Raw genomic sequence first — 41901 nt, 5'->3', positions numbered from 1 at the left:
TGAATGGTCTTTTCAAGTTTTCGTGTTGTATAAATTTGAGTGTAATTCATTCAGTATTTTCGTTTTCTGAGTGTTTTTGGCAGCTTACGTACAACTAGTTATATGGTGACTAAAGTAGTAAATATCCCTCAATTTTCACGGGATATGCGGAACTTTTGTTCCTGATTTTGGTTTTTCCTTAATAATTCTACAGCATTATCTAACGGGCTTGTTATATCTAATAAATCTTTTCTGGCTACGTGAGTGTAGATCATTGTGGTTTCTGGTCTGCTATGTCCTAATAACTCTTGTATGTGACGTAAACCTACACCTTGCTCTAATAAGTGTGTTGCATAGCTGTGTCTTAAAGTGTGCGGTGTTACAATGTAGTTGATTTTGGCAAGTTTGCTTGATTTGTGTAAAAATTTACGAACACTGCTAGATGTATATTTTCCTCCTTTTGGACCTTCTATTAAATAGAGTCTTGGTTTATAGGTCACCAAATAGTTTTCTAATAAAGGGAGTATGCTTTTTGCTATGCTAACAAATCGGTCCTTTCGTCCTTTGGCGTCTTTGATTAATATTTGATGTCTTTGGATGTGTAGGTGTTCTATTTTTAAATTTATTAGTTCGCTTATCCTTAAACCTCCCGAGTATAAAATGGCTAGAATTATACGGTGTTTTATGTTTTTTGTGTTTTGTAATAATAGTATCATTTCTTGATAGGATAATATTACAGGCAATTTTTTAGACTTTTTTGGTCTTGCTAATGTTATCTCGTTAATTTCTATTTTAGGATAAAATACAATAAACAGTTTTAGGGCGCTTATAAATTGACGTTGTGTGCTAATACTATAATTCCTTTTTATATAAATGGTTTCGATAAATAGTTCTACATCGCGATTGGTTAGTGTCTCAGTATCTTTCTCGTTATGATATTCTATAAAATCGGCTATTAGTTGTGTATAGGTGTTAACTGTACTTACACTATATCTTTTTCCTTTTAAGAATTTATAAAAATCATTTAAGATCTGCCTATTGTCTTTGCTTAGCTTTCTTATTCTTTTATCAGGATATTGATGTAGTGGCATACTAGTATCAAATACATCTTTAGCATTTATTGCGGTTAAATCTTCAAATTCTGAAAACAATAATTTTATGTTTTCGGGGTTGTTTTTAATATACCAGCTTTTTAGTGTTTGACTCCAATGTGCTTTCTTGATTTTTCTTAAAACAGCTATTATTGTATTGCTGTATTCGAAGCTTATTTTTATTTGATGTGTTTTTTTAAAGTAGATACGGCTTAGTGTGATCTCTGGAAGCTCTGGCATATGGCGTAGGTTTATTTCACTAAAAATAATAAAATAAATTGGCACAAAAAAAAAGCATCGCCAGTGCGATGCTTTTTAATTATTTGATTTGATGTTGTTTACGCTTTTTTAACGTCTGCACAACATGCTTTTTTACAATCTTTAGCACATGCCATTTTTTCGGCAGCTGTTTTGTTTGCACATTTTAATTTGCACGCTGCAGTTTTTGCAGCACAGTCAGCACAATCTTTTTTAGTACAGTCTTCTTTACACTTCATTGTGCATTCTTTTTTAGCAGGTGTAAATGCATCTACGGTATGCATGTCTTTTACTTTGTAAGCATCTGCTACGCTTGTTACTGTAGTTTCTAAAGCAGCTGGTGTTACTATAGCTTCGTCATATTCTACCATAGCTAATTCGCGATCAAAATCTACAGTTGCAGATTTTACACCTTCCATTTTAGCCATTTTTTTCTCGATAGTTTTTGCACAACCCATGGCGCAAGTCATTCCTTCAATTTTAAATTCGGCTTTAGCCAATTTAGCATTAGGGTTTATAGCTTTTTTTGCTGCTACTTCTGTTGTGCTTGCAGCTGCTGGTGCTGTCTTTACTTCTGGATTAGCATCGTTTTTACAACTAACTGCAAATACGCTTACTAACACTAGTACTAGTATGTGTTTAAATATTTTCATTTTGTATTGTATTTATTTATAATAATATAGATACAAAACTACTAATTTATATGCTTTATTGCCTTTAAAAATCGATTTTTGTACACTAAAACAATGCTATGCAGAGTAACAATTCTAAAAAATGGGTGTATTTACTGGTTTTGTCCTTGATTTGGGGTACCTCTTTTATTTTAATTAAAAAGGCGCTTTTAGGCTTAAGTGCTTATCAGTTAGGTGCTTTACGGACCTTAATTACGGGTTTGTTTTTGTTTGTAGTAGGTTATAAAAAGATAAAAACCATTAAAAAAGAGCATTGGAAATGGGTCGCGATATCCGGTGTTTTAGGATCGTTTATTCCTGCTTTTTTCTTTGCTATAGCTGAAACCGAAATTGATAGTGCTGTAGTATCTGTTTTGAATAGTTTAGTGCCATTAAATACGGTTTTGCTTGGTGCTGCTGTGTTTAAAATAGCAAGTAGTACTAGACAGGTTATTGGCGTGATAATTGGTTTTATTGGGACGTCTATTTTGATTTTGGAAGGTGCGGATTTAAATCCTAATCAAAATTATTTGTATGCTGGTTTTGTAATTGCATCAACAGTAATGTATGCGGTTAATGTAAATATTATTAAACGGTATTTACAAGAAGTGAAACCTTTGGCGATAGCGGTTGGTAATTACGTAGTTATTTTTATTCCTGCATTATTAGTACTGATTTTTACTGATTTTTTTAATCTTAATAATTTTGATATCCCAGTTTTTAATAAAGCAATTGGTTACGTGGTTATCCTTGCTTTTTTCGGGACGGCTTTGGCTAAGGTGTTATTTAATACATTGGTGCAAATGTCTACACCTGTTTTTGCATCTTCAGTAACATATATTATGCCTATTGTAGCTTTAGCTTGGGGGTTGTTGGATGGCGAAACGTTTAGTTGGACGCAAGGTGTGGGAACACTTATTATTTTAATTGGAGTGTATTTAGCTAACAGAAAGACAAAAAAAATCCGAAGCGTTTAAGCTTCGGATTTTTAAATTATATGTAATGTATATTAGTTAAAATCTGCATCTGTAACACCTTCGTTTACTTTTACATTTTTAATATTCATAGACATTGTTTGTGGTCCAGCCATGATAGTCTGTGCGTAAGGAAATTTAACTCCATTTACTTCAGAATAGTTATCATACTTTACTGTTGTTGTCATTTCTTTACCTTGAGCCTCAGTTGTGCTTTCTTCTTGAACTAACAAGTTTGTTGCAACATCATAATAACGGTAAGACGCATCGTCTCCTTTGACTACTTTTACTTTATAGCTATCTGCACCATCAATATCTACAATACTTACTAATGTTACATTAGCCATATCGTATTTAGTTTCTGGGAACATTCCTGCTTCAGCTTTTTTGTCTGATACTTCAGTTTCTGATAAAGGCATTTTTTGACCTTGTTGCTCTCTGTAACCTTCAGTACCGTTCCATTTAGACTTCATCATTACCATACCTTGCATAGCAACTTCCATAGACTCTTTATTGTCTTTAGTTTTCTTTAACTCTACAGTTAATGGTGGTGCACCTTGGATAACAAAATCACCGTCCATTTTTACAGAATTTACCATGTTGATATTGTTAGTACCTCCAATTGCTGTAATGTAGTTGTTTAATACCGTTTTAGCAGTAACACCTGCAGGTATTGGCTTAGAAAATTCTGGCTTTGCAACTGGGTTAGCGTATTTGTCGTAATAGTTAATCGGGATTCCGGTTTTTTCTAATCCAGAGATTACTTCGCTTCCTTTTCCAACAATAATTATTCTAGCATTTTCTGGCTTGAAATATTTATTAGCTACACGTTGTACATCTTCTACAGTAACTGCGTTTATTTTAGATAAATACGTTTTGTAAAAATCGCTAGGTAATTTGTTTAACTTTATTCTTAAAGCATATCTAGCTATTGTTTGAGGGCTTTCTAAAGCTAAAACAAAATCTCCAACGTACTTAGCTTTTGCATTTGCTAAAGCTTCTGCAGTTACTGGTTCGTTTTTAATTCTTTTAATTTCTTTTAAAGTCTCAATTACAGTACTGTCTGTAACCATGTTTCTAACCGCTGTACTAGCAGAAAATCTAGAGGCACCATAACGTGATGTTCCAATACTAGAACGTGCACCGTATGTCCAGCCGTTAGCTTCACGTAAGTTCATGTTTAGGTAACTGTTAAATCCACCACCTAAAATTTTGTTTGCAATTAATACCGCATGGTAATCAGGGTCATTCATTTCTAACACAACATTGTTAGTTAAAGCAACGTTTGACTGTACCGCATTTGGCATATCCACAAAGTCAATTTGTGTGTTTGCAACATTAGGACTTGGTGTTATTAAGTTTGTAGAAAAGTCAATACCCTTATCCCATTTTTTGAAATATTTTTTAACTTGTTTTTCAACTGTTTTAAAATCTACGTCACCAACAATTACTAAATATGCATTGTTTGGGTTGAAATATTTTTGGTAAAAAGCACGCACATTATTTAGGTCAATGTTGTTTACAGTTTCTTCAGAGATAAATTCCCCGTAAGGGTGTTTTACACCGTAAGATAAAGCACTACCAACACGTCCAGCGACAGCGTCTACACTTTTTTCGTTGCTTTTTAATCCTTCTAAAACACGTTCTTTTTCTTTTTCAAATTCTTCACCATTAAATAAAGGGTTTATAGCAGCATCTGCCATTAACTCTAAAATACGATCAGAGTATTTTGAAAGACCGCTTGCAAAAGCACCGTCAGAGCTAAAGTTAAGTCTAGCACCTAAAAAGTCTATTTCTTCGTTAAAAGCATCTTTAGCAATAGAGGTTGTTCCATTACCTAACATAGCGCCTAACATTGCAGATGTACCAGCTTTGTCACCTTCTGTAATAGGTTGGTTGTCTATTGTTAAAGAGTATGATACTCTTGGTAATTTATGGTTTTCTACTATTAATACTTTAAGACCATTTTTTAATTCAAATTCTCCAGGTATTTCCAATGTAATTGCTGGAGCTGGACCTGGTTTTGGTTGTTTAGATCTGTCAATTTGGGCTGATGCCGAAATTGATATAAACAATACCGCTAATAAGGCTGTTATTTTTGTTTTCATATCTATTAAAATTTCTTTTTATTTTTCGTCTTTTTTAGGTAAGTACTCTAAAACAACACGTTGGTTTGGGTTTAAATACTTTTTAGCAACTTCTTGAATGTCTTCTCTTGTTGCATTTCTGTATATATTAATTTCAGAATTAATTAAATCTGTATTTTTATATAACATGTAGTTTGTTGCTAATGACGCCGCAATACCTTGTACACTTGAGTTTGAATTAACAAATTGGTTTTCAAATTTGTTTTGAAGTTTTTCAAAATCTTTTTCAGAAATTAATTCAGTTTGAAGCTTTACAACTTCTTCATCCATTTCTGCAAGTAATGCTTCTAAAGAGGTTTCGCCTAATGGTAAACCATAAATAGCATAAATACTGTAATCTTGTTGTGGTATGTTAATAGCACCCGCTTGTAATGCCATTTTTTTATCGTCTACTAGTTTTTTGTAAAGTTTAGAAGATTTACCATCACTTAAATATGTAGAGATCATGTTTAAGATATAAGAGTCACGCTCTGCAAAACCTGGAGTTCTGTATCCTGTAATAATAGCAGGTATTTGTATGTTTGGATCGTAAAAAGTAGCTTCTAAAGCTTCAGTAATAGGATCTTCTTTTTGAAAATTTCTTACTGGTACTTCTCCGCCAGGAATCTCTTCAAAATAAAGTTTAGCTAATCGTGTTGCTTCTGCAACATCAATATCTCCAGCAATAACTAAAGCAGCATTGCTTGGTGTGTACCATTTTTTGAAATAAGCTTTAAACTCTTCTAAAGTAGAATCGTCTAAATCAGACATTTCTCCAATATTTTTATTCTTGTAAGGGTGTTTTGAAAATAAATTATCGCTTACAGCAAATAAAAACTGACCGTAAGGAGAGTTGTCATAACGTAATCTTTTTTCTTCTTTTACAACCTCATTTTGTGTGTCTACACCAACTTGGTCAATAACAGGATGAAGCATACGCTCTGACTCCATCCAAAGCCCAAGCTCTAAATTGTTTGATGGAAAAACTTCGTAGTAATACGTTCTGTCTAAAGAGGTATTGGCATTATTGCTTCCTCCGTTAGAAGATACAATTTTAAACCATTCGCCACGGTCTATATTTTGAGTCCCTTCAAATAAAAGATGCTCGAAAAAATGAGCAAAACCTGTTCTTAGACCTGTTTCTGGTGTTCCTCCTAAATCTTTACCACCAACGTCATACATAACGCCTACAGTTACTACCGGAGCAGAGTTGTCTTGATGTAAAATAACGTGTAAACCGTTATCTAAATCAAGCTCTTCGTACTTAACTTCTTGTGCGGTAGCAGTAAAACCAGCTAAAAGCAAAGCAGCTAATGAGAATAAACTTTTTTTCATGTTTTGATTGTTTAATTTATCAGTTTAAGTATTAGTATACCATTGTAAGTTTTTGTTACAACAATTATTACAAAAATAGCAATAGAAAGTAGTTTTTGATAGCTAAAGTGCTAAAAATTAACATCAAATTATAAAAATTTTGTTTTGTTTTCACGAAATTTAAAAGGATTATTAACCAATAAAATTTATTTAATATGAAAAATTTCACACTCCCAATACGATTTGGAATAGCTATAAGTGCCTCTCTAATTGCGTACTTTTTATTTTTAGCATTGTTTAATTTACATACCAATCCTATATTTAGTTTGGGTAATGGATTAATTACTGCTTTTGGTATTTATGAAGTTATTAAGTACTACAAAATAAAAGTAGGTAAGCAGTTTGCATACGCCAATGGTTTTAAACAGGGGTTAATTGCAGGGTTTGTTGGTACTTTAATTTTTTCAGCTTTTTTCTTGCTGTACGCAACAGAAGTAAACCCTTTGTTTTTAGCACAATTATTAGAGGTTTTTGAAGGACAATATAATGTAGGTGCTGGTATGGTAACTTTTGTAGTTGCAATAATGGGCTTTAGCACAACAGTAGTATTGACTTTGACGTTTATGCAATTGTTTAAAGATAGCCGAAATACGCCAAATGCAGAAGGTAAAAGAGATGGAGAAATTACTTTAAAGAAGGTATCCTAAACTATTAATTTTATGTATTTTAGTCTGTTGAAAGTAGTATGGATTAAAAATATTACTAGTAAGTACACAAAACGTTTGTATATTAATTAATTAGAAGTATATTTGCATCCGTTTTCTCAGGAAAATGAGATTATTTTATATAAATTAATTAATAAAAACGTTACGCTATGTACGCAATTGTAGAGATAGCAGGGCATCAATTTAAAGTTGAAAAAGACCAAAAAGTTTTTGTTAACCGTTTAGCAACAGAAGAAGGAGAAGCAGTGTCTTTTGACAATGTCCTTTTAATTGCAGATGGTTCTAACATAACTGTAGGCGCCCCAGCTATAGGCGGAGCACAAGTAAGTGCAAAAGTCTTAAAGCACCTTCAAGGTGATAAAGTTATTGTTTTCAAGAAGAAAAGAAGAAAAGGTTACCGTAAGAAAAACGGACACAGACAAGCCTTAACTGAAATTGTTATTGAAAGTATAGTAGCTTCAGGAGCTAAGCCAACAGCGAAAGCTGAAAAAGCTGCTCCGAAAAAAGAAACTAAAAAAGTAGAAGCTAAAGCTGCACCTAAGAAGGCTGCTAAAGCAACTGGAAAAGCTGACGACTTGAAAAAAGTTGAAGGTATTGGACCAAAAATTGCTGAGACGTTAGTAGCAGCAGGAATCGCTACTTTTGCTGAATTAGCTAAAACTGATGCAGCTAAAATTTCTGAAATCATTTCAGGTGTACGTGGTAATCACGTAACTGATACTTGGCCAGCACAAGCACAATTAGCTGCTGATGGTAAGTGGGATGAGTTAAAGAAATGGCAAGACGAATTAGATGGTGGTAAAGCGTAATTGCTAAATCACTTTAAGTATAACAATTTAAAAACTTAAGATCATGGCTCACAAAAAAGGGGTTGGTAGTTCGAAGAATGGTAGAGAATCAGAATCAAAACGTTTAGGCGTTAAGATATTTGGTGGACAAGCTGCTATTGCTGGAAACATTATCATAAGACAACGTGGTAATACACATCACCCAGGTGAAAATGTATACCAAGGAAAAGATCATACTTTACACGCTAAAGTAGATGGTTTAGTAAAATTTACAAAGAAAAGAGACAACAAGTCTTACGTTTCTATTGAGCCTTTTTTAGCTTAATACTTTTACATCCTAAAAAAATAAAAACCCTTTCCAATTGGAAAGGGTTTTTTTTATGCCCATTATTTTAGAATATCATTTATAATTTTTAAATGATGTGTTGTGTGTATAATTAAAAAACGAGGAACTCTCTTAGTGTTAACATTTCCAAATATCGGGTGTTTAAAGTGTGCGTTTTTGTCTAAGCTACTAATTGTTCCGATATTAGCTTTCGCTTCGTTTATTTGAGCTATAAGGTCCTTTTTAAGGATGATTTCTGGTGGTTTTACATGTTTTGGAGCTTTTGCTTTTCCTCTTGGAAAAAATCCTAACGTAAAAAACACCTTGCCTAACAGACTAAAATTATTAGAGTAAGTATTGGGGTCTGATGTTTTTAAAGCGGTACTCACATTATTTATAACTTTAAGACTATGGTCTATATGCCAAGCTACGTTCTCTTTTGAGATTTTTGTATTAGAAGTGTCTTGATTTTGAATGTGAGATTCTAATGTATCAAGCACTGTGGTTAGCTTTTTTAAGGTCATAATTTTTATGTTTATGCTAGGTAAGTTACAATTTATAGATTAGAAATTAAATTCCAAATACAGAAATAAACAGGGTTGTTTGGTAGGTCATAAGATTCTATTGGCTTTATGCCAATAAAAAGTTCCAGAAATAAAAAAAATCCCAAACCGTGAAGTTTGGGATTTTTTTATTATAATTAAAAATGCTTTGCTTTCGCGAAGATTTGTAATTAGTATCTGTAATGCTCAGGCTTGTATGGTCCTTCAACAGTAACACCAATATATTCTGCTTGGTATGGTGCTAATTCTGTTAATTCTACACCAATCTTTTCTAGGTGTAATTTAGCTACTTTTTCATCTAATTGCTTTGGTAACATATATACATCATTTTTGTATGCTGCACTGTTTTTCCAAAGTTCGATTTGAGCTAATGTTTGGTTAGTAAATGAGTTACTCATTACAAAACTAGGGTGTCCAGTTGCACAACCTAAGTTTACTAAACGTCCTTCAGCTAAAAGAATAATGTCTTTTCCGTTGATAGTATATTTGTCAACTTGTGGCTTGATTGTGTCTTTAGTATCACCATGCTTTTCGTTTAACCATCCTACTTGGATTTCGTTATCAAAGTGACCAATGTTTGCTACAATAACTTTGTCTTTCATTGCCTCAAAATGCTCAGCACGTACTATATCTTTGTTTCCTGTAGTAGTAATTACTATATCACTGTTACCAACAACTGTTTCTAATTTTTTAACTTCAAAACCGTCCATTGCAGCTTGTAGTGCACAAATTGGATCAATTTCAGTTACTGTTACAATACTACCAGCACCTTTAAAAGAGGCAGCAGTACCTTTACCAACATCACCATAACCACAAACAGTTACACGTTTACCAGCTAACATAATATCTGTTGCACGACGTATAGCATCTACAGCAGATTCTTTACATCCGTATTTGTTATCAAATTTAGATTTAGTTACAGAGTCGTTTACGTTTATAGCTGGCATTGTTAATGTACCATTTTTAACACGCTCATATAATCTATGTACTCCAGTTGTAGTTTCTTCAGATAAACCTTTAATTCCTGCAGATAACTCAGGGTATTTATCTAATACCATATTAGTTAAATCTCCTCCATCATCCAAAATCATGTTTAATGGCTTGCGGTCTTCACCAAAGAATAAAGTTTGTTCTATGCACCAGTCAAACTCTTCTTCTGTCATATCTTTCCAAGCATACACAGCTGTACCTGCATCTGCAATTGCAGCAGCAGCTTGATCTTGTGTAGAGAAAATGTTACAAGAACTCCAAGTAACTTCAGCTCCTAAAGCTTGTAAAGTTTCAATTAAAACAGCTGTTTGAATAGTCATGTGTAAACATCCAGCAATACGCGCTCCTTTTAAAGGCTGCTCGTTTTTGTATTCTTCACGTAAACTCATTAAACCTGGCATCTCTGCTTCAGCTAAAATAATTTCTTTTCTTCCCCAAGCCGCAAGCGACATGTCCTTTACCTTGTTTGGTACGTAAGCAACGTTTTTTGTACTCATATTATTTATCTCTTTTTTTTATAAATGAAACACCTTTGGGTAATACTGCTTAAAATTGTTAAATTCGCTTAACAAAAAAGCGTAACTCGCCTTAGGCGATGCAAAGATAACTAATAGATTTTAGAATATTAAATGCCTCTATATAAAACCATTACTCCTAACTCACAAACTACTGTTAAAATCTGGAAGATTGAGGAGTCTTATGACCAATTAATCAGTGGTTTAGACTTGAAGCCTGAAAGTATGACGCGTGTTTTAAGTATGAAAAGTCAACTGCATCAGCGTGGCTTTTTAAGTGTCCGTCACCTATTAAAAGCATTTGGTTATACAGATCAAGATCTGTTTTATGATACTAATGGAAAACCGCATTTAAAAGACGGAAAACAAATCTCAATAACACATAGTTTTACGTTTTCTGGCGTGATTATAAGTGATAGTAAGGTAGGGATTGATATTGAGCGCCAACGTGATAAAATTAAAGTTATCGCTAAAAAGTTTATTACTTATGAGTTTGATTATCTAAATAAAGAAGCTTCAGATTATATTAATAAGCTAACTGTTATTTGGGGTATTAAAGAATCGCTTTATAAATTGTTTGCCACACCAGGTATGTTATTTAGAGATCATTTTCTTGTAATACCATTTACTATGGCAGATTCTGAGACTATATGTTGGATAGATTATAAAGGATTAAAAAAACGCTATACTGCCAATTACTTGGAATTTGAGGGATTCACTTGTGCATTTGTAATAGAATAATGAGTGTTTACAACGACATACTTTCCGCAGCAGCGAAACAAGAAAAATTATTAGCAATTTTAATAGATCCGGATAAATTTGAAATTAATCTAATTTCCGAATTTGCTCACAAAATTAATCAATCCATCATCACTCATGTTTTTGTGGGTGGAAGCACGGTAGAAGTGGAGGTAACGCAAAAATTGGTGTCAGCTTTAAAACCATTAACTAAATTACCCATTGTGCTATTTCCTGGAGATGTCACGCAAATTTCTAAAGATGCTGATGCTATTTTGTTTTTGTCATTAATATCGGGACGAAACCCTAAGTACTTAATCGAAAAACAAATTGAAGCTGTATCCATTTTAAAAAACACCAATCTAGAGGTGATTCCTACGGGTTATATTTTAATTGAAAATGGAAAAGAAACCGCGGTGCAAAAAGTAACTCAAACCCAACCAATACCAACAGCTTTACACAGTTTAGTTGCAGATACGGCTAAAGCTGGCGAGTTATTGGGTAAAAAGCTTATTTATTTAGAAGCTGGTAGTGGTGCTTTACATCCCGTGCCTTTACAAATGATTAAATTTGTGAAGCAAGATTTAACGATACCTCTAATTGTTGGTGGCGGAATAAGAAGCAAACAGCAACTAGACGATGCTTATAAAGCAGGTGCGGATTTAGTGGTCATAGGGACCGCTTTTGAAGAAAACATAGATTTTTTTAACCATATTAGATTGTAAAAATGAATATCTCAGTAGACTTAACCTTGTCACCATTAAGTGATGATTTTGAACAACATGTTATCGATTTTATAAAAGCATTACGAGCGTCAAAATTTACGGTATTAGAAAACCCTTTAAGTACTCAGGTTTTTGGTGAATTTGACCAGTTGATGCCTTTTTTAAATGAAAAAATTAAAGCTTCTTTTGAAAATCAAGACATTTGTGTGCTAACAATAAAAGTGGTAAAAACAGATAGAAGCGAGTATGAACCACATTTTTAATTTTCTTTTTGGACAGTATTTAGAATACGAAACAGCAGATGTTGTTTTAGAGATTATTGCAGTCATTTTTGGCTTTTTGTCTGTTTGGTGTTCTAAACAAAATAAAATTTGGGTATTTCCAACGGGTATGATAAGTACCGTGATTTTTGTCTATTTATTATTTAAATGGCAATTATTGGGGGATATGATGATAAACGCCTATTATTTTTTAATGAGTGTTTATGGATGGTATATTTGGACAAGGAAGGTAGATGATAGCCACGTGACACCAATTTCTAGAACAACACCTAAAGAGAAAAAAACGAGTCTTTTTATATTTATAGGAACCTTGTTTTTTGTTTACTTTGTATACCAATGGTTTGATAAATGGACTAGTTGGGTAGCTTACGTGGATACAATAACAACTGCAATCTTTTTTGTAGGTATGTGGTTAATGGCTAAACGTAAAATTGAAAATTGGATTTTTTGGATAATAGGAGATATTATCTCAGTGCCTTTATATTTTTATAAAGGATTTACCTTTACTTCCTTTCAGTATTTAGGATTTACAATCATTGCCTTTTATGGCTATATAGCATGGAAAAAGTACTTACACAGCAACCCGCAAACTGTATAAAAATTGTGCTGTTTGGTCCAGAATCAACGGGTAAAACAACATTGTCGCAACAATTAGCACGCCATTACCACTCGGTTTGGGTGCCAGAGTATGCAAGAGATTATTTGCAAAACAAATGGAATAACGAGCGTAAAACCTGTGAGCCTAAAGATTTATTGCCAATCGCAATCGGGCAAATGGCATTAGAGAATAATTTGGCTCAAAAAACAGACTCTGTTTTAATCTGTGATACAGATTTATTGGAAACTAAAGTGTATTCTGAAGCGTATTACTCTGGGATCTGTGATCCTACACTTGAGAAATATGCTTTAAAAAACATATATGATTTATACTTTTTAACGTATATTGATACCCCTTGGGAGGCAGATGACTTACGTGATAAGCCCGAAGAGCGAGAAGCTATGTTTAAAGCGTTTGAATCGGCATTAATAAAACATAAAAAACCTTATGTGTTATTAAAAGGAGATAAAAAAACGAGATTAGAGTTAGCTATAAAACATATAGATTTATTATTAGAAAAATTTGGAGATGCAGTTCAATAAAAAAGATTTAGATTTTATCAATCAAAAAGGATTGACGCTAAAAAAAGTAGAGCAACAATTAAACCTGTTTAACTCAGGTTTACCTTATATTAATTTAGAAAGAGCAGCTACTATTAATGATGGTATACTTGAACTTTCTTACAATCGTGCTTCTCAATTAATTGGTTACTACGATTCAAAAAAAGATGATTTAAAGGTCGTTAAGTTTGTGCCTGCTTCTGGTGCAGCAACTAGAATGTTTAAGTTTTTATTTGAGTTTTTGAAGATGTATGATTCAAATAGCGGAAGCGTTAATGCATTTATTAATAAGAATAAAGCTTCAGATTTGTCTTTGTTTTTTATTGGTTTAGAGAAATTACCAATGTATAATGCTGTAATTAGACATTTAGAATCTAAAACAGATATTGATTTAAAGTCTACAAATGATAAAAAGTTATATGCTTTTGTTCAGGCTGTATTAGAAACAGATCAGTTTGATTATAGTAATTTTCCAAAAGGGTTATTACCTTTTCATAAATATAAAAATCATTTATCAAGTGCTTTTCAAGAGCATTTGTTTGAAGCTGCACTATATGTTGCAACAAAAGGCAAGGCTTCCGTTCATTTTACGATTTCGGAAAAACATAAAGGTAAATTTGATGCTGAATTTAATAGGATTCAGAAGGTTGTCGAGTCAAAAACTAACACAATTTTTGATATATCATTTTCTTATCAGAAGGAATCAACGGATACAATTGCGGTAACTGCAAAAAACGAAATAGTAAGAGAGGATAATGGTCAGTTGTATTTTAGGCCTTCTGGACATGGCGCCTTAATTGAAAATTTAAATGCATTAGACGCAGATATAATATTTGTAAAAAACATTGATAATGTGGTTGTTCATAAATATGAACTAGAAGTTGCTAAGTCTAAAAAAATGTTAGCAGGTTTGTTGATTGAAGTAAAAGAACAAGCATTTAAATATGCTAAAGCTTTAGACGAAAAAGAATTGTCTGATAATGATATTGTTGAGATTGCAGAGTTTTTAATTTCAAAAATGAATGTTGTTATTTCTTCTGAGTTTGAGAAATATTCTAAACAATATCAAATTGAATACTTAAAAAGTAAGCTAAACAGACCGATTCGTATTTGTGGAATGGTTCAAAATGAAGGAGAACCAGGAGGAGGTCCGTTTTGGGTAAAGGATGAGGGTGCTAACTTGTCATTACAAATTGTGGAGTCCGCTCAAATTAATAAAAAGGAAAAATCTCAGAAAAGCATTCTTAAAAAAGCGACACATTTTAACCCTGTTGATTTAGTTTGTAGTATTAAAAATTATAAAGGAGAAGTTTATGATTTACAAAAATTTGTAGATCAGCAGACAGCTTTTATTACCATGAAAACTAAGGTAGGTAAGGATATTAAGGCTCTTGAATTACCGGGGCTTTGGAATGGTAGTATGTCTAATTGGAATACTATTTTTGTAGAAGTGCCATTAGTGACCTTTAACCCAGTAAAAACGGTAAACGATTTATTAAAACCGACACACCAAGTCACTTAAGATGTTAGATAAAGTTGCTTTAGAAAAAGAGTTTAAATTAAAAGCTATCCGTAGCTCAGGAAGTGGTGGTCAACACGTAAATAAAGTTGCGACAAAAATAGAACTTAGTTTTTCTGTAAGTCTATCAATTGTATTGAGCCAGGATCAAAAAGAGTTGATTTTAGTTAACCTATCTAATAGGTTAACTAAAGAGCAAGTCTTGATATTGCAGTGTGGAGAAAGTCGTAGCCAGTTAAAAAATAAAGGTTTTGCAATAAAACGTGCTTTTTCCATTCTGGAAGGCGCATTACATGTGGACGCCAAGCGTAAACCAACTAAAATTCCGAGAGCGGTTATCCGAAAACGTCTGAAAAATAAGAAATATAATTCTGATCTAAAAAATAGTCGCAGAAAGCCAAGCTTAGATTAAATACTATTAAAATTGGCTTAATTGTGTAATTGCAATATTAATATTTGCTGTTTTTTGTAGATTTTAAAAAAAAGTTAGATTGCTATTTCATAAATCAAATTTCTAATCTACCTTTGCAGCGTTCTCATAAAAGGGGTGCCTATATCGGCTGAGATCATACCCATTGAACCTAGAACAGGTAATGCTGTTTAGGAATTTGAAACACATTTATTGTGTTACTAAGTGATACTTAGATAGTCTAAGTGTTGCAAAAACTAATTAATAACAATTAAGAATAATCACCTCTTTTTATTCGATTATCATTTTAATCGTAATGAAAAATTTATTTCTTTTTTTAACACTTTTAGTGTTATCGGCCAGTGCTTACGGGCAAGACCAAAAAACAGTTACCTTAGACTCAACAAAAATCACCAAACTAGACGAAGTCTTAATTCAATCTATTCGGGTAGAGGCAGATTCGCCAATTACACACTCTAATGTTACAAAAGCAGATTTAGAAAAACGTAATTTAGGTCAGGATATACCTATTCTTTTAAATTATTTACCATCTGTTGTAACTACAAGTGATGCCGGAGCAGGAGTTGGATATACTGGAATCCGTGTGCGTGGTGTAAGTGCGCAATCAACAAATATTACTATTAATGGTATTCCATATAATGATTCAGAAAGTCTAGGAACATTTTGGGTTAATTTAGGAGACTTTTCTTCTTCAGTAGAAAGTTTACAGCTACAACGTGGTGTTGGTACATCTACAAATGGATCAGGTGCTTTTGGAGCGAGTATTAATGTACTTACAGATGCAGTCGCAAAGGAAGCCAAGGGAGAAGTTTCTAATAGCTTTGGAAGCTATAATACTAGAAAGCATACCGTAAAGTATAGTACAGGGTTATTAAACGACCATGTAGAGATTTCAGGTAGACTATCTCAAATTAATTCTGATGGTTATATTGATAGAGCGACGTCAGATTTAAAATCGTACTTCTTTCAGGGTACTTATGTGGATGATAATACACTTATTAAAGCGGTTACTTTTGGTGGTAAAGAAGTTACCTATCAAGCTTGGAATGGTATAGATATAGACAAACTTAAAGAGGATAGAACATTTAATCCTTCAGGAGAATATCAAGATCAAGATGGTATTACACGTTATTATGATAACGAAGTAGACAATTACACACAAGATCATTACCAATTGCATTGGAATCAAAAATTTAATAATAATTGGTCTACTAATTTAGGTTTAAATTACACTTACGGACGTGGGTATTTTGAACAATATAAAGAAGACGAAGATTTTGATACTTACGGTTTTGAGCCAATCACTTTAGGGAGCCAAACCATCAACGAGACTGATGTAATTAGAAGACGTTGGTTAGATAATAATTTTTATGTTTTAAATGCTAGTGTTAATTACAAAGATGACAACTTAAATTTAAGTTCGGGTGTGTTTTACAGTTCTTACCATGGTGAGCATTTTGGAGAAGTAATCTGGTCTCAATACGCAAGTAATAGCCAGATTAGAGATCGTTATTATGAGGGTGATGGTGATAAATATGATTTTAGTGCGTTTGCAAAAGCCACGTACCAATTAAATAATAAGTTAAGCCTGTTTGGAGATTTGCAATTTAGAAGTGTAAATTATGATACTAGCGGTATTAGTTCTGACTTAGTATTATTTGAAATAGATAAAACCTATAATTTCTTCAACCCTAAAGCAGGATTATCTTATAATTTAAACCCTAGTAATAACTTTTATTTCTCTTATGCACGAGCAAATAGAGAAGCTAGTAGAAGTGATTTTGAAAGTAATCCAGATATTAAACCAGAGCAATTAAATGACTTTGAACTAGGATGGAGATACAAAAGTAAAAACTTAATTTTTAATGCAAATGCTTATTACATGTTGTATAATGAGCAATTGGTGCTAACAGGAGCAATTGATGATGTAGGATCGTTTATCAGAGATAATTCCGGAAAAAGCTCACGTTTAGGAATCGAGTTGGAAGCAGTAGTAAAATTAAGTAATCAATTTTCTATTCAGCCTAACGTAACGTTTAGCTCAAATAAAAATGACGAAACGATTATAAATAGAGATGGTGGACTTGTAAATTTAGGGAAGACTAATATTTCTTTTTCACCGGATGTAGTGGCTTCAAATGCATTTGTATTTCAACCAATGGATAATCTGCAGTTTTCACTTTTAAGTAAGTTTGTGGGAGAACAATTTATGGGTAACACAGATTCTGATACCTCAAAATTAGACAGCTACTTTGTTAACGATTTTAATGTAACCTACGAGATTAAGACAAATAAAATTTTTAAATCTATCCTGTTCTCAGGACTAGTAAATAATATTTTTGGAGAAAAGTATGTGTCTAATGGATATTACTATACCTATGACGATACATGGTCTAATCCAAATACAACAACAACTATAGAGGGTGCTGGATATTATCCACAAGCAACGACTAACTTCTTAGTTGGTGCAACGTTAAAATTTTAATCACTAATTTTTAAGTAAACCAGTAAAAAGCATCTCAAATTTGAGGTGCTTTTTTAATTGTTATAAACTCTAATAACACTTCCGTTAACTTCAACAAAATAAGGTTTTAAAGCAAACTGTCCAGAAGTTCCATCAAATGGTGCTCCGTCTACAATGTTATAAGAATTTCCATCTTCGCAGTTACAGGTAGCAGTAATACCAGATACCGTTAATTTAGAGCAAGTGGAAGGTACGTGGTTAGGATCGGTAATTTCAAAAGCAGTGTACATATTGTTACCAATATTATAAATTACAATACCTTTATAGCCAAAACCGTTAAGTACTAAGTGGTTGCTAGGAAACTGTAAGGAGTTGTATTGTGGTAGTGTTGTATTTATTGAATTTAGAGTGTCAAATGCAATATTGGGGATAAAGTTATTAGTATCATTATCGTCATTTTTTTGACAAGAGGTAACTAATACAAAGCAGAATATTATTGTAGCTATAGACCTTAACATATAAATTTAATAATTTTTTAGGATTGCAATTTACAACAATTACAATGTTGAGTTAAATATTTTGTATATTTGTAATGCAAAATCTCGTGTCGACGAGATTTTTGTGTTTAGCGCTAAATTGTTTTAGCGCCTTTTTATTTAAACGAAAAAAATATGAGTAAAGTATCTTATTATACAGCAGAAGGATTAAAAAAGTTGCGTGAAGAGTTAAAGCAACTTAAGGATGTAGAGCGTGTTAAAGCATCAAGAGCTATTGCGGAAGCAAGAGATAAAGGTGATTTAAGTGAAAATGCCGAATATGATGCAGCTAAAGAAGCGCAAGGTATGCTAGAAATGCGTATTGCTAAATTAGAAGATCAAATGGCAGGAGCACGTGTTATTGACGAGTCTCAAATGGATACGTCAAAAATATTGGTCTTATCAAAAGTAAAAATCAAAAACCAAACTAATGGAATGGAGATGAATTATACTTTGGTGGCCGATGGTGAAGCAGACTTAGCAGCAGGAAAAATATCTGTAAACAGTCCTATTGGTAAAGGTTTACTTGGTAAAACTGTTGGGGACGTTGCAGAAATACAAGTGCCAAACGGTATTATTAAATTTGATATTGTCGAAATAAGTAGATAAATAAATGGTGTTTTATTTCGCTTAAGCTGAAAACCATTTCAAATAAAAAAGATTCCTGTTTTTGTACAAAGCAGGAATCTTTTTTTATCTTTAAATCATATACAAATAATTATGGCATCCATTTTTACAAAAATAGTTAACGGAGAAATCCCTTGTTATAAAGTAGCAGAAACTGAAGATTTTTTAGCCTTTTTGGATGTTAATCCAAATGCTAAAGGACATACGTTATGTATTCCTAAAAAGGAAGTGAATAAAATTTTTGATTTAGACGAAGCAGCATATATTGGTTTAATGCAATTTTCAAGAAAGGTCGCTATAGCTTTAGAAAAAACAGTGCCTTGTAAGCGTGTTGGTGTAAGTGTTATTGGTTTAGAAGTACCTCATGTACATGTGCATTTAATACCATTAAACACAATGGAGGATGCTAGATTTATTAATAAAGTAACATTAGAAAAGGAGACTTTTGAAGCTTTGGCTAAAGCAATAAGTGACAACCTATAGTTTATAGGCCACAAGTCCTATTACTGCTGTAATTACAGCTATACCTGCAATAATTAAGATCCAAAACAAACTTTTATATTTTTTAGATGCTTTTTTAGGCTGAAAAGCCTTCATTTGGTATTCAAAAACGCGTTCGATATCGTCCGTCCATCTTGCTGGATAAATAGGCGTATTGCAAACGGTGCAATTCATTTCAGTACTGACCTCTTGGGTAATGCTTTTGTAAAAAGAAGTTTCAATAAAACGTTGCTTAAATGTTAATTGCAACCCTTTAGTGCTAAAGCACTCAGGACAATTGTTATTTAAATTAACTGTTTTTATTGTTATTAATCTTTCTGCCATCTATATCGTTTTTAAGCTAATTTGCATCGTTGTTCCTTTTCCTTTTTCAGAATTTAGAACTTTAATGCGACCATCATGGAAATCTTCTACGATTCGTTTTGCCAATGATAAGCCAAGTCCCCAACCGCGTCTTTTAGTTGTGTAACCGGGGTCAAAGATAGTGTTAAATTCGTTTTTACTTATCCCTTTTCCGGTATCTGTTACAGTAATTTTTACTTGTTGTTCAAGTTGTGATATAGTGACCTGTAAATCACCTTTTCCCTTCATGGCATCAATAGCATTTTTAACTAAATTTTCAATAGTCCAGCTATATAATTGCTTATTTAAATTGACGTAAATAGGGTGTTCTGGGATTTTGAGGCTAAAATTGACTAGTTTTGAGGACCTTGTTTTTAGATAATCATAGGCTTCTTGAGTTTCGGCTATAATATCCGATTTTTCTAACGTTGGAAGTGATCCTATTTTGCTAAAACGCTCGGTAATAGTTTGCAAGCGATGGATGTCTTTTTCAATTTCTTTAATATATTCAGGATTGGTGTCTTCACTTTTTAAAATTTCTGTCCAACCCATTAAAGAAGATAAAGGAGTTCCAATTTGATGTGCAGTTTCTTTAGCCATTCCTGACCATAATTTATTTTGTGTTGCAATTTTTGAACTACGATAAAAAAAGTAAACTACAGCTCCAAATAAAACGATGATTAATAATAATGCTAATGGGTAGTATTTTAATTTATTTAATAGTGGCGAGTTACCGTAATACAAGGTCCCAATAGATTCTTCGCTATTAGAGTCGTTATTAAAGTAAGATAATGGTATTGGGTTATTTTCTTCTTGATATTGTTGTTGTCTTTTTTTTAAAAAAGAAGTCACGTTTCTAATACCTGTAGTATCTAAGTTTTTTAAACTTTGAAAGTCGCCTTCTGGAGACACTAGTATCATTGGTGTTGTTGAGGTGGAATCCGTAATTATAAAAGAAGTTACATTATTGACTTCACTATTAATATCATTAAAACTGTTTAGAAAATCACTTTGTGCGTATGACCATGTTTCCATTTTACGGCGTTCTTCTGCTTTAAATTTTTGAAAAAACACATAGGTATTCCATAAAATTAAAGAGATAATGGCAAACGAAGCAATGATAATAATCCAACGGATTAGTTGGCGATGTTTTGTAAAAAACATGATGGTTAATTTTTGTTGTTAATATAATGCAATTCTGTTAATAATATTGTGATGGTTGGTCAGTAATTACCTTTTAGTTGGTAAACAGATTATGTATTTTTGCTAAAATCAAACAGACAACTATGTTATCTTTTACTCCACAAGAATTTTCAACAGCTAAATTACATGGGTATTTATTAAGTGCTGTAGCACCTAGACCAATTGCATTTGCTAGTACTATTGATGCAGATGGTAACCCTAATTTATCGCCTTTTAGTTTTTTTAATGTCTTTAGTGCAAACCCTCCAATTTTAATCTTTTCGCCAGCAAGACGTGTAAGAGATAATACAACTAAGCACACTTTGGAAAATGCCGAGTTAACTAAAGAAGTTGTTATTAATGTTGTAAATTATGATATTGTACAGCAGATGTCTTTGAGTAGCACAGAGTATGCTGAAGGTGTTAATGAGTTTGATAAAGCTGGTTTAACGATGTTAAAGTCGGATTTGGTAAAACCGTTTAGAGTGGCTGAAAGCCCAGTGCAAATGGAGTGTAAAGTTAACGAGATTGTTAAATTAGGTACAGAAGGTGGTGCTGGAAATTTAATTATTTGCGAAGTTGTCAAAATGCACGTTTCAGAAGATGTTTTAGATGAAAATGGTACAATTGACCAAGTCAAGCTTGATTTAGTATCTAGAGCTGGTGGTAGTTTTTATAGTAGAGCAAAATCTGGGTTTTTCGAAATTCCAAAACCGCTATCAACATTAGGTATTGGTGTTGATGCATTACCAAAAGAGATTAGAGAAAGTGCGGTTTTAACAGGGAATGATTTGGGTCTTTTAGGGAATGTTGAAAACTTACCTGAGGAAAAAAGCATTCAGGCTTTTAAAAACCAACATAATTTAAGTTCTTTGTCCACAGAACAGAAACATGAAAAAGCAAAGTCTTTTTTAAGCTTTAGTGATGTAGATAGTGCTTGGAAAGTGTTATTATCGTAAGTTTGCGATACCAAAATAGACGAATATTTAATAATTATATAGAAAATGGAAGTACAAGGAAAAGTTAAGCTAGTAGGAGAAACTCAAAGTTTTGGTAGCAACGGATTTAGAAAAAGAGAGTTAGTAGTAACTACAGAAGAACAATATCCTCAACATATTTTAGTAGAGTTTGTTCAAGATAAATGTGATTTATTAAACAATTACCAAGTTGGACAAGATGTAAAAGTAAACATCAACTTACGTGGTAGAGAGTGGGTTAATCCTCAAGGAGAAACTAAATATTTTAACTCGATCCAAGGATGGAGAATTGAAGGTGTACAAGCTGGAGCAGCACCTCAGGGTATGCCAGAAGTGCCACCTGCACAAGCTTTTGAGCCTGCAAAAGATGTTAAGTCTGAAGATCATGACGATTTACCTTTCTAGTAAAAACAATGCTGTTTTGGCAGCGTAATTATATAAAACCTCAATACAATAGTGTTGAGGTTTTTTTATTTTAGACCCTTTTCTTATTTTTCGATAAACAAAACCTGTAATGGATTTATTAAATAGTAATCTTTCTTTTCCTGATGTGTCCCATGCTACCGAAGATGGTTTGCTAGCTGTTGGAGGTGATTTAAGTGCCCAACGTTTATTGCTAGCCTATCAAAAAGGAATTTTTCCTTGGTTTGAAGACGATAATACTATTATGTGGTGGTCTCCAGATCCAAGATTTGTTTTATTTCCGGAAGCATTGAAAGTCTCTAAAAGCATGAGGCAAGTATTACGTAACTCAGATTTTGAAGTTACAGTTAATACAAGTTTTGATTCGGTAATTAAGGCATGCGCAGCAGCTAAAAGAATAGGTCAAGAGGACACATGGATTACCAAAGGGATGATTGATGCATACACCAAATTACATCATTTAGGATATGCTAAATCTATAGAGGTTTGGTTAAATAAAGAATTGGTAGGCGGTTTATATGGTGTGGATCTTGGTAATGGTGTGTTTTGCGGAGAAAGTATGTTTGCTACAGTTAGCAATGCTAGTAAAGTGGGCTTTATAAGTTTTGTGCAGAATACCAATTACAAGCTTATAGATTGCCAAGTATATACTAATCACCTTGAAAGTTTAGGTGCGGAGGATATACCTAGAGCTCAGTTTTTGGAGTATTTAGTTTAAACTTCGTTATATCTAAAGCAACCCACTTCGTGATCGTTTACCATACCAACAGCTTGCATAAAAGCATAAATTACTGTGGATCCCACAAACTTAAAACCACGCTTTTTTAAATCCTTACTTAAGGCATCACTTAAAGCTGTATTTGCTGGCGCATTTTTATAATAATCTATAGTGTTTTTAATAGGCTTATTATCTACAAAAGCCCATAAGTACTTGCTGAAACTTCCAAATTCTTTTTGGATGTCCATAAATAATTGAGCATTTGTTATTGTTGCATTTACTTTTAACTTGTTTCTTATAATGCCTGCATTTTGTAATAACTGAGCTTTTTTGTCTTCATTATAATTTGCTATTTTTTTGTAATCAAACTGGTCAAATGCATCAAAAAAATTATTTCGTTTGCGTAAAATAGTAATCCAACTAAGTCCTGCTTGAAAAGTTTCTAGAATTAAAAATTCAAATAGTGTGGCGTCATCATGGACAGGATTACCCCATTCGTTATCGTGGTAAGCCTCATAAAGTTCATCTCCAACACACCAACCGCATTTATGTTTTGTCATTTTTATTGATTTTAAAATTAAGTATTATCGCTATAATTAAACCGATAATAAGTGCCCCTTTTAAACTACCATAAAAGTTACACTCCGTTGTTAATTACCCTTCAAACTATTGTGGTAATATTTAAAACAAGCCAACCAGTAAAATAGGTCATTTAAATGATTACTTTTAGTTGCTTATTTATTTTCAATGTAAGGTTTTTAATTAATTACTACTAATGTAACAACAGTAACTTAAAAATCATAATAGTTACTGTATTTTTGTACTATGGAAACACTTAAAGACACAATTATCAAACAAATTATACAAGACGGTTTAGATAATAGCATGAGCTATACTGAGTATAGAGAATTAGTTTCGACTTTAGTCGAAAAAAACGCTAATACAGGTCATGAAGTGACGGAGGCATTAGCTAACTATACCATGCTTAATAATAAGCGTATGAAGCGTTGGGATAAAACAATTAAGGTTGGTGAGGCTGTTTCAGATGCTATAAAACACAAGAGTATTAATCAAACTTGGATTATTATTACAGAAAGTTGGTGTGGAGACGCTGCACATGTAATGCCTGTAATTAATAAAATAGCAGCGCTTAATGATGGTATTGATTTTAGAGTGGTTTTAAGAGATCAAAACGAAACTTTAATGGACCAGTTTTTAACTAATGGTTCTAGGTCTATTGCTAAGCTAATATTGTTAGATGCGGACTCTAAAGAGGTTCTTGGGACTTACGGTCCTAGACCAAGTACAGCAACTGCTTTAGTAAATGACTATAAAGCGCAGCATGGTGGGGTAACACCAGAGTTTAAAGAAGAATTACAGCATTGGTACAATAAGGATAAAGGTCAAACAGTTATTGCAGATTTATTGCCTTTAATGGGGTAATTATACACTGTATTATTTATATAAAAAAGCCTCTCTTAATTTAAGAGAGGCTTTTTTATTAATACGTTTACTTACTAGCTATTTATACTATTTTCCTTTAAATTCAAAAGTTATAGATCCAATCTGTTTTGCTTTATTGGAGGTGTTAAATTTGGCTTCTTTTGCATATTGCAATGCATGTTCTTGCAAACATAAGTTGCTTGAAGTCGAAGCGTTATTGACGTAAGTGTCGATAACATTACCGCTTTTATTAACTATGATATTAATTACTATTTTACCTTCCGCATTACATAAATAGACAGGGATAGGTAATGAAACATCAGTACGGCCTTTTAAAGAAAAATACACACTACTATTTGTGTTTGCGACATTACTTTGTTTGGCACTTTTATTTTGAGATTGCTTATTTAGCACCTCATTTACGCTATTAAAACTAGTTAAGGTTTGTTCTGATATAACAGCGTTACCATTACTTTTTTCTGAAGAAGCATCATTTTTAGGACTGTTTTTGTATGTCTCTAGTTTAGGGTTTGTATAATCTTCAGGTGGTGCAATAGGTTTATAGGCTTGAGAATAATGTTTGTAGTTTTCTGACGTGTTATAGGCCTTATTAGTTGCTTTGGGATTGTTTTTTAATATAATGTCTTCAGGTTCATCAGGAATACTAACGTCTTCAATAACCTCTATTTGATATAGTGTTTCAGCTACAGCTGTACTTCTCTTATAAGCACCTATATTTAATACAGAAAGTACCAGGGTACCTGTAATTAATAAAGTTATAGCTAATGCTTTTTGAGAATTATTTAAAGTCATTAATGGCAAACTATTAAAATAACGGTTATGCTATTTAGTGATGTATATACGTTTATAAAACGCGAAAAGACTAGTGTTAGTCCTTTTTTGGGAGATTTTTAATAAAATCCTCAATGGATAATCCTTCTTTTACATCAAAGGCACCAATTTTTGTGCGTCGTAAAGCTGATAAGTGTCCTCCAGAATTTAACGCTTTTCCAAAATCGTTAGCTAAAGATCGTATATAGGTTCCTTTGCTACAAACAACTCTAAAATCTATATTTAAGCCATCAATGTTTGTGATTTCAAATGTTTCAATTGTAATTTTTCTGGACGGTATCTCTACGGTTTCGCCAGCTCGTGCATATTCGTATAAACGTTTCCCCTCTTTTTTTAATGCAGAAAAGATAGGTGGGAATTGGTCAATTTCTCCCGTAAACTGATTCGTTGTTTGGTGGATTAATTCCTCAGTAATATGTTCTGTTTCAAACGTATTATCAACCTCGGTCTCTAAATCGTAAGACGGTGTTGTGCTTCCTAAAACAATAGTTCCGGTATATTCTTTAATCTGACCTTGAAAAGTGTCTATTTGTTTTGTCATTTTACCCGTGCAAATGACTAGTAATCCTGTTGCTAACGGATCTAAAGTTCCGGCATGTCCAACTTTTATTTTTTTAATATTAAAAGCTTGACGGATTTCCCAACGTAATTTATTTACGGCTTGAAACGAAGTCCAATTTAAAGGTTTGTCTATTAATAATACTTGTCCAGCTTGGTAGTCGTCTCCAGTCATAACTTAATTTAAAATTGAAAATGATATAGCAATAACACCAACAATAGCGCAGTAAATAGCAAAATAAGATAACTTGCTTTTTTTAACTAGACTAATCATCCAAGTACAAGCAAATAAACCGGCTACAAATGCAGCAATAAAACCAGCAGATAATGCAGTTATATTTTGATTTTCAAAATTTAGATCACCACCTAAGATGTCTTTTGCTATTTTTCCAAAAATTAACGGAACAACCATTAAAAAGGAAAAACGAGCAGCTTTAGTTTTATCGTTTCCTAATAGTACAGATGTAGATATAGTAGCGCCACTTCTAGAAATACCCGGTAACATAGCAATTGCTTGAGATACACCTATTATAAAGGCATTTTTAAAAGAGACGTTTTTATTAGTGTTTTTGGCTTTGTCTGCAAAAAATAATAAGACAGCAGTAACTATAAGCATACAACCTACTAAAAGGATGTTTCCACCAAAAAGTTGCTCTAATTGTTCTTCAAAAAACAGACCGACTAATGCAGCCGGAATCATTGAGATTACAATTTTTGTTACAAATTTAGTGTCGTCATTCCATTTAAAAGATAAAAACCCTTTTATGATTTCTAAAATGTCTTTTCTGAAAATAACGATGGTACTTAATGCAGTTGCAAAATGAAGTATCACAGTAAATAGTAAGCTTTCTTCGGGGATACTAGTATCTCCTAAAATTGCTTTACCAATTTCTAAATGACCACTTGAAGATACAGGGAGAAACTCTGTTAGTCCTTGTATAATACCTAATATAATTGAATCTAAAATATCCATGTGGCAAAAGTATTAAAATACTATGACCAATTGATAATTTGAAGTTATAATTTATTGTTGAAAATAAAGTTTAAAATAGCAAGACTTACTTAGCCCTTTTTTGGTTTAGACAATATAGCATAGACCTGTATACCAAAGCCAATAATAACTAAAGCTGGCGCTAGACGTATACGTCTCCAGCTAAAAATAGCATCACTAAATACATTAGGATCATCACTACCCCCACCAGACATTAAAATAAAGCCTAAAGCAATTGTGCCTAAGCCAATAAACATGAATTTATAGTTGTGTTTACCAAAGATTGGTTGGGGGCTCACAATAATTTTATCGTTTTCAGTGTCTTGTCTCAAGGTCGTAATGTTGTTAATTTACTACAAATTTAAACTTTTTAATTTAAGTGTAAATAAATTTAGCTTGCTGTTTTTACTACTGTTTTATTTGTGCGTGTGACTTTGCTTGTAAATGTCTAGCATAAGACACAATAAAAGCAATAATAGAGACCATAAATATTAATACAAAATCGAATCGTTTCATAATCATTAGTTTTAGATTAAAAATTAATTAAAGTATTATTTGGTCAATAGCGATGTGTTTTTCGGTTAAGTAAATATAACGTGCTTAAGTGTGAAGTATTGTTAATGCTTTAGTTAAACTGTGTTAAATTAATACAGTTGGTCTGTATTTAGATTTAAAAAACGTTGTGTCGCAAAATGTGTGCTTATCCAAGTTATAATAATACCTAAGAAGAAAATTATTAAAAATAATCCGCCTATTAAAACTGGACTTTGGCGTAGGTTTAGCTCAGGAAACGCTTGATCTACATAAAAAACAATAAACCCTAAACCTAGTAATGCAATCACTGCACCTAGGACACCAAGTTTTATGCTTTTCCATACAAAAGGACGACGTATAAAGCGCTTAGTTGCACCTACCATTTGCATGGTTTTAATTGTAAATCGTTTGGCGTAAACAGATAATCTAATAGAGCTATTAATAAGTAGTACCGCAATTAAAGTAAAAATAGCACTTAGTAATAATACCCAGAAGCTTATTTTTTTAACGCGACTATTCATTAAGGTTACTAAGTCTTTGTCATATCTAACTTCTTCTACAAAACCTTTTTCTAAAGCAGTTTCTGCCAATTCTTCTAATTTATCAGCAGTAACAAAATCGGCTTTAAGATTAACATCAATATTATTCTGTAAAGGATTAAAGCCTAAAAACGCCATAAAATCTTCACCATTTTCAGCTTTCATAGATTCTGCTGCTTGCTCTTTAGAGATATATACAGTAGATTTTACGTAATCAGCTAGTGCTAAACTTTTTTCAAGTTGCTTGACTTCGATCTCTTTGGCATTGTCTTTTAAATAAATAGTAACCGTTACTTGCTCTTTAAACAAGTCGGCAACCTTTTTCGCGTTAAGCACTAAAAGCCCTAGTATACCTAGTAAAAATAATACTAAAGCAATACTTAATACGACTGAGAAGTAGGACGAAATTAATCTACGTTTTTGATATCTTTCAAAAGAAGAGCTCATAAATTGATGTTAGTTTATAATGTAAAAATATAAAAGAAAAATGAAACCTATTCATATAATCTATAATTACAACGTCAAACTTTTAATAGTCTTATAATAAGTTTAAATTTGTTGCTTAATAAAGCGGAAAAACACAAAAATGCAATACCATTTTAACGACATCGAAGCCAAATGGCAAAAATATTGGGCAGAAAACCAAACGTTTAAAGCCTCAAATAATAGCGACAAACCTAAATATTATGTTTTGGACATGTTTCCTTATCCATCTGGAGCGGGATTACACGTTGGACATCCATTAGGTTATATTGCTAGTGATATTTATGCACGTTACAAGCGCCATAAAGGTTTTAATGTTTTGCATCCACAAGGTTATGATAGCTTTGGTTTACCTGCAGAACAATATGCTATCCAAACGGGTCAGCATCCTGCAATTACAACAGAAACTAATATAAAAACCTACAGAAGACAATTAGATCAAATTGGTTTTTCTTTTGACTGGAGTCGTGAGGTCCGTACATCAACACCAGAATATTACAAATGGACACAATGGATTTTTATTCAACTATTTGAGTCTTGGTATAATAACGATTCTAATAAGGCTGAAGATATATCGACCTTAGTAGCTAAATTTTCTGCTGAAGGAAATGCTAATGTAAATGCTGTTTGTGATGATAATATCGAGTCTTTTTCTGCGGAACAATGGAACGCTTTTGATTCTAAAAAACAACAAGAAATACTATTACAATATAGACTAACGTATTTAGCTGAAACAGAAGTAAATTGGTGTCCTGCATTAGGAACGGTTTTAGCAAATGACGAAATAGTAAACGGAGTGTCAGAACGTGGTGGTCATCCTGTAATGCGTAAAAAAATGACGCAATGGAGTATGCGTATTTCTGCTTATGCAGAACGTTTGCTGCAAGGATTAGATACTATAGACTGGACAGACTCGCTTAAAGAAAGCCAACGTAATTGGATTGGAAAATCTGTTGGTGCATCAGTCACTTTTAATGTTATTCCAAATGTCACTCTGAGCGCAGTCGAAGAGTCTTTGAAAATTGATGTTTTTACAACAAGACCAGACACTATTTTTGGTGTAAGTTTTATGACATTGGCTCCAGAGCATGAGTTAGTGCAAACCATTACTACACCAGAACAAAAAGCGGAGGTTGAAGCTTATGTTTTAGCGACTGCAAAACGTAGCGAGCGCGATCGTATGGCAGATGTAAAGACCATTTCTGGTGCATTTACAGGCGCTTACGCAGAACATCCATTTAGTAAAGAGCCCATTCCAATTTGGATTGGAGATTATGTTTTAGCAGGTTACGGTACAGGAGCAGTAATGTCTGTCCCTTGTGGTGACCAACGTGATTACGACTTTGCAAAGCATTTTAATATCGCGATTCCAAATGTATTTGAAGGTGCTGATATTTCTGAAGAAGCTTTCGCCTCTAAGGATAATGTAGTTATTGCAAACAGTGATTTCCTTAACGGAATGAACTATAAAAAAGCATCAAAACGTGCTATTTACGATTTGGAGCAAATGGGGCAAGGTGAAGGGAAAACAAATTATAGATTACGTGATGCTGTGTTTTCTAGACAACGTTATTGGGGAGAACCTTTTCCTGTATACTACGTCAACGGGATGCCACAAATGATTGATAAAGCACATTTGCCAATTACATTGCCAGAAGTAGAAAAATATTTACCAACCGAAACAGGAGAGCCACCATTAGGTCGTGCAGATGTTTGGGCTTGGGATACCAATACAAATACGGTTGTACCAAATGTCAACCTGAGCGCAGTTGAAGGTGAGGATAACGGGATTTACCCTTTAGAACTAAACACCATGCCAGGTTGGGCAGGAAGCTCATGGTATTTCTTTAGTTATATGGAAGAAAAAGCCAAAAGAGGAGAAGACTTTGCTAGTCAAGATGCACTTAACTATTGGGAAAATGTAGATTTATATATAGGAGGTAGTGAGCATGCAACAGGACATTTATTATACTCTCGTTTTTGGACTAAGTTTTTAAAAGATAGAGCATTTGTTGGAGTAGATGAACCTTTCAAAAAATTGATCAATCAAGGAATGATACTTGGGACTAGTGCTTTTATATATCGTGAAGATGGTACAAATACTTACCTTTCTAAAGGTTTGGTTAAAGATAAAAAAGTTGCTCCAATTCATGTAAAAGTACAATACGTAAATGCTTCAGATGAATTAAATATAGAAGATTTAAAGAATGATGCCGAATTTGGAGCCGATTATAAAGATGCTGAATTCATTTTAGAAGATGGTGTTTATAAAGTCGGTCGGGAAGTCGAAAAAATGTCTAAATCCAAATATAATGTTGTTAGTCCAGATGCTATCTGCGAACAATATGGAGCAGATAGTTTACGTCTTTACGAAATGTTTTTAGGACCATTAGAACAAGCTAAACCTTGGAATACCGCAGGGATTACTGGTGTACATGGTTTCTTGAAAAAACTATGGAAGTTATACGTTGGAGAAGCTGGGTTAATTGTAAACGATGCATCGCCAACAAAAGACAACTTAAAAACGTTACATAAAACAATAAAAAAGGTACAGGAAGATATTGAGAATTTCTCTTTTAATACGTCTGTATCTACATTTATGATTGCTGTTAACGAGTTGACTGCGCAAAAATGTACAAGTAAAGCCATCTTAGAACCTTTATTGGTTTTATTATCGCCGTATGCACCACATATTACTGAAGAATTATTCAGTCAATTAGGTAACGAAGGATCAATTGCTACTGCACCATTTCCAATATTTGAGGCAAGTCATTTAGTAGAAAGCAGTAAGAATTATCCAATTTCGTTTAACGGAAAAATGCGTTTTACGTTAGAGTTGCCAATGGATATGTCTAAAGACGAAATTGAAAAAACAGTCATGGCTCATGAAAAAACAATTGCACAATTAGAAGGTCGTACTCCTAAAAAAGTAATTGTTGTTCCTGGTAAGATTGTAAATATTGTAGGGTAATTAGGAGGCAAACGTCATTGCGAGGCACGAAGCAATCTCATTATTGAGATAACTAATAATAAGACAAGTAAAAGTAATCAGGTCACGTCAGTTCGAGTGAAATGCTTTTTTAGCATTTTGTATCGAGAACTATTACTATAAGAACATCTCGATACAATTTGTTCGTGCCTCACAAACCACTCGATGTGACGTTATGTTTATCGTTATGTTAGCTTGGTCGTTTTGGTAAGTAACGAAGTTATATATCAAAGTTTATATTTGATTGAGTAGAACAAATTGAGTAGAACAAGATAATAGCCCCAAGAGTAATCAGGTCGCGTCAGTTCGAGTGAAATGTTTTTTTAGCATTTTGTATCGAGAACTAAAATAGTAACACAATTTCAAAATAATAAAAACCTACAAATCATGAAAAATATTAGTTTAGTTTTAGTCTTGTTTTTATGCTTAGCATGTAACAAAAAAGAAGAAGTAAAAGTTGTTGAAATCTCTTGCGGACAATGCCAATTTGGGTTAACATCGGAAGACGGTTGTAGTCTAGCAGTACGATTTGATGACAAGGCTTATTTTGTTGATGGAGCAGCTATCGATGATTTTGGTGATGCACATGCTGAAGGTACTGGTTTTTGCGAGGTGATTAGAAAAGCTGAGGTTACAGGTGCTGTGGTGGATGATCGTTTTCAAGCGACTGCTGTTAACATGTTAGATTAATTTTTTAAGGATTGCGTGTTGCTCTATATTATAAAAAAAGCATCTCGATACAATTTGTTCGTGCCTCACAAATCACTCGATGTGACGTTATGTTTATCGGTGTGTTAGTTGTTTTTTGTTATTGTTTCAATGATGTGCTATAGACTTTATAATGCTAAATAAACAAATCGTTGAGACACGTAAGAGTAAGCAGTTCTCGTCAGTTCGAGTGAAATGCGTTTTTAGCATTTTGTATCGAGAACTATTTTAAGGACATCTCGATACAATTTGCTCGTGCCTCACAAATCACTCGATGTGACGTTGTGTTTATCGGTGTGTTAGTTTGGTAGTTATTGTTTCTAACGATGTGCTTAGGCTTTAAAATGCTATATAAGTAGGGGAGTAAGACACGCAAGAGTAAGCAGTTCTCGTCAGTTCGAGTGAAATGCGTTTTTAGCATTTTGTATCGAGAACTATTTTAAGGACATCTCGATACAATTTGCTCGTGCCTCACAAATCACTCTATGTGACGTTATGTTTATCGATGTGTTAGTTTGGTAGTTATTGTTTCTAACGATGTGCTTAGGCTTTAAAATGCTATATAAGTAATGAGACACGTAAGGGTAAGCAGTTCTCGTCAGTTCGAGTGAAATGCTTTTGTGGCATTTTGTGTCGAGAACTATTTTAAGGGCATCTGGGTACAATTTGCTCGTACCTCACAAATTACTCGATGTGACGTTGTGTTTGTCTAAGTTTAAATTGCGTAAAGCGATTTAATATTTTAAAAAATATACCAAATAGTATAAGATAATGATAGAGAGGTAATAGTCTTTATTAAAAACAAAAAAAAACGCTTGCAGCAATGCAAGCGTTTTTTTGTTTCTATTTTAATTAATAGTGTCTTATTCTTTTTCTAAGTCCAATTCGTCTTCGTCATTTACTTCAACCTTAGGTTCTGGTTTTGGTAACGTTTTAAAATACGTTTCAAAAGCTTTGAAGTCGTAAGGTTTTTTGATTATTTTTTTGTCTTTATCTAAAACAAAATAACTTGGCGTTGCTTTTACGTTATAGTTGTCTCCAATTGGGTTGTCCCATTTTCCTTCACCAAATACATGATAAAATTCAGGAAACTTGTAAGTCATATCCTTCCATCTGTAACGGTCTTCATCTAAAGCAATAGCAATAACTTTTAATTGTCCTTTATCTAATGTTTTAACTAGTTTATGTAATTCTGGAATTTCGTCTAAACAATGAGAACACGTTGTACTCCAGAAAACAACTAAGTAGTTGTTAGCTTCGTCTAAATCATGCATTTTTTTAGCGGTAGCAGCACCTTCTTCATCATAAATAATGATTTCAAAATCTTGTCCTACATTTCCAACGGATGCATTTTTAAAATATGTTAGTTCTTTTACTAATTCATTATCATTAGTTTGCCTAGCAATATCTAATAGGTAAGTGTTTGCAATGTGGTTAGCTACAGGCTCAATTTCTTCTACTGCAAATTGGTTCCATAAAATTTCTAATATGATTTTCTTTACTTTACTATTGTTACCAATAGCTTTTTCTACCGTATTGATATTGTTGATATAGGATACATTTTTATCATCGTTATCAATAAAATTGAATACGTAATTTAAAGTCGCTTCAATTAAGAAGTTTGAATTTTGAAGTACTGGATTTCCAAAATTGATATGGCTGAAATAAGCTTTTTTAGCATTCTCAGTAAATGTTTTAGCATCAATTAATTGTTGAGGTGCGTAAGGTTGACTAGCAGTAATAAAATTAAGTACTAGTTTGCCTTCTGCTGCTTTTTCAAATTCTGTTTGTGTATTTAAAAGTATTTGGATGATCTTTTTGAAATCCTTTTCTTTTTTCCCACCTGAACCATAAAATGTATTTAAGCTTTGTCCGATCATAGACATGCTGTTATTATAAGAGGTCCAAAGTTTGTTTTCTTCAGACGTTACAAATTCTACACCTTTATCTAAATCAAAAGTCAACTCGATATCTTCATTGTTATAAAGAAAATCAAAGTTGTATTCGTCTTGAGGTTGCGCGTATACAATACGGTAAGTTCCTGGTGCTTGTGTCTTTTTTAATTCAAAAACAAAGCTTCCGTCTTCTGCAATATCTGCATTGTCTACAAAAATTGAAGTGTCAGCAGTTACTTGGTACAGGAATGCAAACTTAAACTGCTCAGCTGGAGTAAATGTTCCTTTTATTGTGTTTTGTGCAACTATAAAACTAGGCACTATAGCTAATAAAAAAAGTATTTTTTTATACATTATTAATGGGTTTTCTATTATGATTTCAAAAACTATTCCAAAATTGGTTTTAAAGCATTTAATGCCTTTTTTACAGATTTGATGTTGTCAAAGGTAAGTAATAATCGCAAACCATTTCTAGTCTGCTTCTCTTTCATTTTACATGATTTTGGATGCGTTTGCACGTATTTTAGAAGCTTAGTAAAATTAGGACTCTGGTAAAAACTACTTTGTTGGTCATTTATAAAGTAGCTAATTAACTTGCCTTGTTTCATTATTACTTTTTCCATACCTAATTTAGTTGCGATCCATTTAATGCGGACACTATCAATTAAGTCTATAACCTGAATTGGTAATTCTCCAAAACGGTCTAAAAGCTGCTTTTCAAATTCGGCTAATTCAGCCTCAGTTTTAAAGTTGTTTAGTTGCGTGTAAAGGTTTAGACGCTCTGCGATGTTATTTACATAATCATCAGGGAAAAGTAGTTCAAAGTCTGTATCTATGGTAATATCCTTTACATATTCTTTGTTTTCTAAAGGCTCGTTATATAAATCTTTAAATTCATTTTCTTTAAGTTCTTCAATTGCTTCATTTAATATTTTTTGATACGTATCAAAACCAATCTCGTTTATAAATCCACTTTGTTCTCCTCCTAGTAAATCTCCTGCGCCACGTATTTCTAAATCTTTCATGGCAATATTAAATCCGCTACCTAGTTCTGTAAATTGTTCTAAAGCTTGGATACGTTTTCTGGCATCGTCGGTCATTGCCGAGTATTCTGGTGTTATAAAATAACAAAAGGCTTTTTTGTTGCTACGCCCAACACGTCCACGCATTTGGTGTAAGTCACTTAGCCCAAAATTATTGGCGTTATTAATAAAAATGGTATTTGCATTTGGTACATCCAGTCCACTTTCTATAATAGTTGTACTAACTAAAACGTCAAATTCTCCATCCATAAAACCAAGCATTAAACTTTCTAGTTTTTTACCTTCTAATTGTCCATGTCCAATACCTATTTTGGCATCAGGAACCAATCGTTGAATCATACCGGCAACTTCTTTAATGTTCTCGATACGATTATGAATAAAAAAGATTTGTCCACCACGCTCAATCTCATAGCTTACAGCATCTCTAATGGCTTCTTCTGTAAATCGTATAACATTACTTTCTATTGGGTAACGGTTTGGCGGAGGTGTTGTGATAACGGATAAATCTCTTGCGGCCATTAAACTAAACTGTAATGTTCTAGGTATTGGTGTTGCTGTAAGTGTTAGTACGTCTACGTTGTCTTTTAATGTTTTTAGTTTTTCTTTTACTGCGACTCCAAACTTTTGCTCTTCGTCAACAATTAAAAGTCCTAAATCTTTGAATTTTACATTTTTACTTGCAAGTTGGTGTGTTCCGATAATAATATCAACGTGCCCTTTTTCTAGCTTTTCTAAAGTTTCTTTTTTCTGTTTAGCTGTTCTAAAACGGTTGACATAATCTACAGTTACTGGAAGGTCTTTTAAACGTTCTGTAAATGTTTTGTGATGCTGAAATGCCAAAATGGTTGTAGGTACTAATACGGCTACTTGTTTACCATTATCTACTGCTTTAAAGGCTGCACGTATGGCAACTTCTGTTTTTCCGAAACCAACATCTCCACAAATAAGACGGTCCATTGGACGCTCACTCTCCATGTCTACTTTTATGTCCGCAGTTGCAGTTATTTGATCAGGTGTGTCTTCATACAAGAATGACGCTTCCAATTCGTGTTGTAAATAGCTATCGGGTTTATATTGATATCCTTTTTCTAGTTTACGTTTAGCATATAGTTTGATAAGATTAAATGCGACGTGTTTTACTCTAGATTTAGTCTTTTCTTTAAGTACTTTCCATGCTTTACTACCTAATTTATAGACTTTAGGTGGTTTACCATCTTTACCATTAAATTTGGTTATTTTGTGCAAGGAATGGATGCTTAAATATAATACGTCGCGTTCTCCGTATACTAATTTTATAGCTTCTTGTTTTTTACCTTCTACATCTATTTTTTGAAGTCCACCAAATTTTCCTATTCCGTGATCGATGTGTGTAACATAATCTCCAATATCTAAATTGGTTAGATCTTTAAGAGTAATGGCTTGTTTTTTAGCATAACCATTTTTAACATGAAACTTGTGGTAGCGTTCAAAAATTTGATGATCTGTATAGACTACAATTTTATTGTCATGATCTACAAAACCTTGGTATAATGAAAGTGTCACCGTTTGATAATGTACATTTTGATCTACGTCATCAAAGATGTCATGAAAACGTTTGGCTTGCTGCTCACTAACGCAAGCGATATAATTGGTGTAATCGTTATTATGATTACTGTTTAAATTGTCTATTAATAAATTGAATTGTTTATTAAAAGTAGGTTGTGGCGAGGTGTTATGTACAATTGTTTCTGTTGGATTAAAAACAGGAGACGAACCAAATTCCACTATTGTAAAATCTAATAATTGTTTTTTTAGTTCTGCTGCATTACAGAATAACTCTGATGGTTTAGCGTGTTTTATATCTTGATTAAGTTTTACAAAAGCTGTAATGGCTTTGTCAAAAAAGTCGTCTACACGGTCAAAAGTTAAATCAAAGTTTTTACCAAAGACTACTGTTTTTTGAGCGATGTAGTTTAAAAAACTTTGTCTGGACTCGTCCATTAACTTATTGGCCACATTTGGTATGACGCTAATTTTTTTTATTTGCTCCGTGGATAATTGTGTTTCTACGTCAAAAGTCCTGATACTATCAACTTCGTCCCCAAAAAACTCTATACGGTAAGGCTCATCATGGCTAAAAGAAAAGACATCTACAATTCCTCCACGTACAGAAAACTCGCCAGGTTCTGTTACAAAATCGACACGTTTAAATTTGTAGTCAAAAAGAATTTCGTTTACAAAGTCTATAGACAGGCTATCATTTACATTTATTTTTAATGTGTTACGTTCTAACTCTTTTCTGGTGACTACTTTTTCAAATAAGGCATCAGGATAGGTTACAATTATTGCAGGTTTTTTGCGCGAGTTGATTCTGTTTAGTACTTCTGCACGCAGTAATACATTGGCATTATCGGTTTCTTCTATTTGATAAGGTCTACGGTAACTACCTGGGTAAAACAGGACGTCTGTTTTATTAATTAGCTGTTCTAGATCGTTTAGGTAAAATGCGGCTTCCTCTTTATCATTAAAAATAAGTAAAAACGGGAGTTGTGTATTTTTAAAAGTTTGAGTGATTATGTAGGATAGGGAAGAGCCTACTAATCCTTTTAAATGCGTTTTACTTTGGGTTTGGGATATAGCAGTTTGCAGTTTTTGCAATTGCAAAGACTGTAAATAGGTCTGCGAGATTAAGGTTTTACTCACTTAACTTTAGTTTGTGCAAATATAAGCATTGCATAAATTAATAGCTTTTAGATTTACAAATTTTAACTTTTATACGTCTATATTAGTTAACGCGTTAAGGATGGAGTGGTCTGTCTGAGCTCCTCGCAGAGAGCGAGCCACGAGAGCCTGGTTTTTTGCACCTAATAAAAAGGTGCAAAATAAACGCCCAAAAAAAGAAACTTTTAATTTTAAAAGGTGTGCGGTTTAACTATATTTGCAGTCTAAAATTAAACATAAAAGTATGTCATTTTCAGATTTATTCGATAGTGGGTTTAAAAAGCGTAATGAGGATCATTTTGCTGCAATTGTGCGTGTAGCCATGAGTGATGGTGTGATTAGTGAGGCTGAGAAAGCGTTTTTAGATCGTTTAGCACGTAATTTAGATATTAGCGAAGAAGAATATAAGCAGATATTGGTTGACTATAAAGAGCACCCAATTAACCCTCCAACATCTTACGATCAGCGTTTAGAACGTTTATACGATTTGTCAAGAATGGTTTGGGCTGATCATATTGAAGGACCAAAGCAAACTGCTATTTTAGAGCGTTTGTGTGTTGGTTTAGGATTTAAATCTAGTAATGCACAGTATGTGACGCATAAAGCGTTAGAGTTGGTGCATGAAGGTGTTGATTTAGATACTTTTACTGATGAGATTAAAACAATGAACAGATAATAAGATTCTGTTTTATAGTTATAAAAAAAAAGCGAACTTTTCAGTTCGCTTTTTTTTATTTTAAGTATTCTTCAATTTTTGATATTAAAGCTTCTTCGTCAAATGGTTTTTTAATGACATCATTAATACCGGCTTTTTTATAACGTTTTAAATCGTCTTTAAAAACTCTAGCGGTTAATGCTATTACGGGCACTTTTTTATGCTCGCGTTCTGGCATTTGTCTTATTAGCTTAGTGATCTCGTCACCGTAACTATTTGGTAATTTAATATCCATTAAGACTAAATCAAACTCAGAATTTTCTATTCTTGGTATCACGTCTTCTCCTCTGGTTACTATGTCTAAGAAGTAATTACCTTTAGAGGCTAGTATTTTAAGAATTGATAGTTGTGTGATTTCAGAATCTTCTACTAATAAGATGCTGTATTTTTTGTCAGATTTTGGTTTTGAAACGGTTTCTTTCTTTTTCTTTTTAATTTTGTAGTTAAAGTCTAACTTAAAATTAATGTTAGTGGAAAACGTACTACCTTCTCCGGGTGTAGAGTCTACATTTATCACACTGTTTGATAAGCTTACTAAATGTTTTGAGATAGCTAATCCTAAACCTGCACCTTTATTATGTACTTGACTACTGTTTATTTGAGAAAAACTAGTAAAGATATCTTCTAGATGATCTTTTTCCATACCAATTCCGGTATCTTTTATCTGAAAATGAACGTTTGCTTTTTGTGCTCTTATTTGGTTAAGTGATACATTAAAAGTAACGGTTCCTACTTCTGTAAATTTAATAGCGTTTTCTAATAGGTTGCTTAGTACTTGTCTTAAACGTAGCGTGTCACCACCTACTATTGCGGGAAGGTTGTCGTTAAAATTAGTTATTAATTCTATTCCTTTTTGTTGTGCTTTTACTTTAAATACTTTTTCTATATCTTCTAGTAGCTCTCTTAAGTTAAAAGGATTAATTACTAATTCTAGTCGTCCTGCTTCAATTTTAGAAATGTCTAAAATATCTTCTATTAATTGTTTTAAATAGTTAGAAGAGGAGTCTATTACTTTTAGGTAATTAAGTTGCTCTACATTTAAGTTAGTCTTTTTTAGTATATCAGAAAAGGTTAGTATACCTGTTAATGGGTCTCTTAACTCATGGCTAAAATTAGCAATAAATGCGTTTTTAAAGGCTTCTTTTTCTTGTAGATAATTATTTTTTAACTCTAGTATTTGCGAGTTTATAACGGACTCATTTCTTACTTGAGCTGTAGTTTGGTAATTATTATAATGTATTGTCAAGTCTAAAATGACAATCATTGGTAATTGTTTTCCATCAAATGTTTTAACAATAATATCTGTTATTATTGTTTCATTTTTAGGATTAGTTAGATGTATACAAGAAAAGACGTGTGTTTGGTCTATGTCTTGTAATGCGCTGTGTACACTTTCAAAAAACGGGTGAACGTTTGCTATATTTTGACCAACTAAATCTTTAAAAATGATATCGTCAGATTCTTTTACGATTCCGTCAAAATCAACAATTATATATTGATTTACAGATTGCGAGTATTCTTTTTTATATTTTTCTAACATTATTTAGTGGCGTCTTTAATTAAAGCTTGCGCTAAATTAGAAAAAACATCTTCAACATTTTTCCCTGACTTGGCACTTGTGTAAAAATCGACAAAACGTCCAAAAACATCCTTGTTTTGTTTAATAAAGTCGTTTGTAACTAAATCTTTCTTGTTTCCAATAACACGTAATGGTATTTTTGGGTAACGATCTGTAATATAATCTAGATCAAACTCTAACTTCTCATACGTAGCTGGTCTAGTCATGTCAAAAACATAAATAAAACCATTAGTACCCATAAGGTAAGATGCTCTGGTATTAGTAATGTCGTCATTACCTTCTAAATCCCAAATTACTAGTGTGATGTCATCGTTAGTTTTTGGCAGATTTACTTCTTTTTTTAAGACGTGTACCCCAATGGTTACTTTGTAGTCTTCACTAAAGGTGTCTTCTACAAATCGTCTAATTAATGAAGATTTACCTACACCAAAGTGACCTATTAAAACTATTTTTTTAGATATTTTCATTGTCAAAGTAATCTTTTAGTTTAGTGCTGAAAACCTCACTATCGTTTAAATCTGTTTTGTTTATTATATTCTGAGCAAAGTCAAGAAGTTTATCTTCAAGCTTGCTTCTGTAGGTAGCAGTAAATGCCCCGGAAATGGCTACTGCAATGTAGTATTTTGAGAAGTTTTGTAAATGTATATGGTAGTTTTCATACTCTATATATTCTAAATTTTGTACGTCTGTAGTAAACGCATCTTCTGCAAAACTTTTAATAGCTGTTAGCATACCAGCAACGGTATCTTGATCTATATTTTCGGTTTTTGAATATTCAGAAACTATTAAGCCAGAACCGCTTTCAATAACCATTATTTGTTCAATTTTTGACTTAAATTGATCTTGAATCAATAAGTCGCCTTCCGATACACCTGATTTTTTAGACCTAAACTTTCGCATAAACCCTTTAAAAGAAAAGGTGCTGCTTAAGCTTTTGTTTATGTTTTCTGAAAGTATTTGAATCTCTTTCTGCACATATTTTTTAATCATTTTACCCATAATTGGATATAATGCTTCAACTACTGCGTCTTGAGAGTTTTTAATTTCTTCTTTAAGTGCTTCTGTAATTGTAGGTCCTAATGTTGAGGGCATTTCTTTTACAAACTGTTTTAGTTTTTGCTCAAGAATGGGGTCAATATGTTTTGATAAATTATTATGTTCAGTGATTAAATCTTCAAGCGCTTTAATCTTGTCTTCTAATCCTGAAGCATACTCATGCTCATCTTGAAGCAAGATGTCTTTGAGTATTTTTAATTTATCGTCTTGATTCATGCGTAAATCAAGATTTTATTGACTTATTTTTTCGCCTAATTTGGTAAAAAGTTCACCCAATAGTTTTCGGTCAACCTTTTTTTCGTTTAACGCATCTGCTTTATCTTCAAAACTATTTTCTAATTCTGTAATTCTGATGTTAATATCAGTGCTAAGATTATCAATGTTTTGTAATAACTCAGACTTTACGTCGTCCATTAATGCTTCTAATTCTTGCTTCTTAGTAAGAATGTCTTTTTTTAGTGTTTCAAACTCACTATCGTAAGCTTGCATGTTTTCACCAAAAATAAGTTGCTTGATTGCATCTATTTTTGAAGTTGCTTCTGTAGATGATTGCATGGTTTCGTCCTTAAATTTGTCTGTTTTTGCCATTAGGATAATTTAAGTATCAAAAGTAGCAAAAAAATAGACATAATAGCATTTAATCAGTGTTTTGCATGAATTCTTCTGCTTTCAGGACCATATTTTTGCTTCCGCAGAAAAAAGGTACTCTTTGATGCAGTTCTGAAGGCTCAATATCCATGATACGTTTAAAACCATCACTAGCTTTCCCGTTTGCTTGTTCTGCAAGGTAGGCCATAGGATTACACTCGTAAAGTAAACGTAGTTTTCCGTCTTGATTTTTTGAACTTTTAGGATACATATAAATACCACCTTTAA

Annotated in this window: 43 protein-coding genes (1 of these 43 only partly in view); 21 read left to right on the top strand and 22 right to left on the bottom strand. The window is 32.8% G+C overall.

Going from position 1 to position 41901, the window contains the following annotated elements; genetic code table 11:
- Nucleotides 1-128: 128 nt before the first annotated feature.
- Together BMZ09_RS05630 and BMZ09_RS05625 are read right to left on the bottom strand one after the other, a co-directional pair.
- Entirely contained in the window at nt 129-1310 is a 1182-nt protein-coding gene (locus BMZ09_RS05630) for a tyrosine-type recombinase/integrase (RefSeq protein ID WP_090838314.1), read from the bottom strand.
- Nucleotides 1311-1408: 98 nt separating this feature from the next.
- A complete protein-coding gene (locus tag BMZ09_RS05625) occupies nt 1409-1981 on the bottom strand; it encodes a cation transporter (protein ID WP_090838312.1) in 573 nt (190 codons plus the stop codon).
- Nucleotides 1982-2079: 98 nt separating this feature from the next.
- Here BMZ09_RS05625 and BMZ09_RS05620 point away from each other — a divergent pair, with 98 nt between their 5' ends.
- The gene (locus BMZ09_RS05620; RefSeq protein ID WP_090838310.1) at nt 2080-2976 is read left to right on the top strand and encodes a DMT family transporter; all 897 of its coding nucleotides are present in this window, start codon (nt 2080-2082) and stop codon (nt 2974-2976) included.
- Between the two features lie 32 nt (nt 2977-3008).
- Here BMZ09_RS05620 and BMZ09_RS05615 read toward each other — a convergent pair whose 3' ends face one another.
- The gene (locus tag BMZ09_RS05615) at nt 3009-5081 is read right to left on the bottom strand and encodes a M16 family metallopeptidase (RefSeq protein WP_090838309.1); all 2073 of its coding nucleotides are present in this window, start codon (nt 5079-5081) and stop codon (nt 3009-3011) included.
- An 18-nt stretch (nt 5082-5099) separates the two neighbouring features.
- Nucleotides 5100-6434: a M16 family metallopeptidase gene (locus tag BMZ09_RS05610; RefSeq protein WP_090838307.1), complete on the bottom strand. Its 1335-nt coding sequence runs from the start codon at nt 6432-6434 to the stop codon at nt 5100-5102.
- A gap of 194 nt (nt 6435-6628) precedes the next feature.
- Here BMZ09_RS05610 and BMZ09_RS05605 point away from each other — a divergent pair, with 194 nt between their 5' ends.
- The 3 genes from BMZ09_RS05605 to rpmA all read left to right on the top strand — a co-directional run bounded on the left by BMZ09_RS05605 (nt 6629) and on the right by rpmA (nt 8251).
- Entirely contained in the window at nt 6629-7120 is a 492-nt protein-coding gene (locus tag BMZ09_RS05605; RefSeq protein WP_090838305.1) for a DUF4199 domain-containing protein, read from the top strand.
- Between the two features lie 167 nt (nt 7121-7287).
- Nucleotides 7288-7947: a 50S ribosomal protein L21 gene (gene rplU / locus BMZ09_RS05600; RefSeq protein ID WP_090838303.1), complete on the top strand. Its 660-nt coding sequence runs from the start codon at nt 7288-7290 to the stop codon at nt 7945-7947.
- A gap of 43 nt (nt 7948-7990) precedes the next feature.
- Nucleotides 7991-8251 (top strand): 50S ribosomal protein L27, encoded by a 261-nt coding sequence (rpmA, locus tag BMZ09_RS05595; RefSeq protein ID WP_090838301.1) that lies wholly within the window; start codon nt 7991-7993, stop codon nt 8249-8251.
- Nucleotides 8252-8313: 62 nt separating this feature from the next.
- On the opposite strand, the gene BMZ09_RS05590 is transcribed toward rpmA, so the two are convergent.
- Both BMZ09_RS05590 and ahcY read right to left on the bottom strand, forming a co-directional pair.
- Nucleotides 8314-8775, bottom strand: coding sequence for a DUF1569 domain-containing protein (locus tag BMZ09_RS05590; RefSeq protein WP_090838298.1), 462 nt, complete (start codon nt 8773-8775; stop codon nt 8314-8316).
- Between the two features lie 209 nt (nt 8776-8984).
- Nucleotides 8985-10301, bottom strand: coding sequence for an adenosylhomocysteinase (gene ahcY, locus BMZ09_RS05585; protein WP_090838296.1), 1317 nt, complete (start codon nt 10299-10301; stop codon nt 8985-8987).
- A 132-nt stretch (nt 10302-10433) separates the two neighbouring features.
- On the opposite strand from ahcY, the gene BMZ09_RS05580 reads away from it, so the two are divergent.
- The 8 genes from BMZ09_RS05580 to BMZ09_RS05545 all read left to right on the top strand — a co-directional run bounded on the left by BMZ09_RS05580 (nt 10434) and on the right by BMZ09_RS05545 (nt 17655).
- Nucleotides 10434-11060: a 4'-phosphopantetheinyl transferase family protein gene (locus tag BMZ09_RS05580; RefSeq protein ID WP_090838294.1), complete on the top strand. Its 627-nt coding sequence runs from the start codon at nt 10434-10436 to the stop codon at nt 11058-11060.
- Entirely contained in the window at nt 11057-11782 is a 726-nt protein-coding gene (locus BMZ09_RS05575) for a phosphoglycerol geranylgeranyltransferase (RefSeq protein WP_090838349.1), read from the top strand. The genes BMZ09_RS05580 and BMZ09_RS05575 overlap by 4 nt, the downstream gene beginning before the upstream one ends.
- 2 nt (nt 11783-11784) lie before the next feature.
- The gene (locus BMZ09_RS05570) at nt 11785-12045 is read left to right on the top strand and encodes a YkoF family thiamine-binding protein (RefSeq protein WP_090838292.1); all 261 of its coding nucleotides are present in this window, start codon (nt 11785-11787) and stop codon (nt 12043-12045) included.
- Entirely contained in the window at nt 12029-12661 is a 633-nt protein-coding gene (gene pnuC / locus BMZ09_RS05565) for a nicotinamide riboside transporter PnuC (protein ID WP_090838291.1), read from the top strand. The genes BMZ09_RS05570 and pnuC overlap by 17 nt, the downstream gene beginning before the upstream one ends.
- Nucleotides 12622-13203, top strand: a complete 582-nt coding sequence (locus tag BMZ09_RS05560) for an AAA family ATPase (protein ID WP_090838290.1) — start codon at nt 12622-12624, stop codon at nt 13201-13203. The genes pnuC and BMZ09_RS05560 overlap by 40 nt, the downstream gene beginning before the upstream one ends.
- Nucleotides 13190-14743 carry a DUF4301 family protein gene (locus BMZ09_RS05555; RefSeq protein ID WP_090838288.1) on the top strand — a complete coding sequence of 518 codons (1554 nt, stop codon included), beginning with the start codon at nt 13190-13192 and terminating at the stop codon, nt 14741-14743. Before BMZ09_RS05560 ends, BMZ09_RS05555 begins: the two co-directional genes overlap by 14 nt.
- A 1-nt stretch (nt 14744) precedes the next feature.
- Nucleotides 14745-15152, top strand: a complete 408-nt coding sequence (arfB, locus tag BMZ09_RS05550) for an alternative ribosome rescue aminoacyl-tRNA hydrolase ArfB (RefSeq protein WP_090838286.1) — start codon at nt 14745-14747, stop codon at nt 15150-15152.
- 313 nt (nt 15153-15465) lie between these two features.
- Nucleotides 15466-17655: a TonB-dependent receptor gene (locus tag BMZ09_RS05545; RefSeq protein ID WP_090838284.1), complete on the top strand. Its 2190-nt coding sequence runs from the start codon at nt 15466-15468 to the stop codon at nt 17653-17655.
- Between the two features lie 53 nt (nt 17656-17708).
- Here BMZ09_RS05545 and BMZ09_RS05540 read toward each other — a convergent pair whose 3' ends face one another.
- Nucleotides 17709-18152 (bottom strand): hypothetical protein, encoded by a 444-nt coding sequence (locus BMZ09_RS05540; protein WP_090838282.1) that lies wholly within the window; start codon nt 18150-18152, stop codon nt 17709-17711.
- Between the two features lie 153 nt (nt 18153-18305).
- Here BMZ09_RS05540 and greA point away from each other — a divergent pair, with 153 nt between their 5' ends.
- Entirely contained in the window at nt 18306-18779 is a 474-nt protein-coding gene (greA, locus tag BMZ09_RS05535; RefSeq protein WP_090838280.1) for a transcription elongation factor GreA, read from the top strand.
- A gap of 111 nt (nt 18780-18890) precedes the next feature.
- On the top strand, nt 18891-19280 hold the full coding sequence (locus tag BMZ09_RS05530) for an HIT family protein (protein WP_090838278.1): 390 nt from the start codon (nt 18891-18893) through the stop codon (nt 19278-19280).
- Here the strand turns inward: BMZ09_RS05530 and BMZ09_RS05525 are convergent.
- Both BMZ09_RS05525 and BMZ09_RS05520 read right to left on the bottom strand, forming a co-directional pair.
- Nucleotides 19275-19622 (bottom strand): hypothetical protein, encoded by a 348-nt coding sequence (locus BMZ09_RS05525; RefSeq protein ID WP_090838276.1) that lies wholly within the window; start codon nt 19620-19622, stop codon nt 19275-19277. The genes BMZ09_RS05530 and BMZ09_RS05525 overlap by 6 nt on opposite strands.
- Nucleotides 19623-20804 (bottom strand): sensor histidine kinase, encoded by a 1182-nt coding sequence (locus BMZ09_RS05520; RefSeq protein WP_090838274.1) that lies wholly within the window; start codon nt 20802-20804, stop codon nt 19623-19625.
- Nucleotides 20805-20926: 122 nt separating this feature from the next.
- Here BMZ09_RS05520 and BMZ09_RS05515 point away from each other — a divergent pair, with 122 nt between their 5' ends.
- The 3 genes from BMZ09_RS05515 to aat all read left to right on the top strand — a co-directional run bounded on the left by BMZ09_RS05515 (nt 20927) and on the right by aat (nt 22940).
- On the top strand, nt 20927-21781 hold the full coding sequence (locus BMZ09_RS05515) for a flavin reductase family protein (RefSeq protein WP_090838272.1): 855 nt from the start codon (nt 20927-20929) through the stop codon (nt 21779-21781).
- A 45-nt stretch (nt 21782-21826) separates the two neighbouring features.
- Complete coding sequence (locus tag BMZ09_RS05510; protein WP_090838270.1) at nt 21827-22204, top strand: DUF3127 domain-containing protein; 378 nt, start codon at nt 21827-21829, stop codon at nt 22202-22204.
- Nucleotides 22205-22313: 109 nt separating this feature from the next.
- Complete coding sequence (gene aat, locus BMZ09_RS05505) at nt 22314-22940, top strand: leucyl/phenylalanyl-tRNA--protein transferase (RefSeq protein ID WP_090838268.1); 627 nt, start codon at nt 22314-22316, stop codon at nt 22938-22940.
- Here the strand turns inward: aat and BMZ09_RS05500 are convergent.
- The gene (locus tag BMZ09_RS05500) at nt 22937-23500 is read right to left on the bottom strand and encodes a DNA-3-methyladenine glycosylase I (protein WP_090838266.1); all 564 of its coding nucleotides are present in this window, start codon (nt 23498-23500) and stop codon (nt 22937-22939) included. The genes aat and BMZ09_RS05500 overlap by 4 nt on opposite strands.
- Nucleotides 23501-23765: 265 nt before the next feature.
- Between BMZ09_RS05500 and BMZ09_RS05495 the strand changes: the two genes are divergently transcribed.
- On the top strand, nt 23766-24383 hold the full coding sequence (locus tag BMZ09_RS05495; protein ID WP_090838264.1) for a thioredoxin family protein: 618 nt from the start codon (nt 23766-23768) through the stop codon (nt 24381-24383).
- Nucleotides 24384-24470: 87 nt separating this feature from the next.
- Here BMZ09_RS05495 and BMZ09_RS05490 read toward each other — a convergent pair whose 3' ends face one another.
- The 5 genes from BMZ09_RS05490 to BMZ09_RS05470 all read right to left on the bottom strand — a co-directional run bounded on the left by BMZ09_RS05490 (nt 24471) and on the right by BMZ09_RS05470 (nt 28304).
- Complete coding sequence (locus BMZ09_RS05490; RefSeq protein WP_090838263.1) at nt 24471-25196, bottom strand: hypothetical protein; 726 nt, start codon at nt 25194-25196, stop codon at nt 24471-24473.
- A gap of 76 nt (nt 25197-25272) precedes the next feature.
- A complete protein-coding gene (truB, locus tag BMZ09_RS05485; protein ID WP_090838261.1) occupies nt 25273-25968 on the bottom strand; it encodes a tRNA pseudouridine(55) synthase TruB in 696 nt (231 codons plus the stop codon).
- A 3-nt stretch (nt 25969-25971) separates the two neighbouring features.
- Nucleotides 25972-26766, bottom strand: a complete 795-nt coding sequence (locus BMZ09_RS05480; RefSeq protein WP_090838259.1) for an undecaprenyl-diphosphate phosphatase — start codon at nt 26764-26766, stop codon at nt 25972-25974.
- 89 nt (nt 26767-26855) lie between these two features.
- Nucleotides 26856-27083: a DUF3098 domain-containing protein gene (locus tag BMZ09_RS05475; RefSeq protein WP_262496853.1), complete on the bottom strand. Its 228-nt coding sequence runs from the start codon at nt 27081-27083 to the stop codon at nt 26856-26858.
- Between the two features lie 345 nt (nt 27084-27428).
- Nucleotides 27429-28304 carry a cell division protein FtsX gene (locus tag BMZ09_RS05470; RefSeq protein WP_090838257.1) on the bottom strand — a complete coding sequence of 292 codons (876 nt, stop codon included), beginning with the start codon at nt 28302-28304 and terminating at the stop codon, nt 27429-27431.
- Between the two features lie 139 nt (nt 28305-28443).
- Here BMZ09_RS05470 and leuS point away from each other — a divergent pair, with 139 nt between their 5' ends.
- Together leuS and BMZ09_RS05460 are read left to right on the top strand one after the other, a co-directional pair.
- A complete protein-coding gene (leuS, locus tag BMZ09_RS05465; RefSeq protein WP_090838255.1) occupies nt 28444-31311 on the top strand; it encodes a leucine--tRNA ligase in 2868 nt (955 codons plus the stop codon).
- A 405-nt stretch (nt 31312-31716) separates the two neighbouring features.
- On the top strand, nt 31717-32019 hold the full coding sequence (locus BMZ09_RS05460) for a DUF6370 family protein (protein ID WP_090838253.1): 303 nt from the start codon (nt 31717-31719) through the stop codon (nt 32017-32019).
- A gap of 881 nt (nt 32020-32900) precedes the next feature.
- Here BMZ09_RS05460 and BMZ09_RS05455 read toward each other — a convergent pair.
- Nucleotides 32901-34286 (bottom strand): TlpA family protein disulfide reductase, encoded by a 1386-nt coding sequence (locus BMZ09_RS05455; protein ID WP_090838251.1) that lies wholly within the window; start codon nt 34284-34286, stop codon nt 32901-32903.
- Between the two features lie 32 nt (nt 34287-34318).
- On the bottom strand, nt 34319-37657 hold the full coding sequence (gene mfd, locus BMZ09_RS05450) for a transcription-repair coupling factor (protein ID WP_090838249.1): 3339 nt from the start codon (nt 37655-37657) through the stop codon (nt 34319-34321).
- Between the two features lie 262 nt (nt 37658-37919).
- Between mfd and BMZ09_RS05445 the strand changes: the two genes are divergently transcribed.
- On the top strand, nt 37920-38351 hold the full coding sequence (locus tag BMZ09_RS05445; RefSeq protein ID WP_090838247.1) for a tellurite resistance TerB family protein: 432 nt from the start codon (nt 37920-37922) through the stop codon (nt 38349-38351).
- A 55-nt stretch (nt 38352-38406) separates the two neighbouring features.
- Here BMZ09_RS05445 and BMZ09_RS05440 read toward each other — a convergent pair whose 3' ends face one another.
- The 5 genes in view from BMZ09_RS05440 to fbp are tightly spaced (at most 49 nt apart) and all read right to left on the bottom strand, a layout consistent with a single transcriptional unit that may run on beyond the window.
- Nucleotides 38407-39930, bottom strand: a complete 1524-nt coding sequence (locus BMZ09_RS05440; RefSeq protein ID WP_090838245.1) for an ATP-binding protein — start codon at nt 39928-39930, stop codon at nt 38407-38409.
- The gene (locus tag BMZ09_RS05435) at nt 39930-40436 is read right to left on the bottom strand and encodes a Rab family GTPase (protein ID WP_090838243.1); all 507 of its coding nucleotides are present in this window, start codon (nt 40434-40436) and stop codon (nt 39930-39932) included. Before BMZ09_RS05435 ends, BMZ09_RS05440 begins: the two co-directional genes overlap by 1 nt.
- Nucleotides 40423-41241 carry a cell envelope biogenesis protein OmpA gene (locus BMZ09_RS05430; RefSeq protein WP_090838241.1) on the bottom strand — a complete coding sequence of 273 codons (819 nt, stop codon included), beginning with the start codon at nt 41239-41241 and terminating at the stop codon, nt 40423-40425. Before BMZ09_RS05430 ends, BMZ09_RS05435 begins: the two co-directional genes overlap by 14 nt.
- Nucleotides 41242-41256: 15 nt before the next feature.
- Nucleotides 41257-41613, bottom strand: a complete 357-nt coding sequence (locus tag BMZ09_RS05425) for a fructose 1,6-bisphosphatase (protein ID WP_090838239.1) — start codon at nt 41611-41613, stop codon at nt 41257-41259.
- 49 nt (nt 41614-41662) lie between these two features.
- On the bottom strand, nt 41663-41901 hold the 3' portion of the coding sequence (gene fbp / locus BMZ09_RS05420) for a class 1 fructose-bisphosphatase (RefSeq protein WP_090838237.1). The gene runs 769 nt beyond the window's last position; only the last 239 of its 1008 coding nucleotides appear in the window; the start codon falls outside the window, past its right edge — the gene reads right to left on this strand; the stop codon is at nt 41663-41665.

Origin of the sequence: Olleya namhaensis, assembly GCF_900114005.1 — a bacterium.
In the GTDB taxonomy this organism is placed as follows: domain Bacteria; phylum Bacteroidota; class Bacteroidia; order Flavobacteriales; family Flavobacteriaceae; genus Olleya; species Olleya namhaensis.
The sequence above is the reverse complement of the archived record's forward strand: the minus strand, read 5'-3'. Positions and strand labels throughout refer to the sequence as shown.

What these genes read in the sequence shown, in the direction of transcription:
- BMZ09_RS05610 (WP_090838307.1), bottom strand. Translation starts at nt 6,434, where the DNA reads ATGAAAAAAAGTTTATTCTCATTAGCTGCTTTGCTTTTAGCTGGTTTT.
- BMZ09_RS05590 (WP_090838298.1), bottom strand. Translation starts at nt 8,775, where the DNA reads ATGACCTTAAAAAAGCTAACCACAGTGCTTGATACATTAGAATCTCAC.
- leuS (WP_090838255.1), top strand. Translation starts at nt 28,444, where the DNA reads ATGCAATACCATTTTAACGACATCGAAGCCAAATGGCAAAAATATTGG.
- BMZ09_RS05625 (WP_090838312.1), bottom strand. Translation starts at nt 1,981, where the DNA reads ATGAAAATATTTAAACACATACTAGTACTAGTGTTAGTAAGCGTATTT.
- greA (WP_090838280.1), top strand. Translation starts at nt 18,306, where the DNA reads ATGAGTAAAGTATCTTATTATACAGCAGAAGGATTAAAAAAGTTGCGT.
- BMZ09_RS05430 (WP_090838241.1), bottom strand. Translation starts at nt 41,241, where the DNA reads ATGAATCAAGACGATAAATTAAAAATACTCAAAGACATCTTGCTTCAA.
- BMZ09_RS05555 (WP_090838288.1), top strand. Translation starts at nt 13,190, where the DNA reads ATGCAGTTCAATAAAAAAGATTTAGATTTTATCAATCAAAAAGGATTG.
- rplU (WP_090838303.1), top strand. Translation starts at nt 7,288, where the DNA reads ATGTACGCAATTGTAGAGATAGCAGGGCATCAATTTAAAGTTGAAAAA.
- BMZ09_RS05495 (WP_090838264.1), top strand. Translation starts at nt 23,766, where the DNA reads ATGGAAACACTTAAAGACACAATTATCAAACAAATTATACAAGACGGT.
- BMZ09_RS05425 (WP_090838239.1), bottom strand. Translation starts at nt 41,613, where the DNA reads ATGGCAAAAACAGACAAATTTAAGGACGAAACCATGCAATCATCTACA.
- pnuC (WP_090838291.1), top strand. Translation starts at nt 12,029, where the DNA reads ATGAACCACATTTTTAATTTTCTTTTTGGACAGTATTTAGAATACGAA.
- aat (WP_090838268.1), top strand. Translation starts at nt 22,314, where the DNA reads ATGGATTTATTAAATAGTAATCTTTCTTTTCCTGATGTGTCCCATGCT.
- rpmA (WP_090838301.1), top strand. Translation starts at nt 7,991, where the DNA reads ATGGCTCACAAAAAAGGGGTTGGTAGTTCGAAGAATGGTAGAGAATCA.
- BMZ09_RS05630 (WP_090838314.1), bottom strand. Translation starts at nt 1,310, where the DNA reads ATGCCAGAGCTTCCAGAGATCACACTAAGCCGTATCTACTTTAAAAAA.
- ahcY (WP_090838296.1), bottom strand. Translation starts at nt 10,301, where the DNA reads ATGAGTACAAAAAACGTTGCTTACGTACCAAACAAGGTAAAGGACATG.
- BMZ09_RS05455 (WP_090838251.1), bottom strand. Translation starts at nt 34,286, where the DNA reads ATGTATAAAAAAATACTTTTTTTATTAGCTATAGTGCCTAGTTTTATA.
- BMZ09_RS05480 (WP_090838259.1), bottom strand. Translation starts at nt 26,766, where the DNA reads ATGGATATTTTAGATTCAATTATATTAGGTATTATACAAGGACTAACA.
- BMZ09_RS05605 (WP_090838305.1), top strand. Translation starts at nt 6,629, where the DNA reads ATGAAAAATTTCACACTCCCAATACGATTTGGAATAGCTATAAGTGCC.
- BMZ09_RS05580 (WP_090838294.1), top strand. Translation starts at nt 10,434, where the DNA reads ATGCCTCTATATAAAACCATTACTCCTAACTCACAAACTACTGTTAAA.
- BMZ09_RS05440 (WP_090838245.1), bottom strand. Translation starts at nt 39,930, where the DNA reads ATGTTAGAAAAATATAAAAAAGAATACTCGCAATCTGTAAATCAATAT.
- BMZ09_RS05560 (WP_090838290.1), top strand. Translation starts at nt 12,622, where the DNA reads ATGGAAAAAGTACTTACACAGCAACCCGCAAACTGTATAAAAATTGTG.
- truB (WP_090838261.1), bottom strand. Translation starts at nt 25,968, where the DNA reads ATGACTGGAGACGACTACCAAGCTGGACAAGTATTATTAATAGACAAA.
- BMZ09_RS05435 (WP_090838243.1), bottom strand. Translation starts at nt 40,436, where the DNA reads ATGAAAATATCTAAAAAAATAGTTTTAATAGGTCACTTTGGTGTAGGT.
- BMZ09_RS05520 (WP_090838274.1), bottom strand. Translation starts at nt 20,804, where the DNA reads ATGTTTTTTACAAAACATCGCCAACTAATCCGTTGGATTATTATCATT.
- BMZ09_RS05540 (WP_090838282.1), bottom strand. Translation starts at nt 18,152, where the DNA reads ATGTTAAGGTCTATAGCTACAATAATATTCTGCTTTGTATTAGTTACC.
- BMZ09_RS05500 (WP_090838266.1), bottom strand. Translation starts at nt 23,500, where the DNA reads ATGACAAAACATAAATGCGGTTGGTGTGTTGGAGATGAACTTTATGAG.
- arfB (WP_090838286.1), top strand. Translation starts at nt 14,745, where the DNA reads ATGTTAGATAAAGTTGCTTTAGAAAAAGAGTTTAAATTAAAAGCTATC.
- BMZ09_RS05620 (WP_090838310.1), top strand. Translation starts at nt 2,080, where the DNA reads ATGCAGAGTAACAATTCTAAAAAATGGGTGTATTTACTGGTTTTGTCC.
- BMZ09_RS05470 (WP_090838257.1), bottom strand. Translation starts at nt 28,304, where the DNA reads ATGAGCTCTTCTTTTGAAAGATATCAAAAACGTAGATTAATTTCGTCC.
- BMZ09_RS05445 (WP_090838247.1), top strand. Translation starts at nt 37,920, where the DNA reads ATGTCATTTTCAGATTTATTCGATAGTGGGTTTAAAAAGCGTAATGAG.
- BMZ09_RS05530 (WP_090838278.1), top strand. Translation starts at nt 18,891, where the DNA reads ATGGCATCCATTTTTACAAAAATAGTTAACGGAGAAATCCCTTGTTAT.
- BMZ09_RS05515 (WP_090838272.1), top strand. Translation starts at nt 20,927, where the DNA reads ATGTTATCTTTTACTCCACAAGAATTTTCAACAGCTAAATTACATGGG.
- BMZ09_RS05615 (WP_090838309.1), bottom strand. Translation starts at nt 5,081, where the DNA reads ATGAAAACAAAAATAACAGCCTTATTAGCGGTATTGTTTATATCAATT.
- BMZ09_RS05545 (WP_090838284.1), top strand. Translation starts at nt 15,466, where the DNA reads ATGAAAAATTTATTTCTTTTTTTAACACTTTTAGTGTTATCGGCCAGT.
- BMZ09_RS05525 (WP_090838276.1), bottom strand. Translation starts at nt 19,622, where the DNA reads ATGGCAGAAAGATTAATAACAATAAAAACAGTTAATTTAAATAACAAT.
- BMZ09_RS05460 (WP_090838253.1), top strand. Translation starts at nt 31,717, where the DNA reads ATGAAAAATATTAGTTTAGTTTTAGTCTTGTTTTTATGCTTAGCATGT.
- BMZ09_RS05510 (WP_090838270.1), top strand. Translation starts at nt 21,827, where the DNA reads ATGGAAGTACAAGGAAAAGTTAAGCTAGTAGGAGAAACTCAAAGTTTT.
- BMZ09_RS05490 (WP_090838263.1), bottom strand. Translation starts at nt 25,196, where the DNA reads ATGACTTTAAATAATTCTCAAAAAGCATTAGCTATAACTTTATTAATT.
- BMZ09_RS05570 (WP_090838292.1), top strand. Translation starts at nt 11,785, where the DNA reads ATGAATATCTCAGTAGACTTAACCTTGTCACCATTAAGTGATGATTTT.